This is a genomic window from Arthrobacter sp. CP30 (assembly GCF_053470025.1).
Map to the genome: position 1 here is coordinate 55,702 of NZ_JBQEMM010000013.1, position 45,250 is coordinate 100,951.

At 70.3% G+C, this 45,250-nt stretch carries 43 protein-coding genes (1 of these 43 cut by a window edge); 25 read left to right on the forward strand and 18 right to left on the reverse strand.

What is annotated here, in order from left to right:
- The 5 genes from ACTIMO_RS15220 to ACTIMO_RS15240 all read left to right on the forward strand — a co-directional run.
- Positions 1-25 carry the 3' portion of a dienelactone hydrolase family protein gene (locus ACTIMO_RS15220; protein WP_448182937.1) on the forward strand. It extends 722 nt beyond the left edge of the window, so the window shows 25 of its 747 coding nt (coding positions 723-747); its start codon lies beyond the left edge, outside the window; the stop codon is at positions 23-25.
- On the forward strand, positions 18-503 hold the full coding sequence (locus ACTIMO_RS15225; RefSeq protein WP_448182938.1) for a fluoride efflux transporter FluC: 486 nt from the start codon (positions 18-20) through the stop codon (positions 501-503). The genes ACTIMO_RS15220 and ACTIMO_RS15225 overlap by 8 nt, the downstream gene beginning before the upstream one ends.
- The gene (gene crcB / locus ACTIMO_RS15230; protein ID WP_055767703.1) at positions 500-883 is read left to right on the forward strand and encodes a fluoride efflux transporter CrcB; all 384 of its coding nucleotides are present in this window, start codon (positions 500-502) and stop codon (positions 881-883) included. The genes ACTIMO_RS15225 and crcB overlap by 4 nt, the downstream gene beginning before the upstream one ends.
- Positions 884-1,066: 183 nt before the next feature.
- The gene (locus ACTIMO_RS15235) at positions 1,067-1,369 is read left to right on the forward strand and encodes a hypothetical protein (protein ID WP_055767707.1); all 303 of its coding nucleotides are present in this window, start codon (positions 1,067-1,069) and stop codon (positions 1,367-1,369) included.
- Between the two features lie 169 nt (positions 1,370-1,538).
- The gene (locus ACTIMO_RS15240; protein ID WP_448182939.1) at positions 1,539-2,777 is read left to right on the forward strand and encodes an MFS transporter; all 1,239 of its coding nucleotides are present in this window, start codon (positions 1,539-1,541) and stop codon (positions 2,775-2,777) included.
- A 60-nt stretch (positions 2,778-2,837) separates the two neighbouring features.
- Here the strand turns inward: ACTIMO_RS15240 and ACTIMO_RS15245 are convergent, their stop codons facing one another.
- From ACTIMO_RS15245 to ACTIMO_RS15255, 3 genes are all read right to left on the reverse strand, one after another.
- Positions 2,838-3,431: a hypothetical protein gene (locus ACTIMO_RS15245; protein ID WP_448182940.1), complete on the reverse strand. Its 594-nt coding sequence runs from the start codon at positions 3,429-3,431 to the stop codon at positions 2,838-2,840.
- Positions 3,432-3,441: 10 nt separating this feature from the next.
- Positions 3,442-4,590 carry a zinc-dependent alcohol dehydrogenase gene (locus tag ACTIMO_RS15250; RefSeq protein ID WP_448182941.1) on the reverse strand — a complete coding sequence of 383 codons (1,149 nt, stop codon included), beginning with the start codon at positions 4,588-4,590 and terminating at the stop codon, positions 3,442-3,444.
- 105 nt (positions 4,591-4,695) lie between these two features.
- Positions 4,696-5,610, reverse strand: a complete 915-nt coding sequence (locus ACTIMO_RS15255; protein ID WP_422390529.1) for a phosphatase PAP2 family protein — start codon at positions 5,608-5,610, stop codon at positions 4,696-4,698.
- Positions 5,611-5,724: 114 nt separating this feature from the next.
- On the opposite strand from ACTIMO_RS15255, the gene ACTIMO_RS15260 reads away from it, so the two are divergent.
- The 3 genes from ACTIMO_RS15260 to menD all read left to right on the forward strand — a co-directional run bounded on the left by ACTIMO_RS15260 (position 5,725) and on the right by menD (position 11,098).
- The gene (locus ACTIMO_RS15260) at positions 5,725-6,765 is read left to right on the forward strand and encodes an o-succinylbenzoate synthase (RefSeq protein ID WP_448182942.1); all 1,041 of its coding nucleotides are present in this window, start codon (positions 5,725-5,727) and stop codon (positions 6,763-6,765) included.
- Positions 6,766-7,046: 281 nt separating this feature from the next.
- Positions 7,047-9,209: a PhoX family protein gene (locus ACTIMO_RS15265; RefSeq protein WP_422390527.1), complete on the forward strand. Its 2,163-nt coding sequence runs from the start codon at positions 7,047-7,049 to the stop codon at positions 9,207-9,209.
- A 98-nt stretch (positions 9,210-9,307) separates the two neighbouring features.
- Positions 9,308-11,098 carry a 2-succinyl-5-enolpyruvyl-6-hydroxy-3-cyclohexene-1-carboxylic-acid synthase gene (gene menD, locus ACTIMO_RS15270; RefSeq protein ID WP_448182958.1) on the forward strand — a complete coding sequence of 597 codons (1,791 nt, stop codon included), beginning with the start codon at positions 9,308-9,310 and terminating at the stop codon, positions 11,096-11,098.
- Here menD and ACTIMO_RS15275 read toward each other — a convergent pair whose 3' ends face one another.
- The 4 genes from ACTIMO_RS15275 to ACTIMO_RS15290 all read right to left on the reverse strand — a co-directional run bounded on the left by ACTIMO_RS15275 (position 11,099) and on the right by ACTIMO_RS15290 (position 14,985).
- The gene (locus tag ACTIMO_RS15275) at positions 11,099-11,863 is read right to left on the reverse strand and encodes an amino acid ABC transporter ATP-binding protein (RefSeq protein ID WP_448182959.1); all 765 of its coding nucleotides are present in this window, start codon (positions 11,861-11,863) and stop codon (positions 11,099-11,101) included.
- Positions 11,863-12,648, reverse strand: coding sequence for an amino acid ABC transporter permease (locus tag ACTIMO_RS15280; RefSeq protein ID WP_055767726.1), 786 nt, complete (start codon positions 12,646-12,648; stop codon positions 11,863-11,865). Before ACTIMO_RS15280 ends, ACTIMO_RS15275 begins: the two co-directional genes overlap by 1 nt.
- A gap of 77 nt (positions 12,649-12,725) precedes the next feature.
- Positions 12,726-13,526, reverse strand: coding sequence for a basic amino acid ABC transporter substrate-binding protein (locus tag ACTIMO_RS15285; protein WP_055767729.1), 801 nt, complete (start codon positions 13,524-13,526; stop codon positions 12,726-12,728).
- Positions 13,527-13,638: 112 nt separating this feature from the next.
- The gene (locus ACTIMO_RS15290; protein WP_448182943.1) at positions 13,639-14,985 is read right to left on the reverse strand and encodes an isochorismate synthase; all 1,347 of its coding nucleotides are present in this window, start codon (positions 14,983-14,985) and stop codon (positions 13,639-13,641) included.
- Between the two features lie 169 nt (positions 14,986-15,154).
- Between ACTIMO_RS15290 and ACTIMO_RS15295 the strand changes: the two genes are divergently transcribed.
- The 4 genes from ACTIMO_RS15295 (at position 15,155) to ACTIMO_RS15310 (ending at position 19,480) form a co-directional block, all read left to right on the forward strand.
- Positions 15,155-15,919, forward strand: coding sequence for a demethylmenaquinone methyltransferase (locus tag ACTIMO_RS15295; RefSeq protein ID WP_082471245.1), 765 nt, complete (start codon positions 15,155-15,157; stop codon positions 15,917-15,919).
- A complete protein-coding gene (locus ACTIMO_RS15300) occupies positions 15,920-17,236 on the forward strand; it encodes a geranylgeranyl reductase family protein (RefSeq protein ID WP_448182944.1) in 1,317 nt (438 codons plus the stop codon).
- 9 nt (positions 17,237-17,245) lie between these two features.
- Positions 17,246-18,340 carry a polyprenyl synthetase family protein gene (locus ACTIMO_RS15305; protein WP_448182945.1) on the forward strand — a complete coding sequence of 365 codons (1,095 nt, stop codon included), beginning with the start codon at positions 17,246-17,248 and terminating at the stop codon, positions 18,338-18,340.
- 315 nt (positions 18,341-18,655) lie between these two features.
- Positions 18,656-19,480: a DUF559 domain-containing protein gene (locus ACTIMO_RS15310; protein ID WP_448182946.1), complete on the forward strand. Its 825-nt coding sequence runs from the start codon at positions 18,656-18,658 to the stop codon at positions 19,478-19,480.
- Between the two features lie 189 nt (positions 19,481-19,669).
- Here the strand turns inward: ACTIMO_RS15310 and ACTIMO_RS15315 are convergent, their stop codons facing one another.
- The 3 genes from ACTIMO_RS15315 to ACTIMO_RS15325 form a co-directional block, all read right to left on the reverse strand.
- Positions 19,670-20,146 carry an HIT family protein gene (locus ACTIMO_RS15315; protein ID WP_055767740.1) on the reverse strand — a complete coding sequence of 159 codons (477 nt, stop codon included), beginning with the start codon at positions 20,144-20,146 and terminating at the stop codon, positions 19,670-19,672.
- On the reverse strand, positions 20,146-20,571 hold the full coding sequence (locus tag ACTIMO_RS15320) for a hypothetical protein (RefSeq protein ID WP_055767744.1): 426 nt from the start codon (positions 20,569-20,571) through the stop codon (positions 20,146-20,148). The genes ACTIMO_RS15315 and ACTIMO_RS15320 overlap by 1 nt, the downstream gene beginning before the upstream one ends.
- 61 nt (positions 20,572-20,632) lie before the next feature.
- Positions 20,633-21,268: a trimeric intracellular cation channel family protein gene (locus ACTIMO_RS15325; RefSeq protein WP_448182947.1), complete on the reverse strand. Its 636-nt coding sequence runs from the start codon at positions 21,266-21,268 to the stop codon at positions 20,633-20,635.
- 149 nt (positions 21,269-21,417) lie between these two features.
- On the opposite strand from ACTIMO_RS15325, the gene ACTIMO_RS15330 reads away from it, so the two are divergent.
- Positions 21,418-22,386, forward strand: coding sequence for an alpha/beta hydrolase (locus ACTIMO_RS15330; RefSeq protein ID WP_448182948.1), 969 nt, complete (start codon positions 21,418-21,420; stop codon positions 22,384-22,386).
- A gap of 174 nt (positions 22,387-22,560) precedes the next feature.
- On the opposite strand, the gene ACTIMO_RS15335 is transcribed toward ACTIMO_RS15330, so the two are convergent.
- The 3 genes from ACTIMO_RS15335 to ACTIMO_RS15345 are packed head-to-tail and all read right to left on the reverse strand — an operon-like array spanning position 22,561 to position 24,501.
- Positions 22,561-23,022, reverse strand: a complete 462-nt coding sequence (locus ACTIMO_RS15335; RefSeq protein WP_422390520.1) for an ATP-binding protein — start codon at positions 23,020-23,022, stop codon at positions 22,561-22,563.
- Positions 23,015-23,347 carry an STAS domain-containing protein gene (locus ACTIMO_RS15340; protein ID WP_055767755.1) on the reverse strand — a complete coding sequence of 111 codons (333 nt, stop codon included), beginning with the start codon at positions 23,345-23,347 and terminating at the stop codon, positions 23,015-23,017. The genes ACTIMO_RS15335 and ACTIMO_RS15340 overlap by 8 nt, the downstream gene beginning before the upstream one ends.
- A 53-nt stretch (positions 23,348-23,400) precedes the next feature.
- A complete protein-coding gene (locus ACTIMO_RS15345; RefSeq protein WP_422390519.1) occupies positions 23,401-24,501 on the reverse strand; it encodes a PP2C family protein-serine/threonine phosphatase in 1,101 nt (366 codons plus the stop codon).
- 235 nt (positions 24,502-24,736) lie between these two features.
- Between ACTIMO_RS15345 and ACTIMO_RS15350 the strand changes: the two genes are divergently transcribed.
- The gene (locus ACTIMO_RS15350) at positions 24,737-26,422 is read left to right on the forward strand and encodes a sensor histidine kinase (RefSeq protein WP_448182949.1); all 1,686 of its coding nucleotides are present in this window, start codon (positions 24,737-24,739) and stop codon (positions 26,420-26,422) included.
- Between the two features lie 84 nt (positions 26,423-26,506).
- On the opposite strand, the gene ACTIMO_RS15355 is transcribed toward ACTIMO_RS15350, so the two are convergent.
- Positions 26,507-27,751, reverse strand: coding sequence for a sensor histidine kinase (locus tag ACTIMO_RS15355; protein ID WP_055767763.1), 1,245 nt, complete (start codon positions 27,749-27,751; stop codon positions 26,507-26,509).
- 140 nt (positions 27,752-27,891) lie between these two features.
- Positions 27,892-29,424 (reverse strand): PucR family transcriptional regulator, encoded by a 1,533-nt coding sequence (locus ACTIMO_RS15360; protein ID WP_055767766.1) that lies wholly within the window; start codon positions 29,422-29,424, stop codon positions 27,892-27,894.
- A gap of 165 nt (positions 29,425-29,589) precedes the next feature.
- Here ACTIMO_RS15360 and ACTIMO_RS15365 point away from each other — a divergent pair, with 165 nt between their 5' ends.
- Positions 29,590-31,026 (forward strand): gamma-aminobutyraldehyde dehydrogenase, encoded by a 1,437-nt coding sequence (locus tag ACTIMO_RS15365; RefSeq protein WP_055767768.1) that lies wholly within the window; start codon positions 29,590-29,592, stop codon positions 31,024-31,026.
- 28 nt (positions 31,027-31,054) lie between these two features.
- Positions 31,055-32,443: a 4-aminobutyrate--2-oxoglutarate transaminase gene (gene gabT / locus ACTIMO_RS15370; RefSeq protein ID WP_448182950.1), complete on the forward strand. Its 1,389-nt coding sequence runs from the start codon at positions 31,055-31,057 to the stop codon at positions 32,441-32,443.
- 115 nt (positions 32,444-32,558) lie between these two features.
- Here the strand turns inward: gabT and ACTIMO_RS15375 are convergent, their stop codons facing one another.
- Positions 32,559-32,768 (reverse strand): hypothetical protein, encoded by a 210-nt coding sequence (locus ACTIMO_RS15375; RefSeq protein ID WP_448182951.1) that lies wholly within the window; start codon positions 32,766-32,768, stop codon positions 32,559-32,561.
- 88 nt (positions 32,769-32,856) lie between these two features.
- Between ACTIMO_RS15375 and ACTIMO_RS15380 the strand changes: the two genes are divergently transcribed.
- The gene (locus tag ACTIMO_RS15380; protein WP_422390513.1) at positions 32,857-33,435 is read left to right on the forward strand and encodes a TetR/AcrR family transcriptional regulator; all 579 of its coding nucleotides are present in this window, start codon (positions 32,857-32,859) and stop codon (positions 33,433-33,435) included.
- A gap of 39 nt (positions 33,436-33,474) precedes the next feature.
- On the opposite strand, the gene ACTIMO_RS15385 is transcribed toward ACTIMO_RS15380, so the two are convergent.
- Positions 33,475-34,146 (reverse strand): TetR/AcrR family transcriptional regulator, encoded by a 672-nt coding sequence (locus ACTIMO_RS15385; RefSeq protein ID WP_448182952.1) that lies wholly within the window; start codon positions 34,144-34,146, stop codon positions 33,475-33,477.
- 117 nt (positions 34,147-34,263) lie between these two features.
- Here ACTIMO_RS15385 and ACTIMO_RS15390 point away from each other — a divergent pair, with 117 nt between their 5' ends.
- From ACTIMO_RS15390 to ACTIMO_RS15410, 5 genes are all read left to right on the forward strand, one after another.
- Positions 34,264-35,688 (forward strand): flavin monoamine oxidase family protein, encoded by a 1,425-nt coding sequence (locus ACTIMO_RS15390; RefSeq protein WP_448182960.1) that lies wholly within the window; start codon positions 34,264-34,266, stop codon positions 35,686-35,688.
- Between the two features lie 2 nt (positions 35,689-35,690).
- Entirely contained in the window at positions 35,691-36,584 is an 894-nt protein-coding gene (locus tag ACTIMO_RS15395; RefSeq protein WP_055767784.1) for a universal stress protein, read from the forward strand.
- Entirely contained in the window at positions 36,581-38,104 is a 1,524-nt protein-coding gene (locus ACTIMO_RS15400; RefSeq protein ID WP_448182953.1) for an APC family permease, read from the forward strand. The genes ACTIMO_RS15395 and ACTIMO_RS15400 overlap by 4 nt, the downstream gene beginning before the upstream one ends.
- A 125-nt stretch (positions 38,105-38,229) precedes the next feature.
- Positions 38,230-39,072, forward strand: a complete 843-nt coding sequence (locus tag ACTIMO_RS15405; RefSeq protein ID WP_422390508.1) for a universal stress protein — start codon at positions 38,230-38,232, stop codon at positions 39,070-39,072.
- 260 nt (positions 39,073-39,332) lie between these two features.
- Positions 39,333-39,902, forward strand: a complete 570-nt coding sequence (locus ACTIMO_RS15410; protein ID WP_448182954.1) for a MarR family winged helix-turn-helix transcriptional regulator — start codon at positions 39,333-39,335, stop codon at positions 39,900-39,902.
- 33 nt (positions 39,903-39,935) lie between these two features.
- Here the strand turns inward: ACTIMO_RS15410 and rarD are convergent, their stop codons facing one another.
- Positions 39,936-40,937, reverse strand: a complete 1,002-nt coding sequence (gene rarD / locus ACTIMO_RS15415; protein ID WP_082471249.1) for an EamA family transporter RarD — start codon at positions 40,935-40,937, stop codon at positions 39,936-39,938.
- Between the two features lie 155 nt (positions 40,938-41,092).
- Between rarD and ACTIMO_RS15420 the strand changes: the two genes are divergently transcribed.
- The 3 genes from ACTIMO_RS15420 to ACTIMO_RS15430 form a co-directional block, all read left to right on the forward strand.
- Complete coding sequence (locus ACTIMO_RS15420; RefSeq protein ID WP_235498659.1) at positions 41,093-42,514, forward strand: FAD-dependent oxidoreductase; 1,422 nt, start codon at positions 41,093-41,095, stop codon at positions 42,512-42,514.
- Positions 42,515-42,575: 61 nt separating this feature from the next.
- A complete protein-coding gene (locus tag ACTIMO_RS15425; RefSeq protein ID WP_055769210.1) occupies positions 42,576-43,919 on the forward strand; it encodes a helix-turn-helix domain-containing protein in 1,344 nt (447 codons plus the stop codon).
- Between the two features lie 207 nt (positions 43,920-44,126).
- Positions 44,127-45,250: peptidoglycan DD-metalloendopeptidase family protein (locus ACTIMO_RS15430; protein ID WP_448182955.1), on the forward strand; the 1,124-nt coding region annotated here is incomplete at its 3' end.

The window sequence follows — 45,250 nt, forward strand, 5'->3', positions numbered from 1 at the left end:
GTTCCTCGCGCGGCACGTTGCCTGATCGCGGCGACGCACCGGGCGCTGCCCGGCCTCCCGCCGGGCGGCGCCCGGTCCACCTCCGTCTGCGGTACCTGGGGCTGGTCTTCGTGGGCGGCACGGCCGGCACGCTCGCCCGGTTCGGCCTGGCCGAGGTGCTCCCGGCTCCGGGTGGCCTGCCGCTCGGTATCCTCCTGATCAACGTCACCGGCGCGTTCGCCCTCGGAGTGCTGCTCGAGGCGCTCGCGCGCCGAGGCCCCGACGTGGGACGGCGCCGGGCGCTGAGGCTCGTGCTCGGCACCGGGTTCCTGGGTGGGTTCACGACCTACAGCGCGCTCGCCGTCGACACGGCACTCCTGGTGTCCGACGGGCGCCTCCTCGCAGGACTCGGCTACCTGGCGGTGTCGGTCCTCGTGGGACTGGTGGCGACGGCGGCCGGCATCGCCGTCGGGCACAGCGGGCGCACGACCGGTGAACAGCACCATCTCGGGTCCGGGCGATGAGCGCGGCCGTCGTGCTGGCCGTCGGTCTCGCGGGCGGACTGGGGTCCGTGGCCCGCTACGTGCTCGACGGGACGATCCGCTCGCGCGTGCACGGGGCGGCCCCGGTCGGCACCATGACCGTCAACATCTCCGGCTCCCTGCTCCTTGGCCTGCTCGTCGGGATCGCCCTGGCGGCGGCCCTCCCGCCGGAGTGGACGCTCATCGCCGGGACCGGATTCCTCGGCGGCTACACCACCTTCAGTACGGCGAGCAATGAGACCGTCCGGCTGGTGCAGGCCGGTCGGATCCGCGCTGCCGTCCTCTCCGGACTCGGCACGGCGGTGATGGCGCTGGCCGCAGCCGGCCTCGGGCTGTGGGCGGGATTCCTCCTGGCCGGCTAGACCCCGGTATCCCTGCCCTCCAGCCATGTCCGCGCCCGCTGACATGCCGCGTCCTCCGGATTGCTCCCGGCAGGGCGGGCGCACCCTCCTTCGTCGAGGAGCCGGGACCCCTTGACTCCTCCGCTGGACGCGGGACCATCGAGACAGCGCACCCTGAGAGTGGTGCCTGACGAGGAGGTAAGCGTGGACCAGGACTTGCAGCCCGATCTTCCTGCGGCGCCGGCCGTGGAGGCCGACGATCTCGCCACCCGTGTGCCGTGGCCTGCTGCGGCCGGCACGGCCATCGCCTGCGCCCCGCTCCCCGCCCTGGTCCTGGAGGAGGGCCCTCCCGACTACACGGATGCCTCGGTGCTGCGGGCGGGTGACTCCCTGCACGCCTTCGTGACGTCCAGCCACGGTGATCCGCAGGGTGGCCTGCCCGCGTCCTTCGGGGCCTCGGATTCGTTCGGGGCGGGCGCCGACGCGGGTGACGCCGGCGGCGAGTAGGCGGGGAAGCTGTGAGCCGCGGGTCCACTCCGTCCAGGGCCGCGGTCCCCTCGTCCTCACGCCCCCGTGCCGCCTCGTCGTCGCGCTCCGTCGCCATGATCTCGTGGTGGTCTGCCGTCGCGAGGACATCGACCGCGCCCGATGCCGGCCCTCGGACTAGGGTGGAACGGTGCCCAGGGAAACTTTCGACCTCCGATCGATCGCCGTCGGGGCGTACGGGCCGTCGCTGCTCTACGGGGTCGCGACAGGGGCCATCCTGCCCGTCATCGCCCTGACGGCGCGGGACCTCGGAGCAGACGTGGCGACAGCGGCCCTCGTCATCACGTTGTCCGGGATCGGGTCCCTCGTCACGAATGTCCCGGCCACCCTGATCGCCACCCGTTTCGGGGAGCGGAAGGCGCTCGTGGGGGCGGCGCTGTGGTGCGCGGCCGCGATGTTCCTGGCGCTCGCTGCACCGACCCTCCCGGTCTTCGCTGCCGCCGTGTTCATGGTCGGCATGGCCGGTGCCGTGTTCGGCCTCGCCCGGCAGAGCTACCTCACGGAGGCCGTCCCCGCCCATTTCCGAGCACGCGCGCTCTCCACCCTGGGCGGCGTGACGCGCATCGGCGTGTTCATCGGCCCCTTCGCCGCGGCCCTCGCCATGAGCGTGTACGGCCTGGACGGCGCCTACTGGGTCGGCGGGGGCGCGAGCATCGCGGCCGCGGTCCTCAGCTGGCGCGTCCCCGAGCTCGGAGCTCCCGGCCGCGTGGCCCTCACCGCGCAGTCACCCGTCGAGGCGGCGCTGGCGCCCCCGCCCGCGCCGACCGTGCGGTCCGTCATGCGCAGCCACTCCCGGATCTTCGTCACGGTCGGTATCGGTGTCCTCCTGATCGCCGCCGTGCGGGCGACCCGTCAGGCCGTCCTCCCCCTCTGGGCGGAGAGCATCGGGCTGGACGCCTCGTCCACGGCGCTCATCTACGGTCTCTCGGGCGCCATCGACATGCTGATCTTCTACCCGTCCGGCAAGATCATGGACGTCAAGGGCCGCCGCTGGATCGCCGTGCCGTGCATGCTCATCATGGGCACGTCCCTGACGCTGCTGCCGTTCACCGCGGACGCCGTCGGCCTGCTGCTGGTGGCGCTGCTCATCGGGTTCGGCAACGGGATCGGTTCGGGCATCGTGATGACGCTCGGTGCCGACTTCTCGCCGTCGCCCGGCCGCCCGCAGTTCCTCGGCATCTGGCGGCTGTTCACGGATGTGGGGAACATGTCCGGACCCGCACTCCTGTCCCTGGTCACGGCGCTGGTGACCCTGTCCGCGGGCATCTGGGCGACGGCCGCCCTCGGCTTCCTCGGTGCTGCCGTGCTCTGGTACTGGATCCCGCGCGCTGCGCCGGGCTCCGCGGAACCCGCGGTGCCGCGGCGCTGAGGCGTGTCCCGTTGGGTCGATCACGCTCCTGCCGTCGGCCGCCGTCGAGCCCCGGCCTCGTCAGCGCAGGGCGCGACGCCGGATCGCCCACGCCGCCAGCACGGCTCCTGCCGCCGTCAGGACCCACGGACCGCCCACGATGACGGGGTCGAGCCACTGGTGGTTGACGTCGGCGCGCCTCTTCCCGACGCGCGACGCGATGCCGTGCAACCGTCCTTCCGCCAGGACCCCTGTCTCGGTCACCGGGTTGTCCGGACGGAGGGACACCAGGGATCGGAGGTGCGCCCCCCAGGCATCCACGCGGTCGGCCCCGATCAGGATGAGCCAGTGCGCCGCGCGCCCCTCGCTGTAGCGGTAGGCGTACCGGCGGATCCGGCCGGAGACGCCGTGCAGCGGTGCGCTGGTGCCGAAGACCGGCGTCAGCTGCCTGTGCTCGATCGAACGCTCCCGGCCCTCCCGGCCCGATTGCTGCTCCTCGGGGTAGTCCCAGTGCGCGCCGGTGCCCGCGGGGTCGTACACCTCGCGGGGGTAGGAGGGCCGGTCCTTCGGGTCGAGGTCCGCACCCCAGCCCGGGATGCGCGCCCGGAGAGCCTCCGGGGAGGGGATGTCCTTCGGCTTGTTCGCGACGTAGGGGGTGGACGGCGTCGTCGACATGGTGTGCCTCCTAGCTGGGGTCCGCGATGACGAGGGTCTTGATGCAGTTGTCGAGCTTGGCCGAGAACAGGTGGTACCCCTCGGCGATGTCCTCCAGCGGGATCCGGTGGGTGACGATGTCGTTCGGCTTGAGGAAGCCGTTCCGGATATGGCTGAAGAGGCGCGGCCACTGCCGTTTCACCGGTGTCTGGTTCATGCGCAGCGTCAGGCCCTTGTTGAGGGCGTCCCCGAACTTCACGGCGCTGAAGACGGGCCCGTAGGCACCGACGACGGACACCGTGCCGCCCTTGCGGGCAGCGTCGATCGCCCAGTTGAGCGCGATCGGCGAACCGCCCTGCAGTTTGAGCTTGGTCCCGGTGACCTGCTGGAGGACGTTCCCGTCCGCCTCGGCCCCGACGGCGTCGATGACGACGTCGGCCCCGAGCCAATCCGTGGTCCTCTTCATCTCGACCACGATGTCGTCGTACTCCGCGAAGTTGAAGGTCTCGGCGTGGGCGAAGGTGCGCGCCTTCTCGAGCCGGTACTCGAGGTGGTCGACGACGATCACGCGCCCCGCGCCCATCAGCCAGGCGGACTTCGCGGCGTAGAGGCCCACCGGTCCGGCACCGAGGACCACCACGGTGTCACCCTCGACGATGTCGCCGAGCTGCGCCCCGAAATAGCCCGTCGCGAGGGCGTCCGTGAGCAGCACGGCGTCCTCGCTGTCCATCCAGTCCGGGATGATGGCCGGTCCCACATCGGCGAAGGGGACGCGCACGAACTCGGCCTGCCCGCCGTCGTACCCGCCCGTGGTGTGCGAGTAGCCGTAGATGCCACCAACTGCCGTCGCATTCGGGTTGACATTGTGGCAGTTGGAGTAGAGGCCGCGTGCGCAGAAGTAGCAGGATCCGCAGTAGACGTTGAAGGGCACCATCACGCGGTCGCCGCGCTTCAGGTTCTGCACCGAGGGGCCCACCTCCTCGACCACGCCGATGAACTCGTGGCCGAACGTGTGGCCGATCCGGGTGTCCGGCATCATCCCGTGGTATAGGTGCAGGTCGGAGCCGCAGATGGCCGCCGTCGTCACCCGGATGATGGCGTCGTTCGGGTGTTCGATCGTCGGCATGGGCTTCTCTTCGACGCGGATCGTGTAGGGACCGCGGTAGACCATGGCTCTCATCCGTCGCCTCTTTCGTCGCTCGTCCGGTCAGCGTGGCACCGGACGGAGCAGCGCTTCAATAAGGAGCAGGGGACGGAAAGCGCGTGCGGAGGACCGCGGAGGGTGTTATCGCCGGCGGTCGGTGGCCGGCGTGCGGCGCGCCTGGGCGGCGAACAGCCAGCCCGCGGCCCCTGAGAGGGTGAAGCCCACGCCGACGATCCACGTCAGCCCCCACCAGAAGAAGAGGGGGACGGTCGCTGTCCCCGGCACGGCGGCCGGGCCGGCTGCCTGGACGGACACGTACAGGACGGCGGACACGAGCATGCCGCCCGGGCCCAGGATCCAGCAGAGCACCAGCCAGCCGCGCGACGAGCCCCACCCGCTGCCGAATCCCTCCCACCGGTTCCAGTGATCGCCCGTGCGCATGATGATGAGGCCGCCGATGAGCGTCCAGGTGCCGACGACGAGAAGAGCCGCGACCACGTCCGCCGGACGATGCCACAGGTTGATGAACGTGGCCACCCCGGCGAGGACGGAGTAGGCACCACCCGCAGCGGCGGCGAAGGGACGCCAGCGGGGGGTCATGATGATGAAGACGGCCGCTGCCGCCGATGCCGCCAGAGTTGTATGCCCGGAGGGTAATGAATTGAACGCGAGCGTGGCGACGCCCCGGTCCGGGCGGTCGAAGACGAGATTCTTCAGCACCTGAGTGGTCAGGTTCGAGGTGAGGACGACGGCGACGGCGACCACCGCCGCCCCGTACCGCTGCCGCCGCAGCACCACGAAGAGGATGGCCGCCGCGGCGAGGACCACGGAGATGGCGGGAAGCGTGTCGAGGAACCGCAGGAAGGGCAGTTGCGTGTCCGGCGCCGCCACCCCTGCCTCCTGCCAGGCCGACTCGTCCGCGAACTGCCCCGTCGTGGTCCGGACGAAGGCCCAGTAGGTCCAGCCGAGAGCCGCCGCGCAGGCGGCTGCGGCCAGCACGAAGACGAACGGCGAGCGCGCCGCCCGGGCCGTCGTCCTGGTCCGCTGCGTGGTCATCGGTCAATCGTTCCACATCGACCTCGGAGTTCCGTCACCGTCCTGTGACCTCGTCCTGAGGCGTGTCCGCCTGCCGTTCCGGGGCCGCGGGGGGGGCTGCCGTAGCCTGAGGGCGTGACGCCACCGACCGCACCCCTGCCCCTGCCGTCGCTCGGGGACCTGCTGTCCTCGGCCCGCGTGGTGTCCATCCCCATGCGGGTGAAGTTCCGCGGCGTCCTGCATCGCGAGGCACTCCTGCTCCGGGGCCCCGCCGGCTGGGGGGAGTTCTGCCCCTTCCTCGAGTACGACGACGCCGAGTCCGCGCCGTGGCTGGCCTCCGCCGTCGAGGCGGCCTGGGCAGGGTTCCCTCCATCCGTCCGCGACTCCGTGCCGGTGAACGCGACCGTCCCCGCCGTCGGGCCGGAGGCGGTGGAGGGCGTCCTCGCCCGCTTCGGGCCGGTGGGCGCGGTCAAGGTCAAGGTGGCGGAGCGGGGACAGGACCTGCGCGACGACGTCGCCCGCGTGGCGGAGGTACGCCGGCTTCTGCCCGACGCCGGCATCAAGGTGGACGCGAACGGCGGCTGGGAGGTCGCGGAGGCGCTCATGGCACTCGATGCCCTGGCGCCGTCCGGGCTGCAGTACGTGGAGCAGCCGGTCGCCGACATCCCCGGCCTCCGGGCCGTCCGGCTGGAACTCCGGCGCCGCGGGTCCGGGATCCTCGTCGCGGCGGACGAGAGCGTCCGGCGGCAGGAGGATCCGCTGCTGGTCGCTCGCGAGGATGCGGCCGACGTCCTCGTGGTCAAGGCCGCACCGCTCGGGGGAGTGCGGCGGGCGCTCGACATCATCCGCCGGGCCGGGCTGCCGGCCGTGGTCAGTTCCGCCCTGGACACCTCGGTGGGGATCGGTTCCGGCGTCGCGCTCGCGGCAGCGCTGCCCGACCTGCCGTTCGCCTGCGGCCTGGCCACGGTCTCGCTCATGGAGGGCGACGTCACGGACGCCTCGCTGGTGCCCGAGGGCGGTCACCTGCCCGTGCGTGACGTCGACGTGCGTGAAGAACGACTGCTGCGGTTCGCAGCCGACGGAGACCGTCGGTCCTGGTGGCTGGAGCGGCTCGCCCGGACCCATGCGGTCCTCGCAGCGCGGGACCGGAGGTCCGCCGCGGGCGACGCGGAGTGACCACACGCAGGGAGGACGCGGTCGATGCGAGCGGTCCGGGGTGGACCGTCCAGCGTCGTCGTGGGAGGAACACCCCGTGACGGCTTCGGCAGCCGAGGCCCGGCCCCGGACCGCGGTGCTCGACGCGGCGCTGCAGGATGCGGTGCTCCCCGCAGGCTGACGGGCAGGCCCTGTTCCGGCGTCGTTAACCCGGCGTTCACCGGCACGCACCACGGCTGTTCAGGTGGTCTCGGCAGGGTGAGGGGCGAACGCCGTTCATCTTCTTGAGAGGTACCACCCCCATGACTGACACCACGCGCCGCCTGCTGCCCATGCTCGGCCACACCAAGGGCAAGCGCAGTGCCGTGACCTGCGCCCTGAAGTGTGACAATGCGTGCTCCGACGCGGTCTGCAACACGTCGAGGAACACCTACTTCCGTGACATCGCCGGCAGCGAGTTCTCGCGCCGCAGCGCGCTCGGCGTGGGCGCTGCCGGAGCACTGACGCTCCTGGTCGGCACCCAGACCGGCGCCGGGTCCGCCGTCGCCGCCCCGGGGAGGCCCGGGAAACCGGCGGGCAAGCTGGCCTTCACCCCCATCGCCCCCGTGGACGCCCTGGTGGATGACATGACCGTTCCCGAGGGCTACGGCTGGAAGCCGGTGATCCGCTGGGGAGATCCCCTGTTCGCCGGCTCGCCGAGGTTCGACGCTGCCAACCAGACCGCAGCAGCGCAGGCGCTGCAGTTCGGCTACAACTGCGACTACACCGACATCATCGAGATCGAGGGCAGCAAGGGCCGCCGTGCCGTGCTCTTCGCGAACCACGAGTACACGAACGAGAACATCATGGTCCCGCCGACCCTCGCCGCAGCCGAGGTGCGCGGGATCGGTAAGGCCGCACACGGCCTGTCCGTCGTCGAGCTCGAGCGCAAGAACGCCAACAAGCCCTGGTCCTACGTGCAGGGTGCGGCCCTCAACCGCCGCTACCTGACCACCACGCCGTACGAGGTGACAGGCCCGGCTGCAGGCTCGGACCTCCTCAGGACCAAGGACGATCCCGAGGGCCGAACGATCCTCGGCACTCTGGGCAACTGCGCCGGCGGCACCACGCCGTGGGGCACCATCCTCTCCGGCGAGGAGAACTTCAACGGCTACTTCGTCGCGCCCGGCACGAGCGCCGGCGACCGCCGCTACGGCATCAGCAACCGTCCGACCGTCCGCGGCTGGGAGATCGACGAGCCGCGATTCGACACCCGGAATGCCGGCTACGAGAACGAGACGAACCGCTTCGGCTACATCGTGGAGGTTGATCCCTTCGATCCCACGTCCACCCCGAAGAAGCACACGGCACTCGGCCGCTTCAAGCACGAGGGTGCGAACGTCACGGTGGCCTCCGACGGCCGGGTGGTCGCCTACATGGGCGACGACGAGCGCTTCGACTACCTCTACAAGTTCGTCTCCCGGAACCGGGTCACCCCGGGCACCAACCCTGCCGCGCGTCGCGCCAACATGACGCTGCTCAGCGAGGGCTCGCTGTACGTGGCGCGCTTCCAGGGCAACTCGGTCGCCGAGATCGACGGCACGGGCACGCTCCCCTCCGACGGCGCCTTCGACGGCGTCGGCGAGTGGTTGCCGCTCCTCATCGACAACACGTCCGTGGTGCCGGGCATGACGGCGGCCGACGTGGCCGTCTACACCCGACTGGCCGCGGACAAGGTCGGCCCCACGAAGATGGACCGCTGCGAGGACGTGGAGCCGAATCCCGTCTCCGGCAAGATCTACATCGCCTGCACCAACAACACCAACCGCGGCGTCGGCTCCACCGCGATCGCCGACGAGGCCAATCCCCGCACCCAGAACCGCGACGGCCACGTCGTGGAGATCACCGAGGCCGGCAACAACGCGACAGGCACGCGCTTCACGTGGAACCTCCTGCTCGTCTGCGGTGATCCTGCGCGCAACCCGTCCACCTACTTCGCGGGCTACCCGAAGGACAAGGTCTCGCCGATCTCCTGCCCCGACAACGTCGCCTTCGACTCCGAGGGCAACCTCTGGATCTCCACGGACGGCCAGCCCGGGACGGTGGGATTCAACGACGGCCTGTTCAAGGTCGGCCTGGTCGGCGCGGAGCGCGGCCGTGTGCAGCAGTTCCTCGCGGTCCCGCGCGACGCCGAGACCTGCGGGCCCGTCATCCGGGACCAGGAGGGCAGTGTGTTCGTGGCCGTGCAGCACCCGGGGGAGGACGGGACGTGGGCCGAGCAGGCATCGCTCTTCCCGGACTACGTGCCGCTCGGGGCCCTGCCCCGCAAGGGTGAGGCAGCCGTTCCCCGCCCCTCGGTGGTGCAGGTGTTCCGCGGCGCGGAGGCTCCGGCCGAGGACCACAGGGGACGCGGCCGCCGCTCGCCCGGCAAGGCCCGGCCGAAGTCCGGCATCAGCGAATCGCGCGGGACCAGCGACGGCAAGTAGCGCCGTCCCCGACCCGCACGGCCCACGCACCCCCTCCCCGTCGGGAGGGGGTGCGTTCGCGTCCGGGATGTGAGGATGGAGAGGTGACCGACTCAGAGATGTCCCCTCCAGCCCCCCTCGGTTCCGCCGTGACGGCGGCCCGGGCCGTGCGGGCCCTGGTGGCGGGCGGTGTGACCGACGTCGTCGTCGCCCCCGGATCCCGCAGCGCCCCGCTCGCCTACGCGCTCGCCGAGGCGGAGACCGAGGGGCTCGTCCGGCTGCACGTGCGCATCGACGAGCGGTCCGGAGGTTTCGCGGCGCTCGGCCTGGCGCTCGGCGGACAGCGGCCGGCGGCCGTCGTGACGACGTCGGGCACGGCGGTGGGCGAGCTGCTTCCCGCCGTGATGGAGGCGAACCATGCCGCGGTGCCCCTCGTGGTCGTCTCCGCGGACCGGCCCGGCGAGCTCCGCGGGACCGGCGCGAACCAGACGACGGTGCAGCCCGGACTGTTCGGCGTCCACGTGCGCGCGGGCGTCGATGTGGGCGCGGGGGAGGATCCCACGAGCCTCATCGGCGACGTGCTGCGCGCCGCGCTCGGGCGGCCGGACGACGGTGCGGCGACCAGCCCGGCCGGTCCGGTGCACCTCAACCTCGCCTTCCGCGACCCCCTGGTGCCGGACGCGGACGACCTGGACGTCCTCCGATCTGCCCGGCCCGTGCAGGCGGAAGGGCGGACGGCCGCCGCGAACGGGTGGGATGGTGGGGGTGGGTCCGTCGTCGGATCGGCGTCACCGGCCGGCTCGGGAACGCCCGAGTCCGCCGCGCAGGTGTCGACGCGCCCGGTGGGCGCGTCCCGCTCCGACCTCCCCACGGACGGTCAGGGAACGACGGTCGTCGTCGCCGGACACGGTGCCGGCGAGGTGGCCGCGGTGTTCGCCGCCCACCTGGACCTGCCGCTACTGGCCGAGCCGTCGTCGAACGCGCGTTTCGGCAGCAGTGGCATCCCGGCCTACCGCCTGCTGCTCGAGCATCTCGGCCCGTCGATCACCCGCGTGGTCACGTTCGGGCGGCCCACGCTGTCCCGTCCGGTGACCGCGCTCCTCGCCCGGGCCGACGTCGAGCACGCGCTGTACCTGCCCGAGCCCGTGGCCTGGTTCGAGGAGGGGCGCCGGACCGAACGCATCATCGACGACCTGCCCGGCCTGATCGCCTTCGCGGGTCGCGGGGCGGAGGGCTGGCTCGGGCGCTGGCGCGAGGCAGGGGCAGCGGCCGATGCTGCCATCCGCTCGCTCCTGGTCGACGAGGAGCGGATGACGGGACTCGACGTGGCCGATGCCGTCTGGGAGCACACCGACGGCAACCTGGTGCTGGGGTCCTCCAACCCCATCCGGGACATGGATCTGATCGCCTCGACCGGCTGGCATCCGCTCGAGGTCTTCGCCAACCGCGGGCTGGCCGGGATCGACGGCACCCTCTCGACCGCGAGCGGCGTGGCGCTCGCGGCGGGCATCCCGACCCGCGTCCTCCTCGGTGACCTCACGTTCCTGCACGACGTCGGTGGCCTGCTCCTCGGCAGCGGCGAACCGCAGCCGGACCTGCACATCGTGGTCCTCAACGACGGCGGCGGCGGGATCTTCGGCCTGCTCGAGCACGGTGCCGAGGCGACGACGGCGCGGTACGGCGCCGCCGTCGAACGCCTGTTCGGAACCCCGCACACCGTGGACGTGGCCGCGCTCGCGGCCGCCTACGGACTCCGGTACGAGCGCGCCACGACGCTGGACGAGCTGGATACGGCGATGGAGCGGCCCATCTCGGGCCGCTCCATCCTCGAGGTGCGCACCGACCGCAGCACCCTCCGGGACCTCCACGCACGGATCCGCCGGGCGGTGGCGGACGTGACGGTCTCCTAGCTAGAGCACCTTCGACAGGAAGAGCTTCGTCCGCTCGTGCTGCGGGTCCCCGAGGACGTCCTCGGGCCTGCCCTGCTCCACCACGACGCCGCCGTCCATGAACACCACGCGGTCCCCGACCTCACGGGCGAAGCCCATCTCGTGCGTCACGACCATCATCGTCATGCCCTCGCGGGCGAGCTGCTTCATGACCTCCAGCACGTCGCCGACGAGTTCGGGGTCCAGGGCGCTGGTCGGCTCGTCGAAGAGCATCATGTCCGGGTCCATCGACAGGGCCCGGGCGATGGCGACGCGCTGCTGCTGGCCGCCCGAGAGCTGGGCAGGGAAGGCATCCGCCTTCTCGGAGAGGCCCACCTTGGCGAGGTTGCGCCGGGCCACCTCGACGGCCTCGGCCCTGCCCCGCTTCTTGGCCCGCTGCTGCGCGAGGGTGAGGTTCTTCAGCACGCTGAGGTGCGGGAAGAGGTTGAACTGCTGGAACACCATGCCGATGCGCGTGCGGACGTCGTCGAGGTCCGTCTCGCGGTCCGTGATGTCGATGCCCTCCACCATGACGGTGCCGGAGGTGGGCTCCTCCAGCCGGTTGACGCAGCGCAGGAGGGTGGACTTCCCGGAGCCCGAGGGGCCGATCACGCAGACCACCTCGCCCTGGTCCACGTGGAAGTCGATCCCCTTGAGCACCTCGTTCTCGCCGAAGTTCTTGCACAGTGCGCGGATCTCGATCGCTGGCACCGCCGTGGTGCCCGGAGCTGCATGCGTCACGGGGATCACCGGCCTCTCTTGTTGTGTCGTTCGAGCTTCGCGACCAGCTGCGTGAGCGGGAGCGTGATGACCAGGTAGAGCAGTGCTGCCACCACCAGGGGCGTCGCGTTCGCCGAGTTCGTCAGGGAGTCGCGGGCGAAGGTCGTGAGTTCACGGTCGCCGATCGCCATACCCGCGATGAAGAGCAGCGAGGTGTCCTTGATGAGGATCACGAGCTCGTTCGTCAGGGGAGGGGTGATGATGCGGAACGCCTGCGGGAGCACGACGGTGACCAGCGTCCACGTGGAACCCATGCCGAGGGACCGCGCGGCTTCGACCTGACCCTTGGGCACGGCCTCGATGCCTGCCCTGATGGTCTCGGCGATGTACGCCGCCGAGACCACGATCAGGCCGATCAGGCCGGCACCCACGCTGCCGCCCGGTGCCTGCCACTGGAACGCGATCGGCACCGCGAAGGCGAAACCGAAGATCACGAGCAGGGCGGGCAGCCCGCGGAAGAGTTCGATGTAGCCGGTCGCGAGCCAGCGGTACGGCAGGACGGGGGAGAGCTTCATCAGCGCCAGGAGGAGCCCGAACAGCATGCCGCCCACGAAGGCGATCGCCGTGTAGACGATGGTGTTCTTCGCCGCGATGGTGAGGATCTCGGGGAAGGCCGACCGCGCCACGTCGATGTTGAAGAAGTAGGGCTGGATCCTCCCCCAGTCCGCGGACAGGAGGACGAAGAGGATGACTGCTGCGAAGATCGCGTAGAGGACGCCCTGCGTGAGGCGTCTGCGTGTAGAGCGTTTCACGCGGAGGAACTACCTTCCTTCGAAGGAGATGGGGCCCGTGCGGCGCCGTCGTCGACGCCGCACGGGCTGCGGTGGTTCTACTCCGAGAAGTAGGTGTCGTAGATGTCCTGGTACGTGCCGTTGTCGCGCAGCGCGGTCAGCTGCTCGTTGACGGCGGTCACGAGCTCCTCACTGCCTTCCTTGGCCATGATGAAACCGTACTGCTCGTCCGTGGGCAGTTCCTCGGCGATGGTGAAGGCGCCGTCCTCGGTGTGGCCGAGGTTGACCGGGAGGTCCTGGAGGAGCGCGTCGACGTTGCCGGCCTGGATCGCGGCGTACATCTCGGCATCGGAGGGGTACTGGACGAGCTCGGCCTCGGGGGCGTTCTGCTCCGCGTAGAGGGCGCCGGTGGTGCCCTGCTGGACGCCGACCTTCTTGCCGGCGAGGTCGTCGATGGAGGCGATGTCCGAGTCCTCGGGCACGAGGACGGACTGCAGGGAGTCGTAGTAGGGATCGGAGAAGGCGAGGTTCGCCTGGCGCTCCTCCGTGATGGTCACGGCGCTCGCGCCGATGTCGCACTGGCCGGCGCCGAGGACGGCCCCACTCTGGAGCCCGTCGAAGCCGACGTCCTGGACGGCGAGCTCGAGGCCCATCCCGGTGGCGATCTCCCGCATCAGGTCCATGTCGAACCCTGTGTACTCGCCGTTCTCCTCGTACTCGAAGGGCGGGTAGGGGATGTCCGAGCAGACCGTCAGCGAGCCCTCGGAGACGAGGCTCAGACCGCCGGCCTCCCCGGAGGCGGTGCCGGAGCCGGCGTCGTCGGAGCCTCCACCGCAGGCGCTGAGCGCGAGGGTGCCGGCGGCCAGGGCGGCCAGCAGTGCGTAGTTCTTGGAAAGCATGGGTGCCTCACTTGTGCGGACGTGATGGATCGGAAAAAGGTCCTGCTGATTCTAGCGACGAAAGAGAGATGTGCGTCACAGGCTACAGGCATTGCCTATAGGTAACCAAGGGTCAGGACGGGGCGGTCAGGCCCAGCGCCTCGATCATCGGCCTGAACTTGCTCCAGGTCTCCGCCAGCTCTGCAGCGGGCTGTGACCCCTCGACGATCCCGCACCCGGCATAGAGGCGCACGCGCGTCGGGGTCTCGACCACCGCACCGCGCAGCGCGATCCCCCATTCGCCGTTGCCGCCGGCGTCGATCCAGCCGACGGGCCCCGCGTACGGACCCCGCTGCAGGTGCTCCAGCTCCCGGATGAGCGCTCCCGCGACCGTCGTCGGCGTGCCGCACACCGCAGCGGTCGGGTGGAGGGCCTGGACGAGGGCGAGCGACGTCGGGACCTGGCCGCCGTCGTCGACGGCGAGCTGCGCGGTGACGTCCGACGCGAGGTGCCAGACGTTGGGCAGCTGGAGCACGAAGGGCTCGCTGTGGGACGTCATGGAGCTCGTGAAGGGCTGCAGGGTCTCGGTGAGCGAGTCGATGGCGATCTGGTGTTCGTGGAGCTGCTTGTCCGAGCCGGCGAGCACCCTCGTGGGGTAGCCGGGGTCATCGAGGGGCGCACCGGCGCGGTCCAGTGTCCCCGCGAGCACGCGTGCCTGCGCGGTGTTGTTCTCCACCTTGATGAGCATCTCGGGCGTGGATCCGATCAGGCCGTCGACGGCATAGGTCCAGCAGTCCTCGTAGCGCACCGCCAGTTCCCGCAGGACCTGGGCCGTGGCGACGGGCGATGCGAGGTGGGCGACGACGTCGCGGGCCAGCACCACCTTGCTGAGCTCGCCGCCCTGCACGTGCTTGACGCCCTCCTCGACGGCGAGCTCGTACTGTTCCTCGCTGAGCACCCCGGGGCCGAGGTGGTCCGCGGGATCGGGGGAGCGGTCGGCGTCCGGTTCGACGAGATAGGCGGCCAGCGCCGCCTCGGCCGCCTCCGCGCTGAGCTCGGCGCCGGCGTCGTCCGTGATGTAGGTCAGCCAGGTCCGCCCCTCGCTGCAGCCGATGACCACCTCGGGGACGATCAGGCGGGACTCGTGGGACGACGTCTTGGAGAAGGCGAAGGACCCGAAGGCGATCAGGCCGGTTCCGGGTACGCCGAGATCATCCTGCACCTCGGCGCCGGCCAGCTCCCGGCGCCACCAATCCTGCGCCTGCGTGAAACGGTCCGGGCCGGTGGTGGTGAAGCGGGCCGTCTCGCCGTAGGCCACGAGGCCGCCGCCGCGCCGGATCCAGGTGTGCGCGTCGTTGCGTACCACGTAATCGAGAAGGCCGGACTGCGGATCCATGTCGCTGCGTGCCACCGTGATGCTGCGGAGCCCGCGGGACTGTCCGGGCGCAGGCGTCAGCGCGGTGAGGGACGGAGTGCTCATGATGGTCCAAGCGTACTCCGGGGGCTCCGGCCCGTTTCCTGGCGGAAGGACGCCCAGCACCGTGAGGTTCGGCACGTCACGGCGCGTGCGCCCGCGTCCCGGCGGGCGCGGGCCCGCGGAGCGTACCGTGCCGGTCGGGCACCGCGGCAATGTTTGAGACACTGGAGGAGTGAATCGTGCATCGCTGGAGAAGCGCCCTGACGAAGTAGCAGCCATGTTCGACGACGTGGCGCCCAAGTACGACGTCGTCAACGACGTCCTGTCGATGGGACAGACGCGCCGATGGCGGCGGATCGTCGTCGACGCGGTCGGCGCCGAACCGGGCCAACGGGTCCTGGACCTCGCGGCCGGCACGGGCACCTCAAGCGAGCCCTACGCGGATGCGGGTGTCGACGTCGTCGCCTGTGACTTCTCGCTCGGCATGCTGAAGGTGGGCAAGCGCCGCCGCCCCGACATCGACTTCGTCGCCGGGGACGCCACGAACCTCCCCTTCGCGGACAACTCCTTCGACGCCTCCACCATCTCCTTCGGGCTCCGCAACGTCAACGAGCCGAAGAAGGCGCTGGCGGAGATGCTGCGCGTCACGCGGCCCGGCGGACGCCTCGTCATCGCCGAGTTCTCCCAGCCGACCGTGGCCCTCTGGCGCACCACCTACACCGAGTACCTCATGCGGGCCCTCCCGGCGATCGCCCGGAAGGTCAGTTCCAATCCGGACGCGTACGTGTACCTGGCCGAGTCCATCCGGGCATGGCCTGACCAGGACGCCCTGGCCGCCTGGATCGGCGACAGCGGCTGGAAGGACGTGGAGTACCGGAACCTCAACGGCGGGATCGTCGCCGTGCACCGCGCCGTCAAGGCTCCTGCAGCCCCCGGCGAGGAGCCGCTCCTCCCGGGTCAGGTCCGGCTGACCCGACGCACGTCGGCGGCGGGCTAGATGTCCGTCCTGATCGTCGGCGCCGGTCCGGCCGGGTCCACCGCGGCCTACTACCTGGCGAGCGCGGGCATCGAGGTCACGGTCCTCGAGAAGACCTGGTTCCCCCGGGAGAAGGTGTGCGGCGACGGACTCACGCCGCGTGCCACGCGGGAGCTGCAGCTCCTCGGCCTCCCGCACGACGAGAGCGAGGGATGGCGGCGCAACAAGGGCCTCCGCCTGATCGCCGGCAAGCGCACCGTGGAGGTGCCCTGGCCGGAGTTGAGCGACTTCCCCGACTACGGCCTGGTCCGCACGCGCCTCGGCTTCGACGAGGCCCTCGCCGAGCACGCCCGTTCGGCCGGCGCGACGATCCTCGAGGGCCACTCCGTGTCCACGGCTCTCCGCGACGGGACCGGCCGCGTCACGGGCGTCACCGTGAACCTGCTCGACGCCGACGGCCGGAAGACCGGCGAGACGCGGGACTTCACGGCCGACGTGGTCCTGGCGGCCGACGGCAACTCCACCCGCACCGCGGTGAGCCTCGGCATGCAGAAGCGCGACGACCGCCCCCTCGGGGTCGCCGTGCGCACCTACTTCACGAGCCCGCGCACGAACGACGACTGGATGGAGGGCTGGCTCGAGCTGCCGGACGCCACCGGGAAGCCGCTGCCCGGCTACGGCTGGGTCTTCGGCGTCGGGGACGGCACCTCCAACGTCGGGCTCGGCATCCTCAACTCCTCCGCCGAGTTCGGGAAGCTGGACTACAAGCAGGTCCTGCGTGACTGGACCGGCGGCATGCCTGCCGAGTGGGGCTTCACGCCCGAGAACCAGGTCGGCGAGATCCGCGGTGCGGCCCTGCCCATGGGCTTCAACCGCACGCCGCACTACAGCCCCGGACTGCTGCTCCTCGGCGACGCCGGCGGCATGGTCTCGCCCTTCAACGGTGAGGGCATCTCCTACGCCATGGAGTCGGCACGCTACGCCGCCGAGTTCATCGAGCGGTCCCGGTCCGTCTCCTCGCCGCTCGGCCGCGACCAGGTCATGTCGGCCTACGCCCCCTACGTCCGTGAGCAGTGGGGCAGCCACTTCACCCTGGGGCGGATCTTCGCCCAGCTCATCGGCAAGCCGGCCATCCTCTCCCTCGCCCTGCGCACGGGCATGCCCGTCCCGCTGCTCATGCGGTTCGTGGTCCGGATGCTCGCCAACCTGACCGACGCCGGAGGCCGCGGCTTCGAGGACCGCGTGATCCATCTGCTCGAGTCCCTCGTCCCGCCCACCACCAACCAGCCGTCCGTCATGGCCACCCTTGGTGCGCATGGCGCCGTCGCACGTGGTTAGTCTTAGACCGTGACACAATCCTTCAACTCCGGATGGGCCAGCGTGGGCCGGGGCAGCGCGCTGGACACGGCGGACATCGCGGACGACTCCGAGGCCCTGCGCCTGCCTCCCGGGTTCGCCCTCATCGCCGAGGACCCGGACCTGGGACCGTCGGTCTCGTCCTGCCTCGCCGAGGTGGAGAAGCAGCTCCGCGGAGCCATCGCCAACTCGGACCCCCTCGCCGACGCCACGAGCCGCCATCTCGTCGAGGCGGGCGGCAAGCGCATCCGGCCCCTGCTGACCATCCTCGCCTCGCACCTCGGCAATCCGACCCGCGCGAAAGTGGTTCAGGCCGCCGTCGTCGTCGAACTTACCCACCTCGCCACGCTCTACCACGACGACGTCATGGACTCCGCGCCGTACCGCCGTGGTGCGCCCACCGCGCACGAGGTCTGGGGCAACTCCGTCGCGATCCTGACGGGCGACCTCATCTTCGCCCGCGCCTCCATCCTCGTGTCCGAACTCGGCGGGGAGGCCCTCGGCATCCAGGCCCGCACCTTCGAGCGGCTCTGCCTCGGGCAGCTGCACGAGACCGTCGGTCCCCGCGACGGCCAGGACGACCTCGAGCACTACCTCTCCGTGATCGCCGACAAGACCGGTTCCCTCGTCGCCGCCTCCGGGCAGCTCGGCGCGCTCTTCGCGGACACCCCGCGCGAGGTCGTCGACGTCATGGTGTCCTACGGCGAGAAGGTGGGCGTCGCCTTCCAGCTCGCCGACGACGTCATCGACGTGACCGGCCTGAAGGTGAAGTCCGGCAAGGCTCCGGGGACAGATCTCAGAGAGGGTGTCCCCACCCTTCCGGTGATCCTCCTGCGCCGCGCCGCTGCTGCGGGAGATAGCTCGGCGGCCGACGTCCTCGCCCTCGTCGACGGCGACCTGACCTCCGACGAGGCGCTGGCCGAGGCCGTCGCCGCCGTCCGTTCACACCCGCAGACGCAGGCCGCCTGGGCCGTGGCGCAGCGGTGGGCGGACGACGCCGTCGCCGCCCTCGAGCCGCTTCCGGACAGCGTGGTGAAGCAGGCGCTGGCCAGCTTCGCGCAGGCGGTCGTCAGCCGGGACGTCTAGCGGTCCTTCGCGTCGGCGTCGGCCCTGCGGCGTTCCGTCTGCCTCGGCCCCGTTGTGCTCCGTCGGTTGCGCCCGGCCGCTCTGCTACGCCTCGTCTGCGTCAGGCGGGCGTCCGTTCACTCCTTCTACCGGAGGAGCCGTCCTGCAGCGGTGTGTCACCGTCCGACACACGCGTGGGTCCACATGAACCGCGAACGAAGGCGCAGAGGCACCCCGGCCGTGATCCATTTATCGGGGGGGGGCTTCCGATGCGCGCTTGCGCGCATAGCGCGGTCGACGGGATGAAGAAATGGGAGCAGGTCCTGTACTCGACGCATGAGATTTGTTCAGGTCCTGACGGCCCTCGGCGGCGTTGCCCCTACCCACAGGCTGCTTGAACGCGGGATCAGCCGGCGCGAGCTCTCCCGTGCGCTCGACGGCGGCGACGTCGTGCGTGTGCGCAGGGGAGTTATCGCCACCCCGCAGGCGCCCGCAGATGTCATCGCGGCAGTCACCCTTCACGCGCGTCTGACCTGCGCTTCCGCTGCATCCCACGACGGCTTGTGGCGGGTCCGCGAGCCGGACGGGCTGCACCTCAGCAGGGGCGAGTACGGGGGTGGCGCCTACTCCAATCATCGCTCCCGGTCGGTGCCGGTGCATCCGCGGCTTCCTGTGGTCGGCCTCGCCGACGTCCTCGTCGATGTCCTGCAGTGCCGACCGGAGGAAGAATCGGTGCCCATGGTCGAATGCGCCCTGCGCCGCGGTGACACCGTGCGGGAGTTCCTGGCGGAGCGGCTGCCGGGGCGTCGTGACGGCCGCGCACGATCGGCACTGGCGAAGGCCGATTGCTCTGCGGATTCGGCCGTCGAGGTGGTCGCCCGACTCATCCTCACCGGCGCCGGGTTGACGGTTCGTGCCCAGGTACAGCTCACGGGAGTGGGCCGCGTCGACTTCCTCGTCGAGGATTTCCTCGTGGTCGAGATCGACGGAGCCGCCTACCACTCCGATCGGGCCGCCCTCCGCCGGGACCGACGGCGGAACAACACCGCGATGCTCAGCGGCTACGCAGTCCTGCGCTTCTGCTACGAGGACGTGATATACCACCAGTCAGAGTTGCTCGCGCAGGTGCTGTCAGCTGTTGGAGGCCGACCTGTTCGGTGAGCGCTCGTTCGATCGCGCCTTCCCAACTCGTGCGCAGCTACGGACGGCGTGTCGCGCCACGGCACGCCTTGTCGGAGCCAGAAGGCGTGGACGACGGCACGGGCGGTCCGTGTACGAGGAGCGACGGGTGCACCAGGCGACGGCTCCGCTGGGGGCCTCGAAACCGCAGCCGCCGGGGAATTTTGGGGGCTACGCCGTCGGGAGGAAGGCCCTGAGCTCGTCGGCCTTCCGCGCCCGGACGGCGGGATCGACGATGGGGCGCTTCGGGGTGAAGTAGAAGCCGTCGTCGTGCCACCGCGGCAGGATGTGCTGGTGGTAGTGCCAGACGTGCTGGCTGCCGGCGGGCTCGTTGTGCTGCCGGGTCGAGACACCGTCCGGTTCCCAGGCCAGCTTGATCGCGACGGCGATGTCCCGGGTGAGCGTCATGATGCGGGCGGCGACGGCGTCGGGCAGTTCGTACAGCAGTTCGACGTGCTCACGGGGCGTGACGAGCACATGACCCGGGTTCGGCTCGAAGCCGTGCGAGGCGATGAATGCCAGCACGAGGTCGTCCGCGTAGATGACGTCCCCGGGCCGGCACAGGTTCTTCGGGTTGCCGAAGTCCCCGCGCGCCAGGTCGCAGAACGGGCACCGGTAGCCTTCGGGGGCGTGGTGGACGAACTCCATCAGTTCTCCTCGTCCTCCTCGAAGACCCACTCGAAGAGATCCAGCACGTACTCGGTGAAGGTGCCCTCCTCGCTCTGCCACTCCCCGCGGGCATTGTTGCGCCGCCAGACGATCGGATCCGGGACGTCGAGCTGCTCCACCCTCATGCCCCAGGTGTACTGCTCGTCCTCATCCTCGAGGAACAGCAGGAAACCGTCCTCGATCTCGAGCTCGTCCGGGTCCCAGAAGAAGTGGAAGGCCTCCATGATGTCCTCGGTGGCACCCACGGCGCGGTAGAACTCGTGGAGCGCCAGAGGCAGCTCGAAGTCCTTGCCCTCGAGCATCTCGGCGAGTTCGTCCTCGGTCAGCCCGTCTTCCTCGGCCCACTCGTCCTCGAAGTACGAGGGCACCAGGGCGCGGAATTTGTCGGAAAACAGCTCAGTCACAGGTACTCCAGGAGTGGTGGCGGGGATGCGTCCATCCTAGCCGTCGGGCTGCACGCGCTGGCTACCTCCGTGCGCTCCAGGTGCGGGATGCGAGCGGGGCATGCCAGCCGTACCGCCAGGCGAGGACGCGCAGGGAGAACACGAGCGACGCCGCCAGTATGCCCGTGACGATCGTGAAGGTCCCGGTCAGGTAGAGGACGGTGACGACGACGGCGCCGAGCATCGCGGGCAGCGCGTAGATGTCACGCGGGTCGAAGAGCTGCGGAATCTCGTTGGCGACGACGTCGCGCAGCAGGCCGCCGCCCACGGCGGTGGTGACGCCCAGCAGCACGGCGGAGACCGGGTTGAGCCCGACGTCGAGCGCCTTCACCGTGCCCGTGATGCAGAAGAGGGCGAGGCCTGCGGCGTCGAAGATCACCAGGACCCGCTTGACCCGCTCCACCCCGGAGAAGACGAAGTACACGAGGACGGTCGCGAGCAACGGGGGGACCAGGTAGGCGGGATTGTTGAAGGCCGCAGGGGGGACATCGATGATGAGGTCGCGCGCCACTCCTCCACCGAGGGAGGCCAGGGACGCCAGCAGGAGGGATCCCACGAGGTCGAAGCCCTTGCGCGCCGCCAGCAGGGACCCGGAGACGGCGAAGAAGAAGACGCCGAGCAGGTCTGCGGCGAGGGCGATGTGCGACGCGGTGTCCATCTGGTCGAGCGGCTCCTTCTCTCACGACGACCCACGGAGGGTGCGGACACCAGCGCGGGACGTACCGCGTCGATCCGGCGAAGGACAGGACGGGCTTCACCAGCATGACAGAGGCACCCCGGCTCCGCGCACCGCACTAGGCTGACCCCATGACGAGCGGATACGCAGCGGGCCCCGGGACGGTCGAGCCGAGCAGACGGGACGGCTCGTGGGCCATGCGGACGGCCTCGCGCCTGATCGGCCTCCTGCCGACGAAGCGGAACCTGAACGGGACCGACTGGGTCAACGCCACGTATCCCGGGCGGACCTACCCGTCCATCGCGGCGATCCCCTGGACCTTCAAGCAGACGCACACCATCCAGGAGAAGCGGATCGACGGGGTCCGGACCATCACCGTGCGCCCCCTGCTCGGGGCGACGAGGTCGCACATCATCTATACGCATGGCGGCATATACATCAACGAGCTCGGCCGCCCGCACTGGTGGATCATCGCCGAACTGACGAAGCGGACGGGCGCCGCGGTCACCGTGCCGCTCTACCGGCTGGCTCCGGAGAGCACCTACCGGGAGGCCTTCCCGTATCTCGTCTCCGTGTACCGGGAGGTGCTGCGCACGGCCGACCCGGCGGACGTCACCCTGATGGGGGACTCCGCCGGCGGCGGGCTGGCGGTTGCGCAGCCCTGGGCGTTCCGCGACGCAGGGCTGCCTGCACCGGGGCGGATCGTCGCGTTCTCGCCGTGGCTGGACGTGACCGGGACCAACCCCGAGATCCCGAAGTACGACGCCGTGGACCCGATGCTGTCCGTGGCGGGCGGCGTGCAGGCCGGGTTGTGGTGGGCAGGGGGAGACGACCCGAGGTCACCCCTCGTCAGCCCCGCGTGCGCCCCTGACGAGATGCTGGCGTCCGTCCCGCCGACCCGCATCTACCAGGGCACACGTGATGTTTGCATGGCGGATGCGACGGTCTTCCGGGACCGCGCCGTCGCAGCGGGCGCGGACGTCACCATGACGGTGTACCCGGGCGGGTTCCACGTGTTCCCGGCCTTCCCCCGGCTGCCCGAGTCCAGGGAGGTGTACGCGGACATCGCCGCGTTCCTCGGCCGGCCGGCACTTCCGTAGCTGCAGGCCCTTCGGGATCGGGCTGCTTGCGCGCTTCCGTCGCTGACGGACCCGGGGACCGAACGGCCCTGCCGCAGCCCAAGGGCTTCCCGTAGCCGCCCGGCTCTCCCGTTGCCGCCCGGCTCTCCCGGAGGAGCCGGACGCACTGTCGACGGCGCACCCGACCGGGTCGGGTCAGTCCTGGCCGGAATCCCTGGAGAGGACCCACACGTTGGTGTCCCCCTGGCGTTCCACGGTCACCGTCGTGACCAGGGCGCGGATCATCGACAGACCGCGACCGGACTCGTCGTAGTCCTCCAGCAGGGCGTCCTCGCCGGGCAGCGAGGGCTCGGGCAGGTCGTCGAGGTCGGGCACCGGATCGTGCGGCGCGGCCCCGATCTCGCTGATCACCGCCGTCAGTCGCTCGGCGGACACCGTGAGCTCGACGCCGAGATGAAGGGTGGCGCCGGGTGAGGGGACACCGTGCTGCACCACGTTGCTGGCGGATTCGATCACGGCGGTGGTGAAGGCCATCTGGTCCAGCGCGGGCACGAAGGCGGCGTCCAGCCACAGTTGGTCCAGCACGCCGTGCAGATCCTCGATCGCCTGCTCCGTGGCCGGTTCCTCGAGGACGCGTCGCGCCAGGTTGTCAGTCATTGGGGAACGCTTGCTCGGCCGTCGCGTGGGGCGTCAGCACTCGGTGCATGCTGGTGAGTTCGAGCACCATGTTGACCTGCGGCTGCACGGCGGCGATCCGCAGGTCCCCGCCGGACTGCCGCGCCAGCTTGAGGCAGCCGATCAGCGCTCCGAGCCCGGACGAGTCCATGAAGGTGGTCTCGGCGAGGTTCACCACGATGCGCCGGCCACCGGCGCTGACGACGCCGTCGATGACCTCGCGGAGCTTCGGCGCAGCGACCATGTTGAGCCGTCCGCTCGGTGTGACCTCGGTGTAGCGGCCCTTGTCCTGCGTGCTGAATTCCATCTGTACGTCCTTCCGGCGGTGCTGTCCGTGGTGGTCGATCGTGCGGGCGCCGGCTAGGCGGGCGAGCGCTGGAGGATGACGACGGTGACGTCGTCCGCCACCTCCGGGACGTCAGCCATGGCGAGCAGGGTGGCGCAGGCCTCCTCCACTCCCGCGGAGGCGGTGACGACACCGGCGACGGCTTCCGTGAACTCCTCCACCGTCTCGTAGATGTCCAGCAGGCCGTCGCTCACGATCGCGAGAGCGTCCCCCGGCCCGAGCTGCACGGTCCCGGCCGCCCACGTCTGGTCGGGCCACGCGCCGACGGGTGGCCCCGCCGAGGGGAGCCGCTCGGCGCTGCCGTCCGCCATGACGTGGAGGGCCAGTCCATGGCCGGCGTCCACGTACCCGACGGACCCCGTCGCGGCGTCGAGGCGCCCGTGGAACAGGGTGACGAAGGAACTCGTCTGCTCGAGGTCGGCCTCGGTGGCACGGGCCGCTGTCGCGAAGGCGGTCTCGAGGTTCGGTTGGGTCGCCACCGAGCGCATGATCGCGCGCACGGTCGCGGCGACGAGGGCGGCGCCCATCCCCTTACCCATGGCGTCCGCGACGGTGAGGTGCAGGCCGTCGGCCGTGCCGTACCAGTCGTAGAAGTCACCTCCGACGCTGCGGGACGGCCTGAAGCGTCCGGCGAGCTCGTAATGCGGGAGAGCCAGGCGGTCGCGGGGGAGCAGGTTCTGCTGCACCTCCGCGGCACGCTGGCGCTCGTCGGCATGCGCCACGTCCGCTGCGGCCTGGCGGCTCTGCCGGCGGAACAGCGAATTGATCCGGGCCACGAGCTCGCGCGGGCTGAACGGCTTGCTGATGTAGTCGTCGGCGCCGGTCTCCAGGCCCGTCAGGCGCTCGATCTCATCGGTGCGGGCGGTGATCATGAGGATGTAGGCGTCGGAGAACTCGCGGACCTCCCGGCACACCTCGACACCGTCGCCGTCGGGAAGGTTGAGATCGAGGGTGATGAGATCGGCCCCGGCACGCGCCTTCTCCAGCCCCTCACGGGCGGTGGCGGCCTCGGTCACCGTGAAACCCTCGCGCTTCAGGATCTGGACGAGCAGGCCCCGGATGTCGACGTCGTCCTCGACAACCAGTGCACGGCGGGGCTCCGGGGAGACAGTCATGGACTTCATTAAACGCTACGGCGCGCGCTGCCCGGCACGCACACCGAGCCTTCGCTGTGTTGCTCGGGTTGTTGCGCCGATCTTGATGTGATCTTGAGGACGGGGCCGCGCTCCGGCCCCCGAAATCGACGGTCCACCGCGTTACTCTGTGGAAGCCGACGCGCCTGTGCGCATCGGCACCGTCCTGCCGCGACGGGATGAAGCTGGATGACGCACGAGGGGAGGTGGCCACCGGATGGACAGGGTGCTCTCCTACCTGACGTTCAACACGCGACAGTTCCACGAGCTGACCATGCGCGCCCGGGTCGTGCTGAGCCAGCTGCCCCTCTCGCTCACCGTCATCCTGATCCTCGTCGGCGGGGCCCTGTTCCACCCTGATCTGTTCGCGAGCCGCGCCTTCCTCATCGGCGTCGCTCTCCAGGCCGTCCTGCTGGCCCTCTGCTTCCTGGTGCCGTGGGACCGTCTGCCGCATGCGAGTTTCCTGATCATCCCGCTCCTGGATTTCATCCCGATCGGCCTCATGCGCTATGGCGCGGGAACAGTGATCACCGGTGTGGGGCTGCTCACCGTGTTCCCCGTCATCTGGCTGGCTGCCTCGGGACTCTACCCGCGCGCGGTGCTCACCGCCGGTTTCCTCGCGGCCCTCGGGATCGTCTGGGTCCCCGTGTTCGTGACGGATGCTGCGGTCACCTCGCAGTCCCTGACGCAGTCCGTCCTGCTCCCGTTCATCATGCTCGCGATCGGCGTCACCATCCGGGTGATGACCGCCAGCATGATGGCGCAGCAGGACGTCGTCGAGGAGAAGGACCGGGAACTGCAGCAGCTCCTCGAGGAGAGCGCCCGGCGCGAGCGCCTGCTCGACACCGTGGTCAACAGCGTGGACATCGGCCTCATCGCCGTCGACGAACGCGGACGTCCGCTCCTGACCAACCGCAAGCTCGAGCAGTTCAGGGCCCTTGCGGGCACGGCTTCGGACACGGCGGAGGAGGACCTCCGCATCTTCCAGCAGGACGGCACGTCGCCGATGCCGGAGAACCGGCGCCCGACGCGCCGCGCCGCCGAGGGCCAGGTGTTCTCCGACTACCTCCTCTGGTGGGGCGAACTCCCGGACCAGCGCGTGCTGTCGACGTCGTCGCGCCTGATGACCAACCAGGACGGCACCCGCGAGGGTTCCGTGGTGACGTTCAACGACGTGACGGAACTCGTGCGTGCCCTCAATGCCAAGGACGAGTTCGTGGCGACGGTGTCCCATGAGCTGCGGACGCCGCTGACCGCCATTCGCGGGTATCTCGAGTTGCTGACCGGCATACCGGACCTCGAGCCCGAGGTCGCCTCCGGCCTGGAGGTCGTGTCCCGCAACTCCGAGCGCCTGCACAAGCTCGTGGTGGACCTGCTGTCCACGGCGGAGGGCACACCGGAGATCAGGCCCGTACCCACCGACTTCACCTCCCTGGTGAGGGAGCGGGTCAGGGCGGCACAGGAGCGCAACGGCAATTCACTCGTGCGGTTCGAGGACCTCACCGGGCGTGACCTCGTGGCGCTCTGCGATGCACCGCGGATCGGCCAGGTCCTCGACAACCTGCTCTCGAACGCCGTCAAGTACTCCCCGGCGGGTGGTCGTGTGACGGTGACGGCGGCGGAGGTCGACGGCGCCGTGGAGTGCAGCGTGACCGACGAGGGCAGCGGTATGTCCGCCGAGGAACTACGCGGTGTGTTCTCGAAGTTCTTCCGGACCTCGGCAGCGCGCAATGCGGCCATCCCGGGCGTGGGTCTGGGCCTCGCCATCTCCAAGGCGATCGTCGAGCGGCATGGCGGGACGATCAGTTGCCGGAGTGTCGAGGGCCAGGGGTCCACGTTCACGTTCCGGCTGCCGCTCGCCCGTGCCGAGCAGGACCAGGAACTGCAGGCCCAGGAGTACTAGAGCGACGGCCGAGGGTACCGGCTACAGGTGTCGGACCGCGGGTCCCGGACAACGAGCCCGCCGCCGTGGCAGAGTCCGTGGGGCTCAGGCCGCAGGACCCAGATCGACCGTCACCGTGGTCCCGCCGCCGGGCGTCGCTGTGATGCTGATCGACCCCTCGTGCGCCCGCGCGATCCGGGCGCAGGTGGCGAGGCCGATGCCGCTGCCGGCCGGATCACCGTCGCGCTGGAGGCGGACGAGGGGCTCCAGGACGCGCGTCCGGTCCTCCGGGTCGATACCCTTCCCATGGTCGATGATCCGCAGGACCTGCGTCGCGCCGATGCCGGCGACCACCTCGACGCGCGGCGGACTGCCCGGCGTCGAGTACTTAATCGCATTGGACACGAGGTTCTGCAGCAGGGCGATGACCTGGGCGTGGTCGACGAACAGGTGGGCATCCTGCACGGTGACGAGCGCGTCGGAGGCGCTGCTCAGCGGGAGGACGTCCTGCAGGACCGCGTTCATCATGGTGGCCAGACGTACGGGCCGCCGGGTGATCGCCCCACCGATCCGCGAGAACTCCAGCACCTCCTCGACCGTGGTCAGCATGCGGCTCGCGCTACCCCGGATGATGCTGAAGTACCGTGCCGCCGGTCCCGCTGCCGGGACGTCCGTGTCCTGTTCACTCAGTTCCGTATAGCCGAGGATCGCCGTCAGCGGATTCTTCAGGTCATGGCTGACGCGGGCCGCGAAGCCGGCCAGGTCCTCGTTGCTGCGACGCACCACCTCGAGCGCTTCGAGGAGCTGCCTGGTCTTGTACTGCAGCTCCAGGACCTCCACGACCTGACGCGCGAGGATCTCGAGGCCTTCACGCTGCTCGGGCCCGAGCGCCAGCACGCGTGGGGAGAACACGCACAGCGAGCCGAGCGCGTAGCCGGACCCGGTCAGGAGCGGCACGGAGGCGTAGGAGCGGACCTCGGCGATGCCCCCGTTGACGAAAGGATTGTCGGCGAAGCGCGGGTCGAGGGAGGCATCCGGGACAGCCGTGATGGACCCGGACGTGAAGACCTTCGAGCACATGGAGTCGTCGCGCGAGCACACCGACGCCTCCACCCCGACCGCGGCGATCTGGTGCTGCTGGTCCGCCGTGATGATGTTGATGACGCCCATGTCCATCGCGCTGACGCGCACGGCCAGCTTCACGAGGTTGAGGAGTTCGGGCGGCGTCTCGTAGTCGACCTCCTGGACCGGAGCACCCCCTGCCTCGCCATAGGGCAGCCGGTAGTCCTGAAGGACCGCCCGCCTGGCAACTTCCCGCAGGTGTGGCTCGTCGGCCTGAAGCAGTGACATGGATACCCCCGAAGACTCCTGAGACCGGTGTACGTCGCTTCAAACTATCCCATGGGTGCGGGCCGGCCGAGCGGTGCGTGACAGGTCTTCGTGCAGACCGTCGCCGGGGATGGGTGGTCAGGGGGCTTGCTTCCCCTCCCTCAGCCCAGTGCCCTGACCCTGAGCGCCAGGTAGAGGTGGACGCGATCGGCCGTGACCGCGGGGTCGTACCCGGTCAGGGTGACCACCTGCTGGAGCCGGTAGCGGATCGTGTTGCGGTGCAGCGCGAGGCCGGCGGCGACGGCGGCCACTGAGCCGTCGAGGTCGAGGTACCGCTGGAGCGTCGTGACGAGACCGGCCCCGTGTGCCTCGTCGAAGTCATCGAGGGGCCTGAGGGTCTCGGCGGCGAGGTCGGCGAGGGGCACATCGGCGCTGGACATCAGCAGCGACGTCAGGCTGAGGCGGTCGGCCCGGTTGACCGCCTGCCCGCGCTGGAGGGCTTCCCGCGCCTCGAAGTAGCTCCAGCGCAGACCCGTGGGCTGCGCGTACGCCCCACCGACGCCGATGCGGGCCGTCAGGCCGGCGCCGTGCAGGTACCGGCTGAGCTCCGCCGGGTCGAGCGGCGCGGGATCAGGGCTCGCCGGAGCGGGCAGGACGAGGACCAGGCGCTCGTCGACGAGCCCGGTGGAGAGGCGGTCCCAGCCGTAGGGCAGCGGCAGCGTCCTGAGGCTGCGCCGCTGCCCCGATGCGACGTCGACGATCAGCACCGCGTGCCGTGCGGTGGTGTCGATCCCGGAGCTGGCGAGCCGCGCCGCGGCCTCGGGCCCGGTGAGCGTCCCCCGCACCACGTCCTCCAGCAGCTGGCCGGTCGCGGTGCGGGCGCCGGTCCTGTTGCGGGCCTGGTTGGTGAGTTCCACGGAGATGAGGCTCTGCGCGTAGTCGACGACGGCGGCGTGCGCGTAGGGCTCCGCGATCGCAAGGGTGCAGCGGTCCTTCAGGCCGGTGGCGATGGGCACGCGATGCCACGTCGTCGGGACCGTGGGAGCCGGGTCGTGCGAACCGGCAGGTGCCGCATCGCCGTCCGCTGGCGAGGCTGCGCGGCCCGGAGCGGCGGCGCGTGGTGACGACGCCGGCGGGCGCGGCGCGCCGGACCGTCGGGCGTCCGCGATGCGCGTCCCGTACTGGAAGAGCGCGACGTCGGTGCCGAGCATGCGGGCCAGCTCACCGAGGAGTGCTGTGAGGCCGCCTGCTCCGAGGAGGGCGGACGCCAGCACGGCGTGGCCCTGGAGGAGTTCCTCGAGCCCTGCGTACTGTGCGGCCGAGAGGGCGTCCGCCACCTTCTTGCCGATCGCGATGAAGGGGACCTCGTAGGGGACGCTGAAGGCAGCGAGCCCGACGGCGTCCGCCTCGGCGAGCACTGCGGCCGGAATCCGCCGGTGCGTCAGGCCCACGCCGAAGCCGATCGCCAGGGCGCCGGCCTCGTGTGCCCGTCGCACGAAGGCCCGCTGTGCGGCACCCGTCTTCAGGCGGACACCGGTGGTGAGGACCACCTCGGCCCCGTTCAGGAACGGCCGGGGGTCCTCCAGTTCCGTCACCGCCACCCACTGGATCGGCTGTGCGGGTGGCGGGGCCGTCCCCTCGGCCACGAGGCCCAGTGCAGGGTCGGCGAGGAGATCGGGCAGCGTGATGGCCATGCCTCCAGCGTAGGCGACGGTTGTACCTGTGCACGGCAGACCACCGCTCAGGCTGTGCAACCACACGTGGCGTGGGTTACGCGCCGCCGGTACGGTTCTGCTGGAACGTGCACGTCGACCGGCACCGGTACGAGCGTGCGAAGACCCCGTGAAAGGCGCTGCAGCGTGGCCGAGACCCTTCAGAACTACATCGACGGACACTTCGTGGTGCCCGCCGGCGCTCGTGATCAGCTCCTCGACATCGTGAACCCGACCAACGGCGAGGTGGTGGCGCAGTCGCCCGTCTCCACGCCGGCCGACGTCGACGACGCGATGCAGGCCGCCCGTCGTGCCTTCACCACCTGGAAGCGAACCACCCCGAGCCAGCGCCAGCTGATGCTGCTGAAGCTCGCCGACGCCGTCGAGGCCGCGAGCGACGAGCTCGTCGAGGCGCAGCACCGCAACACCGGGCAGGTGCGCGAGATGATCGCCGCCGAGGAGGTAGCCGTGGGCGCCGACCAGCTGCGGTTCTTCGCCGGCGCCGCGCGCATCCTCGAGGGCAAGTCCGCCGGCGAGTACATGGAGGGCCACACCTCCTACGTGCGCCGCGAGCCCATCGGCGTCGTCGCGCAGGTGGCCCCCTGGAACTACCCCTTCCTCATGGCCATCTGGAAGATCGGTCCCGCGCTCGCGGCCGGCAACACGGTGGTGCTGAAGCCCAGCGACACGACGCCCGAGTCGACCCTCGTGCTGGCGCGCCTGACCCAGGGCATCCTGCCCGACGGCGTCCTGAACGTGGTGCTCGGGACCGGGGAGACCGGCGCGGCGATGATCGAACACCCCGTGCCCGGGCTGGTGTCCATCACCGGATCCGTCCGTGCGGGCATCGCCGTCGCCTCGAGCGCCGCGAAGGGCCTCAAGCGGGCCCACCTCGAGCTCGGCGGCAAGGCTCCCGCCGTCGTCTTCGCCGATGCGGACCTGAAGAAGACGGCGGAGGCCATCACCGAGTTCGCCTTCTTCAACGCCGGCCAGGACTGCACCGCGATCACCCGCGTGCTGGTGCAGGAGGAGGCACACGACGACCTCGTGGCCGCGATGGTCGAGCACACGGCGACCCTGCGCACGGGCAGCGCCGACGACTCCGAGAACTACTTCGGGCCGCTCAACAACATCAACCACTTCAACGCGGTCACCTCCGTCATCGAAGGGCTGCCGGCACACTGCAGCATCGCGACCGGCGGCAAGCGCGCGGGGGAGAAGGGCTACTTCTTCGAGCCCACCATCATCACCGGTGCGCGCCAGGACGACCCGGTGGTGCAGCAGGAGACCTTCGGTCCCATCCTCACCGTGCAGACCTTCGCCACCGAGGAGGAGGCCCTGGAGCTCGCCAACGGCGTGGACTACGCGCTCGCCTCCAGTGTGTGGACCACGGACCACGGCACCGCGATGCGTGTCTCCCGCGACCTCGACTTCGGGGCCGTGTGGATCAACACGCACATCATGCTCACGGCCGAGATGCCGCACGGCGGCTTCAAGAACTCCGGCTACGGCAAGGACCTCTCCATGTACGGCGTGGAGGACTACACCCGCATCAAGCACGTCATGAGCGTGCTGGACGCCTGATCGTCCCCGAGACAAAGGACCCTCCCCGATGACCATCTTCGCAACCACTCCCGGGATCACCGCCCCGAGCTTCAGGCTCGAGCAGAAGCGCCGCATCACCGGGGACTTCCCCGGTCCGCGGTCCACCGAGCTCGCGGCCCGCCGCGCGGCCGTCGTCGCCAAGGGCGTCGCCTCCGGCGTGCCCGTGTACGTGGCGGACGCCGACGGCGGGATCATCCACGACGTCGACGGCAACTCCTTCATCGATCTCGGCTCCGGCATCGCCGTGACGAGCGTCGGTGCGTCCGACCCGGCCGTGGTCGGTGCCGTCAAGGAGCAGGTGGAGCACTTCACGCACACCTGCTTCATGGTGACGCCCTACGAGGGCTACATCGCCGTCGCGGAGCAGCTGGCGGCCCTGACGCCCGGCGACTTCGAGAAGCGCACCGTCCTGTTCAACTCCGGAGCCGAGGCCGTGGAGAACGCCGTCAAGGTGGCGCGCCTGGCCACCGGACGCAACGCCGTCGTCGCCTTCGACCACGCGTACCACGGCCGCACCAATCTCACGATGGCCCTCACAGCGAAGTCGATGCCGTACAAGACCAACTTCGGCCCCTTCGCCCCCGAGATCTACCGCGTGCCGATGAGCTACCCCTTCCGGGAGGAGAACCCGTCGATCACGGGCCCCGAGGCGGCACAGCGGGCCATCACGATGATCGAGAAGCAGATCGGCGCGGACTCGGTCGCGGCGATCATCATCGAGCCCGTCCAGGGCGAGGGCGGGTTCATCGTCCCCGCCGACGGCTTCCTGCCCGCCCTGGCGGACTGGGCGAAGGCCAACGGCGTCGTCTTCATCGCGGACGAGGTCCAGTCCGGTTTCTGCCGGACGGGCGAGTGGTTCGCCGTGAACCACGAGGGCGTGGTCCCGGACATCATCACGATGGCGAAGGGGATCGCCGGCGGCATGCCGCTGTCCGCCATCACCGGCCGCGCGGACCTGCTCGACGCCGTCCACGCCGGCGGACTCGGCGGGACCTACGGTGGTAATCCGGTGGCGTGCGCCGCTGCGCTCGGCGCCATCGGGACCATGAAGGAGCAGGACCTCGCGGGCAGGGCCCGCCGCATCGAGGCGCAGGTCACCGAGCGGTTCGCCGCGCTGCAGGCGGACCTCGGGGACGGCAGTATCGTCGGGGAGCTGCGCGGACGCGGGGCCATGCTGGCCATCGAGTTCGTGGAGCCCGGCGGCGGTCGGACCCCCAATGCCGACGCGACGAAGGCCATCGCGGCACAGTGCCTGCGCGAGGGCGTCATCATCCTGACCTGCGGCACCTACGGCAACGTCATCCGCCTGCTGCCGCCGCTCGTCATCACCGACGAACTGCTGGCGGACGGCCTGGACGTGCTCGAGCACGCCATCAGGACCGTGAACGCCGGCTGACCTGCGGCGGCTCGGGCTGCGTACGTCGACGAGGGCCCCGCGGCATCGAGCTGCGGCGCCTTCGTTCGTCCCGGCTGTGCTCGCTCCGCCAGGAGTCCGCGAGGGCAGGTCAGCATCACACCGGATCACCAGGTCGCCGGGTCTCCGGGTCGCCGGTGCGGTACATCACGTTGCCTGTCGTCTGCTCGATCAGATCGAGCGGGTTGACGGCGATGGCGCGGTTGCGCAGGACCAGCTGGCTCGGACGGGCTGTGGGGAAGGCAGCCGGCCGTACCTCCAGATCTCCGAATGCGTGGGTGAGCAGTGCGGCTGCGTCGGTGTGCATGATTCTCCCGGACCGACGTCCGTGATGACACGCCATGCCGTCAGAGCGGCGCAGGATGGCATGGCGTGTCATCGAGTACGGTGGACCCATGAGCAGATGGGCCCCCGATGCCGCACTTCGCCTGGAACGGGCGGCCGTCGAACTCTTCTCGGCCCAGGGGTACGCCGCCACCTCCGTGCCGCAGATCGCCGCCCGCGCGGGGCTCACCACGCGAACCTTCTTCCGCCACTTCCCGGACAAGCGCGACGTCCTCTTCCTGCGCGAGCGGGAGCTCCCCGGCGTCGTCGAGGCGCTGGTGGCCGGCGCTCCTGCCTTCCTGTCCCCGCTGGGTCTCGTGATGCACGGTTTCGAGGCGATGGCGACGGGGCCCTTCGAGAGCTGGCGTGAGGACATCCGATCCCGGCGCGCCATCATCGGGTCCGACCAGGGCCTCCGCGAGCGGGAACTGCTCAAGAACGTCCTGCTCGGGGAGGTGATCAGCGGAGCACTCGAGCGGCACGGGGTGGACGGCGACGAGGCCCGCATGGTGGCGCGCTACGGCGTCACGGTGTTCGAGCTCGCCCTGACCGACTGGCTGCAGGCCGACGGTTCCGCCTTCGTGGACGTCCTGCACTCCACCGCATACCGGATGGGACGGCTCGTCCGTCCCGCCCGCCAGGACGAGTAGCGCACCAGGACCGGGTGGCTCCTCCGGACGGGTGGAGCGTCAGGACGAGTAGGCCGCCAGCTGGGCGCGCAGGCCCGTGATCATGCCGTCGAGCCCGAGGTGGAAGGCGGCATCGGCCGCACTGTCCGCGTCCCCCGCCCCCGACGCGCTGTGAACCGCGGCGGTGAACACCGGGAAGCGATCGCCCAGCGATCCGGAGTCGAAGATGTCCCGGGGTGCGGCGACGTCGAGCGCCGACCCGTAGATGAACGACTCGAGGGCCACGATCGTCGGCACGATCCGCTCCTCGGGCCACCCGCCGGCCAGGAAGCCGCGCGCCACTTCCTCGTACATCCCCAGCGTCCCGGCGGCGTCGGTCACCGGCATGACCGCGATGACCGGCACCAGGGGGGCGTGCCGCGCGAAGACCTCCCGGTAGGACCACGCCCACTGCCGCACGGCGTCGTCCCACGCCTCGCGCGAGAAGGCGCTCACATCCACCATGGTCATGACGTGGTCCTGCACCCACCCGAGGACCTCCTGCTTGGAGCCGGCGTGGTTGTACAGGGCGGAGGGGGCCACCCGCAGCCTCCGGGCGAGCCCCGACATGGTCAGGCCCTCGTAGCCCTCGGCGGCGATGAGGTCGAGGGCCGCTCCGGTGATGCGGTCCTTCGACAGCACGCTGCGGGGCGGCCGCCCGGCACGCCGGGGCTCGGGGGAGGGTGCTGTCATGGCTCCTGCCTTCGTGTTGCGTCCTGATTAACTCTAGGCCCGCTCCCTTCCCTCGCGGGCGACCTCTGGCTATAGTAGTGCGAAATAATGAATGCCGTTCATTTTGTGGCCCTCGTCATGCAGGGCCGGGAGGATCACATGCAGACCATCGAGCGCGACGTCGTCATCATCGGGGCAGGCCCGTCCGGCCTGACCGCAGCACGGGAACTGAAGAAGGCCGGCCACAGCGTCGCCGTCCTCGAAGCGAGGGACCGTGTGGGCGGCCGTACCCACACCGACGTCGTGGAGGGCGCGGTGCTGGAAGTGGGCGGCCAGTGGGTCTCCCCGGACCAGACCGCCCTGATCGGGCTCCTCGACGAACTCGGGATGTCGACGTTCCCCCGGTACCGGGCCGGCGACTCCGTCTACATCGGGCCCGACGGAGCACCCGTCCGCTACTCCGGGGAGATGTTCCCCGTGGACGAGTACACGCGGGAGGAGATGCAGCGGCTGATCGACCTCCTCGACCGCCTCGTGGCGGAGGCCGGTCCGGAGGCGCCGTGGAACCATCCGGACGCGCGTGCACTGGACACCATCTCCTTCCACCACTGGCTCCGGCAGCAGTCCGACGACGAGGAGGCGTGCGACAACATCGGCCTCTTCATTGCCGGTGGCATGCTCACCAAACCAGCGCACTCCTTCTCGACCCTGCAGGCCATCCTCATGGCCGCGACCGCCGGCTCGTTCTCCAACCTGGTGGACGAGGACTTCATCCTCGACCGGCGGGTGGTGGGCGGCATGCAGTCCGTCTCGGAGCGGATGGCGGCGGACCTCGGGGAGGACGTGATCCTCTCGAGCCCCGTGCGTACCCTGCGCTGGAGCGGCATCGACGGGGTCGACGGCGTCACGGTGGTCTCGGACACGACGACGGTGCACGCGCGCTACGCCGTCGTCGCCGTCCCGCCCAACCTGTACTCGCGCATCAGCTACGAGCCCCCGCTGCCGCGCCGCCAGCACCAGATGCACCAGCACCAGTCGCTCGGCCTGGTCATCAAGGTGCACGCCGTCTACACCACTCCGTTCTGGCGCGAGGAGGGGCTTTCCGGCACCGGTTTCAGTGCCGGTTCGATCGTGCAGGAGGTCTACGACAACTCCAACCACGAGGACCCCCGGGGCACGCTCGTCGGCTTCATCTCCGACGAGAAGGCGGACGCGATGTTCGAGCTCCCCCCGCACGAGCGGCGCGAGCGCATCCTGTCCTCGATCGCCGGCTTCCTCGGACCGCAGGCGCTGCAGCCCGAGGTGTACTACGAGTCCGACTGGGCGTCCGAGGAATGGACGCGCGGAGCGTACGCCTCCAGCTACGACCTCGGCGGGCTCCACCGCTACGGCCGGGACCAGCGCACGCCCGTCGGCCCCATCCACTGGTCCTGCTCGGACATCGCGGCGGAGGGCTACCAGCACGTGGACGGTGCCATCCGCATGGGTCAGCGCACCGCGACCGCGATCCACCTCGAACTGTCCTCGGGACTGCAGTCCACCGGCACCGCCCAGGGAGCCTGACCATGCGTTACATCGTCGGCTACACCGCGGACGAGCGCGGGCACGACGCCGTCTGTCTCGCCGTCGCGCTCGCACGGCGGCAGGACGCAGACCTGGACCTCGTCCTCGTCACGCCCGAACATTCCGTCTACGCGGGGACGTACCCGCCGGACCAGGGCTTCGACACCCTGCTGTCAGAGCAGATGCGCGAGTGGATGGACCAGGGGCTGGCCCTCGTCCCCGACGACGTGACGGCCCGCGGCGTCGTCATCCGGGCCGAGTCCAACGCCGAAGGACTCATCCGTGCCGCCGAGGACACCGAGGCGTCGCTGATCGTGATCGGCGCGAGCTCCCGGGGCCTCGCCGCCCGGTTCAGCGTGGGCAACGTGGCGCGCGGCCTCCTGCACGCCGCGCCGGTCCCTGTCGCGCTCGCGCCGAGGGGATACCGCCGCACCGAGCCCGCGACACGCCTGACCTGCGCGGTCGGTCGGCGGGCGGGGGCCGACGACGTCATCTCCGTCGCGGTGTCCTCCGCGGAACGCCGTGGCCTTCCGCTCCGCCTCGTCTCCCTCGTGGCCCTCGACGCCGGGCAACCCGATGCCGGGGGAGCCGAGGACGAGGCGAACCGGCGGCTCGCGGAGGCCGCGTCGTCGCTCGCGGCCGGAGGCCGGGTGAGCGTCGAGACGGCGCACGGGTCCTCCATCGAGGAGGCCGTCGAGGCGATGGCCTGGGACGAGGGGGAGGTGCTGCTGGTCGGCTCGAGCCGCCTCGCGCAGCACATGCGCCTCTTCCTCGGATCCACGGCCAACAAGATCCTGCGTACGCTGACCATCCCCATGGTCGTCGTCCCGCGTACGTATGCAACGCCCGGCACCACCTCCGGCCCGGGCACCTTATCCACAGAGGCGGATGCATGAGTATCGACGAGACAACACAAAGGGGAACCGGGCTCAGCAGGAAGGGCCTCGACTCTGGCACGGTGGGCCTGCTGGGCGCCGTGGTCATCGGGGTGTCCTGCGTGGCACCCGCCTACACGCTCACGGCGGCACTCGGCCCCACCGTCGCCGAGGTCGGCGTGAACCTGCCGGCCATCTTCCTGGTCGGGTTCATCCCGATGCTGCTCGTGGCACTCGGCTACCGGGAGCTGAACAGCGCCATGCCGGACTCCGGCACCTCCTTCACGTGGGCCACCCGCGCCTTCGGTCCGTGGGTCGGCTGGATGGGGGGCTGGGGGCTGATCGCGGCCACCGTGATCGTGCTCTCCAACCTCGCGGCCGTCGCCGTGGACTTCTTCTACCTGATGCTCTCGCAGATCCTCGACGACCCCTCGATCGCCGCGCTGACCCTGGACCTCCCGGTGAACATCGCGACGACGCTCGTGTTCATCGCGCTCGCCTGCTACGTGTCCTACCGGGGCATGGAGGCCACCAAGACCGTCCAGTACGTCCTCGTCACGTTCCAGCTCGTCGTGCTCGCCTGGTTCGCGATCGCGGCCTTCGTCCACGTGGCCAACGGCACGGCGTTCGACGCGACGGGCATCAGCGCCGAGTGGTTCAACCCGTTCGCCGTCGGGTCCTTCTCGGCCTTCGCCGCCGGCGTCTCGCTCTCCATCTTCATCTACTGGGGCTGGGACGTGACGCTGACAATGAACGAGGAGACCACCAACCCGAAGAAGACGCCGGGCCGCGCGGGCGCCCTCACCGTCGTCGTGATCGTGGTCATCTACCTCACGGTCGCCCTCGCCACCCTCTCCTTCGCGGGCGTGGGCGACGGCGAGCTGGGAGCCGGCAATCCCGACAACCAGGAGAGCATCTTCGCCACGCTGGCCGGGCCGGTGATGGGACCGTTCGCCATCCTGATGTCCATGGCCGTCCTCAGCTCCTCGGCCGCCTCCCTGCAGTCCACCTTCGTCTCCCCGGCGCGCACGCTGCTCGCCATGGGCCACTACAAGGCCCTGCCGAAGGGCTATGGACGCATCAGCCCTGCCCACAAGTCGCCGAGCTATGCCACCGTGGCTGCTGCCGTCGCCGCCGCGGGCTTCTACGTATTCACCCGGCTCGTGTCCGAGAACGCGCTGTGGGACACCATCACCGCCCTCGGCCTGATGATCTGCTTCTACTACGGCATCACGGCGCTGGCCTGCGTCTGGTACTTCCGGGCCCAGGCCTTCTCGAGCGCACGCAACGTGCTCTTCCGCTTCCTGGCCCCGCTGCTCGGCGGCGTGATCCTGCTCGTCATGTTCGTCAAGACGGCCGTGGACTCCATGGATCCCGCCTACGGCTCCGGGTCCGAGTTGTTCGGGGTCGGCATGGTGTTCATCCTCGGCATCGGCGTGATCCTCCTCGGTGCCGTCCTGATGCTCGTGTGGTCGCGGATCAACCCGGCGTTCTTCCGCCAGGAGGTGCTGGTCCAGGGCACGGCGGCACGGGAGGAGTAGCCGTGGCGGGCGTCCGTCGGGAGGCGCCCAGCCACCCGGCAGGCGCTGCGCTAGAGTGAACCGATCCGGTGCGGCGCCTGCCGTCCGCGCCGCCCCCGCACCGTACACACCGAGGAGACCCCGCCGTGCGCTACGTCGTTGGCTACACCGAGAATGACCGCGGGCAGGACGCCCTCGAACTGGCCACCTCGCTGGCCCTGACGCAGTCGGCGGGTATCGACCTCGTGACGGTGCTCGACTGGCCGCAGGACGGCAGTTCCGCTCCCGGGGGGCGCAGGGCACAGGAGGCGCTGGATCGTGCGAAGGACAGTGTGCCCGACGGCGTCGAGGTCACCACGCGCGTGCGCCTGGCGGATTCCTTCGCGCAGGGCCTCCTCGAGGCGGCGGCCGACGTCGACGCCGGATTGATCGTCATCGGCGCTTCCAGCAACGGACTCCTCCGCCGGTACACCGTGGGCAGCGTCGCGAACGCGGTGCTCCACAGTTCGAAGGTCCCCGTGGCGCTGGCCCCCCGCGGGTACCGGCACCGGGCCACCTTCACCCGCATGACGTGCGCGGTCGGCGACCGTCCGGGAGCGGAGGGCGCCATCGACGTCGCCGTCGAGTCGGCCGCGCGCCGGGGACTCCCGCTCCGGCTCGTCTCCCTCGTGGCGCTCGACGTGCAGGAGTCGTCCGATTCGGGTGAAGCCATCAACCAGGCGCACCAGCATGCCCACTCGGTCCTGGCACGCGCCGTCGGGCAGCTGCCGGACGGGCACGAGACGTCGATCATCGTGGCGCACGGCCGCACGATCGAGCAGGCCATCGACGGCATCGAGTGGGATCCGGGGGAGCTGGTCATCGTCGGTTCGAGCCGCCTCGCCCAGCATCGGCAGATCTTCCTCGGCGCGACGGCCAACAAGATGCTGCGTGCGCTGCCGGTGCCGATGGTCGTCGTGCCGCGCGATTGGGTGCGCACTCCGCGCTGACCTGACCACGCCCGTGCGGCAGGGCGCGGGCATCGGTACCGGCACGACCGGATCGGCCGCCCCGCCGGATCGAGGCAGACCGGCCACGGCGTGAGGGCGCACCATCCCGCCACGAGGTCGCCGTCAGTCGTGCCTGCCGGGCGGTGTGGAGGCCGCTGCGCTGCCGTGCTGTGCCGGAGCAGGACGGTCGGAGTGAGTCATCCGGGGTAATGCTGGCCCGGGGCATTCCGCTGCGCGCGGCCGCTGCCTAGGCTTCGGCCATGGTTGGAGGCGTGGATCCCACGGTCCCGAGGTCGCGGGACTCCGTGCTCGACGGCGTCCAGGAGCGGGCGGCGACGATGTGCCGCAGCGAGCAGCTCGTCTGCCGGTCGCTGGCACGGGGGATCGATCCGGCGATGGAACCCGCGGCCTACAGCGTGCTCTCGGCGTCCAGGACCCTCGGCCCGTGCCGTGTCACCGATCTGGCCGCGGTGCTCGGCATGAGCCTGCCGGCCGTGAGCGGCCACGTCGCGGTGCTCGTGCGGCTCGGGCTCGTGGAGCGGAGTGCGCCGGTCGACGACGAACGGTCCCGCCCGGTCAGGCTGACCGCCGAGGGCGCTCGCCGCGTCGACGCCGCCCGTGGCGTGCGGCGCCGCACCTTCCGCCGACAGCTCGAGGGCTGGGAACCGGCCGACGTCGTCGAGCTCGCAGGCCTGCTGTCCCGCTTCAACGACGCCTACCTCACGGCCGAGCTCCCCGTTCCGGTCACCGGCGCGTCGGTTGCCGACACCGGCTCGAGGGGTGGCCGCGATCGTCGTCGGCCTGGTGCCCCGCCCGAGGGATCCGGGTGAGGGCGGGCGGGCCGGAACGGGCGGCGTGTGGTGTCAGGACGCCGTGGCCGGTTCCGGCACCCTGGCGGGCCTGGGCTGCCGCCGCACGGTACGGAGCATGTCGATGGTCAGCAGGATGAGCCCCACCCAGACGAGGCTGAAACCGACCCACCGTTCGAAGGGCATCTCCTCGTGCAGCACCAGCAGTGCCAGCAGGAACTGCAGCACGGGCGCCAGGTACTGCAGGAGGCCGATGGTCGTGAGCGGAAGCCGACGCGCTGCTGCGCCGAAGAAGATCAGCGGTACCGCGGTGATCACACCGGAGGCCGCCATGATCCAGAAGTGGCCGGTACCCTCGGTGAGCAGTGTGGCCTCCCCCCTCGAGGCGAGCCACAGCATGACGCCGGCAGCGATGGGTGTGAGGACCAGGGTCTCGATGCTGAGGCTCGAGACCGCGTCCACGCGGGACCCCACGCGCTTCTTCATGAAGCCGTAGAGCCCGAAGGAGAAGGCGAGGGTGAGGGCGATCCAGGGCACCGAGCCGTACCCGATGGCCAGCACCACCACGGCCAGGACGCCCATGCCGATGGCGGTCCACTGCAGGGGCCTGAGCTTCTCCCGCAGCACGAAGACCCCCAGGAGCACCGACACGATGGGGTTGATGAAGTAGCCGAGCGAGGCTTCGATCGCCTGCCCGGAGGTGACGCCATAGGTGTAGACGAACCAGTTCACGGCGATCAGCAGGGCGGCGACCGCGAGCGTCCCCGAGATCTGCGGCGTGCGGAGCGCGGTGAGGACCGGGCGCCACGAGCGCAGCGCCGTGAGCAGGAGGGCGCAGAAGATCAGGGACCACAGGACGCGGTTGGCGACGATCTCGGTGGGACCGGCCGGCGCGAGGATCAGGAAGTAGAGCGGAAGGAGGCCCCACAGGCCGTACGCACCGATGCCGAAGAGGATGCCGACGGAGTTCTCGCTCCTCGGCTGACGACCGCTCACAGCACCTGTTCCGCTCACGAGGTCCGCAACGGGCTGCGCCGGGCCTTTATTCCCCTGCATCCGGGGCGTCCACCGCGGACCTGATGCCGGCCCGGGGAGATCCGCGCCACTCATGGACCCTCTCCCGGCCATGGCCATTTAGAATAGGGAACTGTGCGCTTATTCCGCACCACGGCATCCAGCAGGAGCTCCTCCATCGGGAAGAAGGCAATTCAGTGTCTACCTCAGCTGCGGCACGACCGCTGCGGGTCGCGATCATCGGCGCCGGTCCGGCCGGCGTCTACGCCGCCGACATCCTGACGAAGTCGAACGAGGTGCAGGGCGGCGACTTCGCCGTGAGCATCGACCTGTTCGACCAGTACCCCGCGCCGTACGGTCTGATCCGCTACGGGGTTGCCCCAGACCACCCGCGCATCAAGGGGATCGTCAATGCCCTGCACAAGGTGCTGGACCGCGGCGACATCCGCTTCCTCGGCAACATCAACTACGGCAGGGACCTCACCCTGTCCGACTTCCGCCGTTTCTACGACGCCGTCATCTTCGCCACCGGTGCCATCCGCGATGCGGACCTGACCATCCCCGGGGTCGACCTCGACGGCTCCTTCGGCGGTGCCGACTTCGTCTCCTGGTACGACGGACACCCCGATGTGAGCCGCGACTGGCCGCTCGAGGCGAAGGAGATCGCCGTCATCGGCAACGGCAACGTAGCCCTCGACGTCGCGCGGATCCTGTCGAAGCACGCCGACGACCTCCTCTCCACCGAGATCCCCGAGAACGTCTACCAGGGCCTGAAGGCATCGCCCGTCACAGACGTGCACGTGTTCGGCCGCCGCGGACCGGCGCAGGTGAAGTTCACGCCCCTGGAACTGCGCGAACTCTCGCACTCGCGTGACGTCGACATCGTCCTCTACCCCGAGGACTTCGACTTCGACGCCGGCTCCGAGCAGCAGATCGCCACCAACAACCAGACCAAGACGATGGTGAAGACACTCACCAATTGGCTGGTCGAGGACGAGCCGACCGGCGCGTCCCGGCGGCTGCACCTCCACTTCCTGCACTCCCCGGTCGAGATCCACGACTCCGTGGAGACGCCCGGCAAGGTCGCCGGCATGAGGTTCGAGCGCACCGAGCTGACCGGGGACGGCAACGTCCGCGGTACCGGCGAGATCATCGACTACCCGGTGCAGGCCGTCTACCGCGCCATCGGGTACTTCGGCTCCGAGCTGCCCGAGGTCGGCTTCGACGACAAGCGCGGCGTCATCCCCAACGAGGGCGGCCGCGTGATCGACGAGAGCGGCGCGCCGGTACCCGGCATCTACGCGACGGGGTGGATCAAGCGCGGGCCCGTGGGCCTGATCGGGCACACCAAGGGCGATGCCCTCGAGACGATCGGCTTCCTGCTCGAGGACCGGCTGAACCTGCCGCCCGCCGAGGACCCGTCGGAGGACGCCATCATCACGCTCCTCGAGGAGCGCGGCGTCCGCTACACCACGTGGGACGGCTGGCTGAAGCTCGATGCCCACGAGATGAAGCTCGGCTCCAACTTCGTCAACACGTCGGGCGCCGCGGAAGTGGTCAGGGAGCGCGTGAAGCTGGTGCCCCGCGAGGACATGGTGGCCATTTCCCGCGGTGAGTAGTCCCGCTACACTGTGAACTGTCCCACGCCCCACGGGGGACAGGTCACGAAGCGGAGTGTCGATGGTGCCGTCCCGTTCAACGCTCCCCACGGATCTCTCCTCCGAGATCCTGCAGCGGAGGGCCTTCGCCGCCCATGAGGCCCTGGGGCAGGGCGGTGGCCTCGACGGCAACCTGCGCTTCCTGGTCGAGGAGTCGTGGCTGCGGTCCCTCACCCACCTCCCGAACCCCTCGACCGCGCATGCACGCCTTTTCTGGTCGGAGGAGGACCTCGAGGTGTACCGGCAGGCGCACCCCCTCGCGGCGGTCATGCCGGTGATCGACCGCCTGCTCGTCCAGCCGAGCCTGGACGCCGGGATGCTCGTGGCGGTCGGCGACGAGAACGGCCGCCTCCTGTGGGTGGACGGTGACCGCGAGCTGCGCCGTCGGGCCGAGGGCATGCTGTTCATGGCCGGTGCGGACTGGTCGGAGGAGACAGTGGGGACCAGCGCGCCGGGAACCGCCCTCGCGCTCCGCCGCAGCGTGCAGATCGCCGGCGCCGAACACTTCAGCCCCCAGGTGCATCCGTGGAGCTGCACGGCCGTCCCGCTGCACGATCCCGATTCCGGTACCGTGCTCGGTGTCATCGACATCACCGGCACCTCCGAAGCCGTGGCCACGCACACGCTGGCCCTCGTGGAGGCTGCCGTCGCCGCCGCGGAGGCGCACCTGAGCATCCACCGGCTGCAGAGCCGGCTACCGGGCGCCCGACGGCGCCGGCCGGCTCCCACGGCAGGCGCCCTCTACCGCAACAGCCTGCAGATCCTCGGTACGGACCACGGCCTGGTGCACGCGGGCGGCGCCTCCCTGGAACTGAGTCTCCGCCACGCGGAACTGCTGACCCTCCTCGCGCTCCACCCCGAGGGGCTCACCGCGGACCAGCTGGCCGTGATGGCCTATCCGGAGGACGCCTCAGGGACGACCGTCCGGGCGGAGATGCTGAGGCTGCGCAAGGTCCTCGCTCAGCACGGCGGTGACATGGTGCCGCAGTCCCGCCCCTACAGGCTGCCCGCGGAACTGGTCGTCGACGCCGTGCAGGTGCTCAGCTACCTGCAGCGAGGCGCCCACCGCATGGCGCTCGGGATCTACCGGGGCCCTGTCCTGCCGCGGTCCCAGGCGCCTGCCGTCGTCCGCCTCCGGAACGAGGTGTCCACGCTCCTGCGTGACGCCGTGCTGACGGACGGATCGCCCGAGACGTTGCTGCAGTATCTCCTGCTGACGGAAGCCGAGGACGACGTCGATGCGTGGCGCCTGGCGTTGCGTGTCCTGCCTCGGCGGTCGCCCCGCCGAGCCGTCGTCGTGACCCACGTGGAGCGGCTCGAGGCCGAGTTGACGGGTACATCCACCGGAAGGCTCAAGTTCTCCTAAATTTTGTTAGCGAATCGCAACAAATCGTCGCGGTGGGCGCTGTGCGCGGGCTAACGTTGTGCATGGTGGCTGACGAGGTCCGGGGCGATCGCCCGATCGGGCCGCCGGACGCAGTATTTCTACAGGGGGACGTTCGTGACGCAGGCCGGTAAGCACCTGAGCAGGTCGAAGGTGCAGAGGCGCGCCAGTGGTTCATCGCGCACGAAGATGAACGCCAGCCTCGCGATGGTGGTCTGCTTCGTTGGCTTCCAGGGAATCGTGCCGCAGTCGTGGGAGGCCGCGTCCGCCGTCGGGCCGGACGACTCCCGCATGACGCTCTCCGCACTCATCGGCGACGACTCCCTGTCACCCACCGGCACGGTGGGCGAATCGCTGCTCACGCCGTTCGGAACCGGCGACACGCTGGATCCCGTCACCTTCGCCCCCGAACCGGACGCCGTACCCGCCACGGCAGGAGCAGACGCGTCCGAGGCACTCTCGGTCCAGGCCGTAAAGCACCCGGCTGCCGGGAGTCTGTTCGCTCCGCTCGACGAGCTCACGCCCACGTCGTCCTTCGGCTTCCGGACCAGCCCGATCAGCGGCCAGCCCGGCGAGTTCCACACCGGCCAGGACTACTCGGCGCCCTGCGGCACTCCCGTCTTCGCGGCTGACGCGGGTACGGTCCGAGCCGTCGGCTGGCACCCGTGGGGTGGCGGTAACCGGGTCGAGGTCGATCACGGCAACGGCCTCATCACCACCTACAACCACCTCCAGGGCATCTCCGTGCTTGAAGGCGACACCGTCAACGGCGGTGATCCCATCGCCGAGCTCGGTACCACCGGATCCTCCACGGGCTGCCACCTGCACTTCGAGACCATCCTCGACGGCGAGCACGTCGACCCCCTGCGCTGGAGCTTCGTTCCCACCTCGCACGGCGAGCGCACGGGTGAGGTGAAGGACTACACCCCCGGCGACGTCGGTGCGTCCGACATCCCCGCCTGGGCCCAGTCCTCCACCCGGTCCGACCAGCAGCCGCCGGTCCTGGAGAGCGACATCCTGCCGGTCGCGTCAGGGCAGGATCTCGGCTCCGCACTGGTTGACGGGCTTGTGCCGGAAGCCGCGGCCGAGCCGCCGACGTCCGTCCCACCTGTCGCGAAGCCCGGGTCACCCGTCACATCGAAGCCGGCCCGACCTGCTGATTCGAAGCCGACCGCGTCTGCGACGCCGAAGCCGACCGCGTCTGCGACGCCGAAGCCGACCGCGTCTGCGACGCCGAAGCCGACCGCGTCTGCGACGCCGAAGCCGACCGCGTCTGCGACGCCGAAGCCGACCGCGTCTGCGACGCCGAAGCC

Bases quoted from the DNA above. Each gene is read 5' to 3' on its own strand.
- rarD (WP_082471249.1), bottom strand. From the start codon at position 40,937: ATGCAGGGGAATAAAGGCCCGGCGCAGCCCGTTGCGGACCTCGTGAGC.
- ACTIMO_RS15245 (WP_448182940.1), bottom strand. From the start codon at position 3,431: ATGTCGACGACGCCGTCCACCCCCTACGTCGCGAACAAGCCGAAGGAC.
- ACTIMO_RS15335 (WP_422390520.1), bottom strand. From the start codon at position 23,022: ATGACTGACAACCTGGCGCGACGCGTCCTCGAGGAACCGGCCACGGAG.
- ACTIMO_RS15340 (WP_055767755.1), bottom strand. From the start codon at position 23,347: ATGGAATTCAGCACGCAGGACAAGGGCCGCTACACCGAGGTCACACCG.
- ACTIMO_RS15355 (WP_055767763.1), bottom strand. From the start codon at position 27,751: ATGTCACTGCTTCAGGCCGACGAGCCACACCTGCGGGAAGTTGCCAGG.
- ACTIMO_RS15250 (WP_448182941.1), bottom strand. From the start codon at position 4,590: ATGAGAGCCATGGTCTACCGCGGTCCCTACACGATCCGCGTCGAAGAG.
- menD (WP_448182958.1), top strand. From the start codon at position 9,308: ATGTCCCCTCCAGCCCCCCTCGGTTCCGCCGTGACGGCGGCCCGGGCC.
- ACTIMO_RS15325 (WP_448182947.1), bottom strand. From the start codon at position 21,268: ATGGACACCGCGTCGCACATCGCCCTCGCCGCAGACCTGCTCGGCGTC.
- ACTIMO_RS15265 (WP_422390527.1), top strand. From the start codon at position 7,047: ATGACTGACACCACGCGCCGCCTGCTGCCCATGCTCGGCCACACCAAG.
- ACTIMO_RS15255 (WP_422390529.1), bottom strand. From the start codon at position 5,610: ATGACCACGCAGCGGACCAGGACGACGGCCCGGGCGGCGCGCTCGCCG.
- ACTIMO_RS15400 (WP_448182953.1), top strand. From the start codon at position 36,581: ATGAGTATCGACGAGACAACACAAAGGGGAACCGGGCTCAGCAGGAAG.
- ACTIMO_RS15385 (WP_448182952.1), bottom strand. From the start codon at position 34,146: ATGACAGCACCCTCCCCCGAGCCCCGGCGTGCCGGGCGGCCGCCCCGC.
- ACTIMO_RS15290 (WP_448182943.1), bottom strand. From the start codon at position 14,985: ATGAGCACTCCGTCCCTCACCGCGCTGACGCCTGCGCCCGGACAGTCC.
- ACTIMO_RS15380 (WP_422390513.1), top strand. From the start codon at position 32,857: ATGAGCAGATGGGCCCCCGATGCCGCACTTCGCCTGGAACGGGCGGCC.
- ACTIMO_RS15315 (WP_055767740.1), bottom strand. From the start codon at position 20,146: ATGGAGTTCGTCCACCACGCCCCCGAAGGCTACCGGTGCCCGTTCTGC.
- ACTIMO_RS15425 (WP_055769210.1), top strand. From the start codon at position 42,576: ATGGTGCCGTCCCGTTCAACGCTCCCCACGGATCTCTCCTCCGAGATC.
- ACTIMO_RS15285 (WP_055767729.1), bottom strand. From the start codon at position 13,526: ATGCTTTCCAAGAACTACGCACTGCTGGCCGCCCTGGCCGCCGGCACC.
- ACTIMO_RS15390 (WP_448182960.1), top strand. From the start codon at position 34,264: ATGCAGGGCCGGGAGGATCACATGCAGACCATCGAGCGCGACGTCGTC.
- ACTIMO_RS15410 (WP_448182954.1), top strand. From the start codon at position 39,333: ATGGTTGGAGGCGTGGATCCCACGGTCCCGAGGTCGCGGGACTCCGTG.
- ACTIMO_RS15395 (WP_055767784.1), top strand. From the start codon at position 35,691: ATGCGTTACATCGTCGGCTACACCGCGGACGAGCGCGGGCACGACGCC.
- ACTIMO_RS15300 (WP_448182944.1), top strand. From the start codon at position 15,920: ATGTCCGTCCTGATCGTCGGCGCCGGTCCGGCCGGGTCCACCGCGGCC.
- ACTIMO_RS15350 (WP_448182949.1), top strand. From the start codon at position 24,737: ATGGACAGGGTGCTCTCCTACCTGACGTTCAACACGCGACAGTTCCAC.
- ACTIMO_RS15310 (WP_448182946.1), top strand. From the start codon at position 18,656: ATGAGATTTGTTCAGGTCCTGACGGCCCTCGGCGGCGTTGCCCCTACC.
- ACTIMO_RS15345 (WP_422390519.1), bottom strand. From the start codon at position 24,501: ATGACTGTCTCCCCGGAGCCCCGCCGTGCACTGGTTGTCGAGGACGAC.
- crcB (WP_055767703.1), top strand. From the start codon at position 500: ATGAGCGCGGCCGTCGTGCTGGCCGTCGGTCTCGCGGGCGGACTGGGG.
- ACTIMO_RS15330 (WP_448182948.1), top strand. From the start codon at position 21,418: ATGACGAGCGGATACGCAGCGGGCCCCGGGACGGTCGAGCCGAGCAGA.
- ACTIMO_RS15360 (WP_055767766.1), bottom strand. From the start codon at position 29,424: ATGGCCATCACGCTGCCCGATCTCCTCGCCGACCCTGCACTGGGCCTC.
- ACTIMO_RS15375 (WP_448182951.1), bottom strand. From the start codon at position 32,768: ATGCACACCGACGCAGCCGCACTGCTCACCCACGCATTCGGAGATCTG.
- gabT (WP_448182950.1), top strand. From the start codon at position 31,055: ATGACCATCTTCGCAACCACTCCCGGGATCACCGCCCCGAGCTTCAGG.